The sequence below is a fragment of the Flavobacterium sp. GP15 genome (genome assembly GCF_014281985.1).
GTDB lineage: Bacteria > Bacteroidota > Bacteroidia > Flavobacteriales > Flavobacteriaceae > Flavobacterium > Flavobacterium pygoscelis.
In genome coordinates this window covers 461,371-519,041 of sequence record NZ_JACFTC010000002.1, presented here as the reverse complement: position 1 = coordinate 519,041, position 57,671 = coordinate 461,371, and the positions used below count along the sequence as shown (strand labels likewise).

The window sequence follows — 57,671 nt, the reverse complement described above, 5'->3', positions numbered from 1 at the left end:
GCCAAGTCTAAAGCTATTTTTGCGCTTTTGTTTCCTTTTTTTGCTGCAGTTTCTAATCTATTTTTTCGTGCTGAAATCAAGGCGATTTCGGACATGGAGAAAACCCCATTTAGCAGTATCAGAAAAAATATTATTACTATTTCCAAGTTATTATTTTGATTCGTTTAGTTATTCTCATTCGATTTTTCGTTTTTTAAAATCGAGTTTTTAATTATTCCTTATTTTAGCCCAGATAGCAGTGCAAAGCCCGGAATTTATAAAAAGTAATTTTCTTGACATATAAGAGCGACCAGCGGAAGCTCCTTTTATGGCTTAGAAAATACGTTTTATAAGTGAGGACTTGCAACGTAAAGCTGGACAAAGCTTCTACAAATTATCGATTACCTTACTTACTCTATCTGTAATTTCAGCAATAGAACCTATTCCATTTACAGCGTGAAACTTTCCTTGAGCTTGATAATAACTCATTAAAGGAGCTGTCTTTTCATTATATTCTTGGTAGCGATTTCTGATTTTTTCTTCATCTTGATCATCAATTCTACCACTTGTTTTTCCTCTTTCTAACAAACGCTGCACTAAAACCTCATCATCAGCTTCGAGTGCAACTGTTGCAGCAACTTTTGAACCTAATGAAGTTAAAAATACATCTAAAGCTTCTGCTTGAGCAATAGTTCTTGGGTAACCGTCAAATAAAATTCCGTTTGTATCCAAATGTTTATTGACCTCATCAATCAGCATTTTTGTAGTTAGTTCATCCGGAACTAAATCTCCGGCATCCATGTACACTCTTGCTTGTTTGCCTAATTCTGTATCGTTTTTTAAATTAAAACGGAATACATCGCCAGTTGATATGTGCGTTAATTTATATTTTTCTTTCAAAAACTCAGCTTGAGTTCCTTTACCAGCTCCTGGTTTTCCAAATAAAACAATATTAGTCATGTTGTGGTTGTATGGTTATTCTTTTAGTTTATATACTTCTGGTAAGTTTCTTCCTAAGCCATCGTAATCTAAGCCATATCCGACGATAAATTTATTAGGAATTCTAATCCCAACATAATCTATTTTTATGTCCTTGGTATACGCTTCTGGCTTAAAGAAAAGTGTTGCTATTTTAAAATGTTTTACATTTTGTTTTTTAAACAATTCTTTCAGCTCCACTAATGTGTTTCCCGTATCTACGATGTCTTCAATGACAATAACGCTGCGTCCTGTTAAATCTTGGTTCAAACCAATCAGCTGTTTTACATCGTTTGTAGTAGCGGTTCCTTCATAAGATGCCATTTTTATAAATGAGACTTCACATGGTTTTTTGTACAGTTTCATAAAATCAGAAACCACCATAAAAGAACCATTTAATACCCCTACAAAAACTGGTGTTTCATCTATAAAATCATCTTCTATTTGAGCAACCATTTTAACCAAGGCAAACTCAATTTCTTGCGCAGAAATAAACGGAACAAATTGTTTATCGTGAAGTTGTATCATTTTTTAATGTTTAAAATAATGGGCAAATATAGCAATTTCTGAATTGAGAATTCAGATTTAAAACCATAAGAATACCGTACATTTGAAAATAACTTGCTTTTTAGTCATTTATGAATAGTGAACTTTATACAAAAATAGCCAATAGCACCGCACATAGAGCCAGCAGAGACGAAAATGCAGAACATATTTTAGCAAATATCTATTTACTTCCTGACTTGCTTGAAATAGCTTTGCATGTTGGGGATAAAAATCACCACAAAGCTTGCTGGATTTTAGAGCTGGTACTAGAAAAAGACCTTTTTTTACTAGAAAAATACCTTGATGTATTTTGCAATAGCATGTCTAAATACACTAATCAAAGTGCTATGCGTTCAATCTCAAAAATAAGTATGTTTTTGTCTCAAAACGGCACACTAACTCCTTTTCAAGAACAAAAAATTACTGAAAATTGTCTAGACTGGATTATTAACGACACTACAAAAACAGCAACAAAAGCGTATGCCATAAGGAGTTTATATGCTCTTAGCACGAAAAACCATTCTATTCTTGTTGATTTAAAGCGGATCCTTATTGATGACTATCCTAAAAACTCATCGGCATACAGGGCAGTTGCTAGAGAAATTTTGAAGAAAATTAAATAGCATTTTTGGATTCAATCATTATAAAGTATCTTTGCTCAAACATACAACTACACAATGAATTATTTTTCTTCTGATTTCAAATTAGGAATTCTTGGGGGCGGACAACTGGGTAAAATGCTTTTGTTTGACACTCGAAAATTTGACATACAAACTTACATTCTTGATCCAAGCGACGAAGCGCCCTGCAAAATTGCTTGTGACACTTTTATTAAAGGTGACTTAATGGATTTTCAAACAGTTTACAATTTTGGTAAACTAGTCGATGTTTTGACTTTCGAAATTGAATTAGTTAATCTTGAAGCTTTAATAAAACTAGAAGAAGAGGGATTAAAAGTATATCCTTCTCCAAAAACATTACAATTAATTCAGAACAAAGGAGTTCAAAAGGATTTTTATACTCAACACCAAATACCGACAGCAAATTATAAGCGATTTAAAGACATAAAAAGCTTAATCTTAGCCATCTTAGAATCTCAAATAACATTACCATTTGTATGGAAATGCACTGAATTTGGCTACGACGGAAACGGTGTGAAAGTTATTCGGGATATAGCTGACTTAGACAATTTAGCCAATGTAGAATGCATTGCCGAAGAAATGATTCCTTTTAAAAATGAATTAGCGGTTATTGTTTGTCGTTCCCCGTCAGGTGAAATAAAAACCTATCCGGTAGTCGAAATGGAGTTTCATCCAGAAGCCAATCAAGTAGAATATGTAATTTGTCCGGCTCGAATTGATACAAAAGTAGCTGATAAAGCAAGAGCAATTGCGCTACATGTTTCGGAAAAATTCAATCATGTTGGATTACTAGCTGTGGAAATGTTTCAAACAGAAGAGGACGAAATTATCGTGAATGAAGTTGCTCCTCGCCCACACAATTCTGGACATTATTCTATCGAAGCCAGTTTTACGTCTCAATTTGAAAACCATTTACGGGCTATTTTAGATTTACCATTAGGAAATACAGACAGTAAAGTGGCAGGAATTATGGTGAATCTAGTTGGTGCAGAAGGACATTCTGGAAATGTAGTTTATGAAAACATCGAAAAAATAATGAGTTGGAACGGAGTTACACCTCATATATATGGCAAAAAGCAAACGCGTCCTTTTAGAAAAATGGGTCACGTTACTATTGTAAATGCTGATATTGTAGAAGCCCGACGAATTGCAGAAGATGTAAAGAATACGATTAGGGTGGTTAGTATTAAGGAATAAGTTTACAGCAATATATATCGAAAAAAATAACAATGAATTTTTAATTAGCTTTGTAAAAAACCAGTAAATGAAAATTTCAAAATTACATATTGATACTTTTAGACATTTAGAGAATCTAGATTTTGATTTTACTTATCCTTTAGACTATAAAGATAAATCGAAAGCGGGTAAACCTTTAAATAAAATTTGTTTTATTGGACAAAGTGCAACTGGGAAAACGGGGCTATTAGAATTAATTTATAATTACACTTCAAATATTCTTAATCTAGAATTAACAGATGGCAACTCATTAAGAGGATTAAAAGATTCTGTAAAAAACGTAGAGGGAGAAGTTGAATTCATCATTAATAATGAAATACTTAGCTTAAAAAAGGGAGAGCTTTCTTACAAAAAAAAGAATTATATTGATGAAAGAAAGGGAGGATCTGTAACGGATTTAATACCAGTAATTTATAAAAAAGATGTTTTTTATTTCAAAGCAAATATAATTTCCTACAAAAATATTAATCTTTTTGAAAAGAATCCTATTGATTTAATCGAAAAGTATAGTTCAGAGCTTTCCCATATTGAAGATTGGTTCAAATATAAAGACGATTATGGAATATTATTTGACGAAGAGGTGGAAGATAAAGTTTGGTTGTTTATCCTTAATGAGATTTTAAAGTATCGTAAAAGTTTCACACAAAAAATGTCTGAATTAATTCATAGAGGATTATTAGCTGATACAAAAAAACTAGCCAGCGAATTCCAAAAATGGCAAAAAGACAACCCAAACGAATTAGAAAATTTTGCAGACAAATTCAATCCAATATTAGAAAAACTCAACCTAGAAGTTGATTTAGTAAATACAGAATATTCCATTCCAATAAAAAATAAGAAGACGGAAGAAATTATCCCAATCCAAAATACTAGTACAGGAACAAAAGGATTATTACTTTCATTTTTACCATTATTCAAATTAAACACAAAAGATGCTTTAATATTAATTGATGAACCAGAACGCTCTTTATACCCCGATATGCAAATGGACTTAATGGATCATTACCAAAATCTTGCGCCAGAAGCTCAGTTTATAGTTGTTACGCACTCACCTTTTATAGCTGCCTCTTTTGAACCGGAGGAACGATTTATTCTTTATTTTAATGAAGACGGAAAAGTAGCCGTTCGTAGAGGTGAATCCCCAATTGGTGATGACCCAAATGATATGCTTACAAATGATTTTGGTGTTAACTATTACAACAAATACGGAGAAGCAGCTTACAAACAATATTTGAATTTAAAAGAACAAATTACAAAAGAGAACGACCCTAATAAAAAGAAAAAACTTTTACTAGAAACGGTTAAATTAGGTGACACTTATAATTTTTAACAATGAGACGAATAGTTAAAGATGTAAACTCTGAAATTGTCACTCAGAATTTGAAATATAAAGAAGGGGACTCAACTAACAATGGTAAAATTTCTCAGATTCTTTTTGGAGAACAAAAAGGATTTTGTGCCTACACCGAAGAGTATCTTGGTCGTGCTGATGCGCGCGACATTGAACATTTTAATCCCAAATTAAAAGATACTGATGCTGACTCTAATCAAAATTGGTTTCTCGTCAAACATAAATGGAACAGCGAAAAAAGCACAAAATGGGATAATTTCCAACCAATATTATATCCAACAGATAATGACTTTGAAACTCGAATCATTTACGATAATGGAGACTACCGAGTTAGCGATTCAGCTGACTTAGAAGCAGCAAACTTAATCAAATTACTAAAACTTGATGATATCCCTTTAGCAGACGAACGCAAAAGATACATCAAAAGAAAAGCATTGGAAATAGAAACGTTTGGCGTCTCAAACGAAGATTTCTTCAAGATATTAATTGAAGACAATGTAAATCAAATATCATATCTCCGAGCCATTCAAGAAGAATTTAACATTAATATTTGGCAAATGCTACCTTAAATTGCTGAATATGAAAAAAGATAAAAATCACATTAAAACAAAAAATATAAAAAATTCAAATTCTGAAGTTTTAGGACTAAAATTAAAGATAGAATCTTTATTAGTTAGAAAAAATTCAATGTCTGTTTTAAAAGAATTTGAACAATTATAAAATCACAACATAATAAACATTATAAAATGAAAGTAGCCGTAATAATGGGCAGTATCTCAGACATGCCCGTAATGCAAGAAGCAATAGACATATTAAAATCATTTGAAATCGAAGTAGAAGTTGATATTGTATCGGCACACAGAACACCAGAAAAATTATTTGATTTTAGTCAAAATGCGCATAAACGTGGCATTTCAGTAATTATAGCTGGAGCTGGAGGCGCTGCGCATTTGCCAGGAATGGTTGCTTCAATGTCGCCACTTCCTGTAATTGGTGTTCCTGTAAAATCTAGTAATTCTATTGGCGGTTGGGATTCTGTTTTGTCTATCCTACAAATGCCAGGTGGTGTTCCTGTAGCGACTGTAGCGCTGAATGGTGCTAAAAATGCCGGAATATTAGCAGCTCAAATTATTGGAAGCAACAACGCTAAAGTTTTAGACCGAATTATTGCATACAAATTAGAGTTAAAAGAAGCCGTTATCAAAGCTTCCAAAAGTTTGATTAAATAAAACCATAACTCTCCTCCTAATTTTATTTGTAAAATGTAGGACAATCATTTTATATACAGAAAAGGCTTCCAATAACAGGAAGCCTTTTTTATTTTATAATTTCAAGGAGCTAAACTTCTTCTATTACTTCCTCTAATACACTTTCGAATTCTGAACTAATCAGATCTTCGTTGTTTATCCAATTTTCAGATGTTACTAAAGTATAATTTAAATTGTCAATCGTGTTCAATTCCCAAATAATCCCTTCTGCTTCTGGAAAAGGTATGTTTTGCGTCATTTGATCGTCAAACAATCGCTTGATTAAATTTCGATCAGACAAACCATTATTGAGTAATTTAAGTACATTTTCTTTGGTTAAGACTTTTGTAGCCTCATTTTGTTCGGGTTGCATCGAGAAATGAACTACTGAAGCTTTAGCATTTGGAAACTTCCCGTTGTATGCCTTAAACAACAATTGATTCGTATGGAATAATCTTCCTTGCATGTGGATTTCAGGATATTCCTCACACACTTTATCAATTAGCATATTATGTGCAATTTGCTGTATTTGCCCTTCGTTTAATTCCTCATAGAATTTATATGCCAATACTATTTCAGCCGCTTCACTAGGTTCGTAATCAGAAATAGCCATTTCTAACAATTCAGGCAAGTTTTTTTTCTCTGTAGTTGCACCATCAGGATAATTAAATTTATCTAACAATTGAATCAAATCTTGATCTGACCAATATCCTTCCACTTCATTTACCGTATCAATACGCTTTATTATAACTTGATAATTCATACTTATATTTTAAAATTATTTTGATTAAGTAAACTCGTTAATTAATCTTTTCCCAATTTACACCTTTTAAAGTTGCCTAGAAAATAAATAACATAACTATAACATCAATTGAGAACTGCAATATCAATATAATCCACTCTTTTTAAGATTAGTTTTTTTTTATAAATCGCTATCTTTGTAAAACATAAAAATCAATTCCAATTAATAGAATTAATTACATATAAAAATGAACATCTTAACGAAATACTTTTCAACTAAACACAATACTGCTCCTTTTTCCCAAATAAAAAATGAAGATTATTTACCCGCTATTCAAGAAGGAATCTCTTTAGCGAAAGCTGAAATTGAGGCTATCGTAAATAATCCTGAAGCACCGAATTTCGAAAACACGATTGAAGCAATGGATTATGCAGGTGATATTCTAGACAGAGCTTCTAGTATATTCTTTAACTTAAATTCAGCAGAAACGAATGACGAAATGCAAAAAATCGCCCAAGAAGTTTCGCCATTGTTATCTGAATTTGGAAATGACATTACTTTAAATCCAGCCTTATTTGCTAAAGTAAAATCAGTTTATGATTCAAAAGATTCATTCAAACTTACTCCTGAACAAAGTACTCTTTTAGATAAAAAATACAAAAGCTTTTCTAGAAATGGCGCTAATTTGCCAGAAGATAAGAAAAATACTTTACGCGAAATTGACAAGGAATTATCGAAACTAAGTTTGCAATTTGGCGAAAATATTTTGGCTGAAACCAATGCTTTCGAAATGCATCTAACAGATGAAAAAGATTTAGCCGGATTGCCAGAAGGCACTATAGAAGCGGCTCGCTCTTTGGCGAAAGCGCAAGATAAAGAAGGTTGGATATTTACTCTTGACCATCCAAGTTATGTTCCGTTTATGACTTATGCGGATAATCGAGAATTGCGTAAAAAACTAGCAATTGCTTTTGGCGCACGAGGATTTCAGAATAATGAATTTGACAATCAAGCAATCGTTTTGAAAATCGCCAAATTACGTTTTGAAAGAGCACAATTATTAGGATATGCTACGCATGCACATTTTGTTTTAGAAGAAAGAATGGCACAAAGTCCTGAAAAAGTACTTTCCTTCTCTAATGATTTATTCTCAAAAGCAAAACCGGCAGCTTTAAAAGAATTTGAACAATTATCGGCTTTCGCCAAAGAATTAGACGGAATTGAGCAATTAGAAAAATGGGATGGTGGTTATTATGCTGAAAAATTAAAACAGCAACTTTTTAACTTAGACGATGAAAAATTAAAACCTTATTTTCAGTTAGAAAAAGTATTAAACGGAGCTTTTACCATTGCTGAAAAATTATACGGATTGACTTTTACGGAAGTATTTGACATTGACAAATACCATCCCGAAGTAATGACTTATGAAGTCACAGACGAAAAAAAGGATTTAGTAGCTGTTTTTTATGCTGATTTTTTTCCAAGAAAAGGGAAACGTAACGGTGCTTGGATGACTTCATTCAAATCACAATATGTAAAAAATGGGCAAAATGAAAGACCGCACATTTCAAATGTTTGTAATTTCACTAAACCGACGGAAACTAAACCATCACTTTTAACCTTTAATGAAGTAACGACTTTATTTCATGAATTCGGACATGGATTACATGGCATGTTAGCCAACACGATTTATCCAAGTTTATCAGGAACTTCAGTTTATTGGGACTTTGTAGAATTGCCAAGCCAAGTAATGGAAAACTGGTGTTACGAGCCTGAAGCTTTGGCTTTGTTTGCAACACATTATGAAACTGGCGAAGTGATTCCACAAGAATATGTAAACAAGATTAAAGAAAGTGCCAGTTTCCAAGAAGGATTAGCTACGATGCGTCAGTTGAGTTTTGGATTATTAGATATGGGTTGGCATGGTCAAGATCCTTCTTCTATTACTGATGTCAAATCTTTTGAAACGGAACAATTTGCAGCAACACAATTGTATCCTGAAGTAGCAGAGAATGCAATGAGTACTGCTTTTTCGCACATTTTTCAAGGCGGTTATTCTTCTGGCTATTATAGCTACAAATGGGCTGAAGTACTAGATGCTGACGCTTTTGAATATTTTCAAGAAAAAGGAATTTTCAATAAAGAAGTAGCCACTAAATTTAAAGAAAATGTACTTTCTAAAGGCGGAACAGAACCACCAATGGAATTATACAAACGATTTAGAGGACAAGAACCAAAACCGGATGCTTTATTGAAACGCGCAGGATTACTCTAGATTTCAAATCATATAAAACCGAGGTAGCACTAATTCGGTTTTATTTTTAATATAAACTTTCATTTATTTTTGAAAGTTTAAAAACTTTTATATACATTTGTACTATGGAATTTAAAGAAGCAAAAAATAAATTTGTACAAACTTGGGGAGCATTAGGTTCGCAATGGGGAATTAACAAAACCATGGCTCAGATTCATGCACTATTAATGGTGTCAAGCGAAGCGGTTTCTATGGAAGATGTAATGGAAGAATTGCAAATTTCTAGAGGAAATGCCAGTATGAATTTGAGAGCCCTAATGGATTGGGGAATCGTGTATAAAGAATACAAAGCAGGAGAAAGAAGAGAGTTTTTTACTGCCGAAAAAGATTTAGACGAATTAGCCGTTAAAATTGCAAGAGAAAGAAGCAAAAGAGAAATTAAGCCTGCGCTTAAAATCTTAAAGGAAGTTTCCTCTATAAAAGCTTCTGATTCTATAGAAGAAAAACACTTTATAGATCAAACAACAAAACTATATGACTTTGTATTAAAAGCAGATAATGTGCTAGACAAAATCACAGAATACAAAGACAATTGGCTGACCAAATTAGTTGTCAAATTTATGAAATAGAAAAAAATTTAATAAAATGTTTCAATATATTCTGAAACTTTAAAAATAAATATAATCATGAAAAACTTAAACTATCTCAATTACTTTTTTGTAGGAACACCATTAGTGCTTATTCTAGTAGGTTATATCAGTAATGATGGCGCTGGAGACTTAATGGGAATCGGATTATTACTTTCAATGCTAACGGGTATATTTCAAGTAATTGTAGGTATCAAAATGTTGATAGAAGAGCCAAAGAGCAAAGCACTTCAAATTTACATTATATCCGTGATTGTATTCTTCCTTATTCTTTTTATCAGTCCAATTTTAAACAACGATAGGCTATTTTATATTTTAATTCCTGTACCACCAATCCTTGCTATTTATTTTTCAGTACTAATTTATACAAAACAACAATCATGAGTTTCTTAAGTGCAAAATGGGAAAATTTAGCTTTAATCAATTATGAAATTGATGCTAAAATACTAGAAAAATACGTTCCATTAGGAACAGAATTAGATTTTCATAACGGAAAATGTTACGCTAGTTTGGTTGCTTTTATGTTTAAAGAAACCAAAGTATTAGGGATTAAATTTCCTTTCCACATTAATTTTGAAGAAGTAAATCTTCGATTTTATGTAAAACGTTTTGAAAATGGAAACTGGAAACGTGGCGTCGTTTTTATAAAAGAAATTGTCCCAAAAAAAGCAATCACAATTATCGCAAATACTTTGTATCATGAACATTATGAAACTCAGCAAATGAGACATTGCAATACTGAAAATGAATTTAGTAAAACCTTTAGCTATGAATGGTTAGTAGATAAAAAATGGAATACAATTCAATTACAAACTGACAAAGAATACAAAGCAATTGCAATTGACTCAGAAGCTGAATTTATAACGGAACATTATTTTGGTTACACGAAATACAACAACCAAAAAACTTTTGAATATGAAGTTAGACATCCCAGATGGGAACAATTAGAAGTTAAAAATTTAGATCTTGATGTTGACTTTACCAGGAATTACGGAACTGACTTTTCCGTTTTACAAAATGCAAAACCATCTTCGGTATTTTTAGCAAAAGGATCAGCTGTGACTGTCGAAAACAAAAAAACCATAACTCATGAAAACGCTAGAAAACCAAACCTTACTCTATGATATTGATTGCCCTTTGTGTCATGTGTACACGAGTGCTTTCATCAAAGTAGAGATGCTAGACCAAAACGGCCGCAAATCTTATAATCAAATGAGCGAGGAAGAGCAAGTTTTTGTAGATGTAAAACGGGCGTCAAATGAAATAGCGTTAATTGATAATAAAAATAAAACTGTAGTTTACGGAATCGATAGTTTGCTAAAAGTGATTGGATTTTCTTTTCCTTGGATCGAAAAAATTGGAAACATAAAACCCTTTAAATACCTTTTGAAAAAACTTTATTCTTTTATATCCTATAATCGCAAGGTCATTATTCCCAGTAAAAAAAATGAAAAACAACCATTACAATGCGTACCAGACTTCAATTATAAATACCGATTTTTATTTATTGGTTTTGCAACGCTAGTTACAACAATTGTTTTATACAATTATTCTGCTCTCTTTACGAGTTTACCAAAAGCAAATATATTTAGAGAACTGCTGATTGCTTTAGGACAACTATTTTTTCAAAGTATATTTATCTTGAAGTTAAAAAAAGAAACAATTGTAAATTATGCCGGCAATTTATTGACTGTTTCCTTAATGGGTTCCCTATTACTGTTGCCTGCATTATTAGTGCAAAGTATTTATAATATGCCACAAACAGTGCTTTTAATCTGGTTTTCGCTCACAGCTTTTATCATGTTTATGGAGCATTTTAGAAGAATTAAAATACTACAACTTCCAACTTATCTATGTGTAACATGGGTTATTTATAGAATTATCATTTTATTACTAATTTTGAATTTTTAAAAATCATGAATAAACTTATCATCGCAGCAGGAACTGGTTTTTTAGGCCAAGGCTTAATCAATCACTTTAAAAATAAATTTGAAGAGATCGTTATTTTAACTAGAGGAAAATCCAGAAATAGTGACGGAATAAAATATGTTAATTGGGATGCAAAAACATTTTCAGGTTGGGAAACCGAATTAGAAAACACAACTGTTTTAATTAATCTTGCCGGAAAATCTGTTGATTGTCGCTATACAAAAGAAAATCAGAGAGAAATTCTGTTATCCCGAATCGAAAGCACTAAAATTTTGAATCAAGCTGTTTTAAATTGTAAAAATCCACCTAAACATTGGCTGAATTCATCAACCTCAACCATTTATCGTTTTTCTTTAGATAAACAAATGGATGAAGTGGATGGCGAAATAGGAAATGATTTCTCTATGAACGTAGCGCAATCGTGGGAAAAAGCATTTTTTAAAACTGCAACGCCAAAAACTCTTAAAACTGCTTTACGAACTTCTATCGTTTTAGGAAAAAATGGAGGTGCTTTACTGCCTATAAAAATGTTAGCAAAAATTGGTTTTGGAGGAAAACAAGGAAAAGGAAATCAGTTTATCAGTTGGATTCACGAAATAGATTTTGCGAGAGCGATTGATTTTATAGTTGAGAAAGAAATGATTGGTGTTGTGAATATTGTTTCGCCAGAACCTATCGCCAATACAGATTTTATGTCAGTACTACGCAAAGTTATTGGTGCTCCTTTTGGGATTCCAATAAGTGAATCTTTATTAAAACTTGGCGCAGTATTCATCAGAACCGAATCAGAATTAGTGTTAAAGAGTAGAAATGTGATTCCAAAACGATTGCAAGAAAATGGATTCCAATTTGAATTTGACACGTTAGAAAAAGCATTAAAAGATTTAGTTTAGATGACCAAAATATTTTTAAAAACCGAAATAAACGGATTAAAGTCAATTGTTTTTGATCTGTCAAGAAACATTGATGTTCATAAAAAATCTGTAAGGCTAACAAATGAAACTGCCATTGATGGTGTACAATCAGGTTTGATAAATTATAAAGAAACCGTAACTTGGAGAGGCAAACATTTCGGATTTTATTTAACTCATAAAAGCAGAATAACTCAAATGAAACTTTACGACTATTTTGTGGATGAAATGGAAGAAGGAAAATTCAAATCCTTTAAACACGAACACCTATTTAAAGAAAAAAACGGAGTAACGTTAATGGAAGATATAATTACTTATGAAGTTCCTTATGGTTTTTTTGGTAAAATATTTGATTTTTTGTTTTTGAAGAAGCATTTAATAAACCTTATTGAGGAAAGAAATAAGGTTTTGAAAGAAATAACAGAGCATCTGTAAATAGAAATATTGTTGAGTTTTAATCAATGATTAATTTTGAATTGCTTATGCTTAACTGTCTAAATAAAAACAACCATTAACCACCAAAAAATTGGAACAGCTTCGACCCAAAAAGAAGTGTAATACTTAGACTTTTTGTGACTCGCAAATAGCAAAAAAAGAGAAAGCAAAACAACTAAAACAAAATTTACAACTAATTGCTTTTGATCAAAGTTACTTTTAAATAATTCTAAAAAATAAAACACAACCATTAAAACCCATCCTAAAATTTTAGTTTTTTTGACCCCAATTTGTTGCGGAACCGTTTGTAAATGTGGATCATCTTTGGCAAGATCAAGAATTTCAAAAACCAAAATTAAAACAAAAATCAAGATAAATCTTTGTATACATTTAAGAAAAAAATCAGCTGTAATATCTATTTCCGCATTTACTATTGGCAATGCAAGTGTTACTCCTACCCAACACAGTGACACAATATAAATTTTGACCCCAGCCCAATTTCGAGCATTTTTACGATTTGGAAAAAAAGGAAGCGTGTACAATAAAGTGACACTTAAAAAAGTAATGGCTATAATTTGAGTAATTCTTTGCAGTTGAAAAAAATAATACGCAACAAACACAAGCGAAATAATACTGAGTAAAATAATCATTTTAAGTTCTTTGCGTATATTATTTTTCTTGCTCCGAGCCAATGCATCATATTTTACAAAATTATAACCTACCACAGTCCCAAAAAAAGCAAAGTTTGCAACTGGCTCTTCGTAAGGTATGTGGAACATGTGTTGGGTCATTTTTACTAGTGCATAACACGATAAAGCCACGTGAATACTACTATTAATATAAAAATCTAATACAAGTTTAAAAATCTTCATTAGACAAAATTAATCAAAGTGTTAATAAGAACGCGTTTTAGTTGAAAAATTCACAGAAAATCAACTCAAAAAAGACAAATTATCGCATATTAATATTTAATTTTACCGCTTGTAAAAACAAGAAACACACAACCCATTTTATATATAATGAAAACAGACGCTTTTGCATTAAGACACATCGGTCCAAGAGACAATGATTTAGAACACATGCTTAAAACAATTGGAGCAGAATCGCTAGATCAATTGATCCAGGAAACTATTCCAAGTGATATCCGTTTAAAATCTGATCTAGACCTTGAACCTGCTATGACCGAATATGAGTTTGCAAATCATATCACTCAATTAGGGAATAAAAATAAAATGTTCCAATCGTATATCGGTTTAGGATACAACGCCGCAATTATCCCTGCTGTTATTCAAAGAAATGTTTTTGAAAATCCAGGATGGTACACGGCTTACACACCATATCAAGCAGAAATTGCGCAAGGTCGCTTAGAAGCAATTCTAAATTTCCAAACAATGGTTATCGAATTAACAGGAATGGAAATTGCTAATGCTTCTCTTCTTGATGAAGCAACTGCAGCAGCTGAAGCAATGGCATTATTATTTGATGTACGAACTCGCGATCAAAAGAAAGCCAACGTATGTAAGTTCTTTGTTTCTGATGCTATTCTACCACAAACATTATCGGTTTTGCAAACCCGTTCTACTCCTATTGGTGTAGAATTAGTTGTTGGAGATCACCAAAAATTTGATTTTTCTTCAGAATTTTTTGGAGCAATTCTACAATATCCAGGAAAATTTGGCCAAGTATACGACTATGCAGATTTCATTGCTAAAGCTGCCGAAAACGAAATTAAAGTAGCCGTTGCTGCTGATATTTTAAGTTTAGCTAAATTAACTCCTCCTGGTGAAATGGGAGCAGCAGTTGTTTTAGGAACTACACAACGTTTCGGAATTCCGTTAGGATATGGAGGACCACACGCCGCGTATTTTGCTACTAAAGATGAATACAAACGAAGCATGCCCGGAAGAATCATTGGTGTAACTATTGATACCAACGGAAATCGTGCGCTGCGTATGGCATTACAAACACGTGAACAACACATCAAACGTGATAAAGCGACTTCAAATATTTGTACGGCCCAGGTTTTGTTATCTGTAATGGCAGGAATGTATGCAGTTTACCACGGTCCAAAAGGATTAAAATATATCGCTAGCAAAGTACATGCTTCTGCAGTGACATTGGCAAACACATTAGAAAAAATAGGTTTTGAGCAAACAAACACAGCCTTCTTTGATACTATTGTAGTAAAAGCTGATGCTCAAAAGGTAAAAGAAATTGCAGTTCAAAACGAAGTAAACTTTTATTATATTGATGAAAATACGATTTCAATCTCATTGAATGAAACCACAAGTATTGCTGATTTGAATAAAATTGTTACTATTTTCGCTTCCGCAAAAGGGACTCAGGCAATAAAAATTGAAAGTTTATCTCAAACCAATCATTTTCCAGAAAGCATCGAAAGAACTTCAACGTTCTTAGAGCATGATGTTTTTACAAAAAACCATTCTGAAACCGCTTTAATGCGTTACATCAAAATGTTAGAGCGTAAAGATTTAGCGTTGAATCATTCTATGATTTCTTTGGGATCTTGTACTATGAAATTGAATGCTGCATCAGAAATGTTACCTTTAAGTAATGCACAATGGAACAACATTCACCCATTTGCACCTTTAGATCAAGCTCAAGGATACCAAGAAATGCTTGCTAAATTAGAGCAACAATTAAATGTAATTACAGGTTTTGCTGGAACTACATTACAACCTAATTCTGGTGCTCAAGGAGAATATGCAGGACTTATGGTTATCCGTGCGTATCACCAATCAAGAGGAGATCATCACAGAAATATTGCTTTGATTCCATCATCAGCTCACGGAACTAATCCAGCTTCTGCAGCGATGGCAGGAATGAAAGTAGTGGTTACAAAAACATTAGAAAACGGGAATATCGACGTAGAAGATTTACGTGCAAAAGCAATTTTACACAAAGACAATCTTTCTTGTTTGATGGTTACTTACCCATCTACCCATGGAGTTTTTGAAAGTGCTATTAAAGAAATCACCCAATTAATTCACGATAATGGTGGTCAAGTATACATGGATGGTGCAAATATGAATGCACAAGTTGGATTAACAAATCCAGCAACTATTGGCGCAGACGTTTGCCACTTAAACCTACACAAAACATTCGCTATTCCTCACGGTGGTGGAGGTCCAGGTGTTGGTCCAATATGTGTTGCTCCACAATTAGTGCCGTTTTTACCTACAAATCCAGTAATACCAACTGGTGGGGAAAATGCAATTACAGCTATTTCGGCTGCACCTTGGGGTTCAGCATTAGTTTGTTTGATTTCTTACGGATATATCTGTATGTTAGGCGCTGAAGGTTTGAAACAATCTACAGAATATGCAATATTAAACGCTAACTATATTAAGGAGAAATTAAACGGTCATTATGACACTTTATACTCTGGTGAAATGGGTCGTGCCGCACATGAGATGATTTTAGAATGTCGTCCGTTTAAAGAAAAAGGAATTGAAGTAACTGATATCGCAAAACGATTGATGGATTACGGTTTCCACGCTCCAACTGTTTCGTTCCCTGTTGCAGGAACTTTAATGATCGAACCTACAGAAAGTGAAAACTTAGAAGAATTAGATCGTTTTTGTGACGCAATGATCGCTATCAGAAAAGAAATTGAAGAAGCTACACTAGATAATCCCAATAATGTGTTGAAAAATTCTCCACATACTTTAGCAATGGTAACGACTGATAATTGGAATTTTCCATACAGTCGTGAAGCAGCAGCATTTCCACTAGATTATATTGCTGAAAATAAATTCTGGCCTACTGTTCGTCGAGTTGATGAAGCTTATGGCGATAGAAATTTAAACTGTTCATGCGCTCCAATTGAAGCCTACATGGAAAGCTAAAATAAATCATAAAATGTCTCGAGAAATCGGGACATTTTTTTTTACAATTAATTCAAATACTAATTTAAAAAAAACAGTTATTTGAAGAAATCCGAATCTTTAAATATTTAAAAAAATAGCAAAATTTAAACTCGAATTGTTTTTTTGGACTTAAAACAATTACCCTAATAAAATCACACTATTATTAGTAATTTATAACAAAATATTTAATATTTTAGCTTAAAACTTACAATTTAATAATTATATGCACGCATAGTAAATATTGTGATAGTAATAATTTTTTTATGTTTAAATTAGCATAAATTTTGGAAATAAAAGCAATGAAAATAAAAATAACCGGAATAGGAAGTTACATCCCTGAGAAAAAAATTAGTAATGCAGATTTTAGTAATCATGTGTTTTTAAACGAAGACGGAACTGCATTTGGCTATCCTAATGACGTTGTAATTAATAAATTCAAAGGAATTACCGGAATAGAGAAAAGACGTTACGCGGAGGACCATTACAGTTCTTCTGATTTAGCCTTTTTCGCTTCTCAAAAAGCAATTGAAAATGCAAAAATAGATCCAGAAACGATAGATTATATCATATTTGCACACAATTTTGGTGATGTAAAAAAAGGATCTATTCAATCTGATATGATCCCTAGTTTAGCAACACGAGTTAAACATAAACTACAAATAAAGAATCCGAAATGTGTGGCTTACGATATTCTTTTTGGATGTCCAGGATGGATTGAAGGTGTACTTCAAGCTAATGCATTTATAAAATCTGGTATGGCTAAACGTTGTTTAGTAATAGGTTCTGAAACATTATCAAGAGTTGTTGATGATCATGATAGAGATTCTATGATTTATTCGGATGGTGCGGGAGCATCAATAATCGAAGCTTCAGATGATGAATCAGGACTACTTTCTTACGAAAGCGGAACTTACGCAATGGATGAAGCAAATTTTTTATATTTTGGAAAATCTTACAATCCAGAATTAGATCCCGACACGAGATACATAAAAATGCACGGTCGTAAAATTTACGAGTTTGCCTTAAATACTGTTCCAGCGGCAATGAAAAATTGTTTAGAAAAAAGTGGATTAGGTATTGATGACGTCAAAAAAATTCTGATTCACCAAGCTAATGAAAAGATGGACGAAGCAATTATTCATCGTTTTTATAAGTTACATGGCAAACCAGTTCCTAAGGACATAATGCCAATGAGTATTCATGAATTAGGAAACAGCAGCGTTGCTACAGTACCTACACTTTTCGATTTATTAATTAGAAACGAAATAAAAGATCAAACTATAAGCAAGGGAGACATTCTTTTATTTGCATCGGTTGGAGCAGGAATGAATGTAAATGCTTTTATATATAGATATTAATAAAAAATGTAGTTGCATATTATATTAAATAAGCACCAAAAAATAGTTGAATAATTTGCTAGTTACCGATTTTCAAAAATAGCTATTATTACAATTCCTCAATAAAACTTGTTTTTCTAGAGTGCAAGAAAGCATCTTTTTATCGCTTTCTTGCATTCACAAACAAGCCCTCTTAAAATTTGATGATTTTATCCCGAAGTATTGGGAGTAACTGAGTTAAAAAAACAAGAGTCAAAAACACTTTTATTAGTATATTTGCACCCTGGTTCTCGAATCTTCGGGAAGGCGCAAAATAAAAAGAACATGTACGAAAAAACTTTTCCTAATAAAAGATTCAAACACACTATAGAATTTCTAAATAAGCATATCAATAATTCAGCTACCATTTTAGATCTAGGTGTTGAAAATCCTTTTTCAAAAATAATGAAAGAAGATGGTTTTACCGTAAAAAACACAAGCGGTGAAGATCTAGATAATAATCAAAATGTTTTTCATTTAGAAAAAACAGATGTAGTAACTGCCTTTGAAATTTTCGAGCATTTATTAAATCCCTACACCATCTTAAACCAGATAAAATCAGACAAACTTTTTATTTCTATTCCGCTTCGTTTATGGTTTTCTCCTGCTTACAGAAGCAAAACTGATATGTGGGACAGACATTATCATGAATTTGAGGATTGGCAGTTGGATTGGCTCCTAGAAAAAACTGGATGGAAAATAATAGACAGTGAAAAATGGACTAACCCAGTCAAAAAATTTGGAATTCGTCCACTATTAAGAAAATTTACTCCTAGATATTATATCGTTTATGCTGAGAGAATTAAGACCGCAGAATAATGATTTTTTATTTGAGTTTTTAGATCAGTTTTGAAAGAACTTAAAAACTACAATTAAAATCTAAAATTTATCAAATGAACTATTACATCGTTATACCTGCTCATAATGAAGAGGAATTTATTGCACTAACATTAGAGTCTTTAATTACTCAAACACTTTTGCCAAAAAAAATAGTAATCGTCAATGACAACTCTACTGATAAAACAGCCGAAATTGTTATGGCTTTCGCCAAAGAAAATCCATTTATTTCATTGCTAGAAAAGAAATCAAGTGCTATTCATTTACCAGGAAGCAAAGTCATTCAGGCTTTTCAAGCAGGCTTTGAAACTTTAGACGATAATTATGATGTAATTGTAAAAGTAGATGCTGACTTAATTTTTCCAAATAATTATTTTGAAACGATTGACAAACATTTCAAATCAGATCCTACCATTGGAATGGTTGGTGGTTTTTGTTATATTGAAAAAAATGGTGATTGGATTTTAGAAAATCTCACAGATAAAGATCACATTCGCGGAGCTTTAAAAGCCTATAGAAAAGAAGTTTTTAAGCAAATTGGCGGCCTAAAACCACAAATGGGCTGGGATACTGTTGATGAATTACTGTGCAAATTTTACAATTGGAAAGTAGTTACCGATTCTTCCTTACAGGTGAAGCACTTAAAACCAACTGGTGCTAATTATAATAAAACAGCTCGCTATAAACAAGGAGAAGCATTTTACACTTTAGGTTACGGTTTTATAATTACAGGAATCGCAGCTGCAAAACTGGCGATGATGAAGAAAAAACCATTGTTATTTTTAGATTATATAAAAGGATTTTGGAAAGCAAAATTAGCCAAAACACCCTTAATGGTTACCGAAGAACAAGCAAAATTCATTCGTAATTACCGCTTAAAAAAAATGAAAGAGAAGCTTTTCTAGTGAAAACTAACCGCTCTTAACCAATTACTCATAACTATTTTTGTAATTTAGCCCATATTCACAAAACTATGATGCTCATTCGATATATATCACAAATAGGAAGGTACTTCCTGATGCTTAAAGAAATTTTTAACAAACAAACCAAATGGTCAGTAATGAAGAGCTTAATCTTCAAAGAAATTGACGACTTGATAATTGGATCTCTTGGTATTGTAGCTTTCATTTCCTTCTTTGTAGGAGGAGTAGTTGCCATCCAAACAGCACTAAATTTAACTAATCCGTTAATTCCCAAATATCTTATTGGTTTTGCCACAAGGCAATCCGTAATATTAGAGTTTGCACCCACCTTTATTTCTGTAATTATGGCAGGAAAAATGGGTTCTTTTATCACTTCTAGTATAGGAACTATGCGTGTTACAGAACAAATTGATGCGTTAGAGGTTATGGGAGTTAATGCTTTAAATTACCTTGTTTTCCCTAAAATAATTGCATTATTACTCTATCCATTTCTAATTGGTATAGCTATGTTTCTGGGTATTCTTGGTGGCTGGATGGCTGGTGTATATGGAGGTTTTATCTCAAGCCAGGAATTCATTAATGGAACACAAATGGATTTCATTCCTTTTCATGTGATCTATGCCTTTATAAAAACATTAATTTTCGCGATGTTATTAGCAACAATTCCTTCTTTTCATGGTTATTACATGAAAGGTGGCGCACTTGAAGTAGGTAAAGCGAGTACGGTTTCTTTTGTTTGGACATCAGTTTCAATCATACTTTTCAATTATATATTAACACAACTGTTGCTAGGATCATGATAGAAGTAAAAAACATAGAAAAATCATTTGGTGAAAATAAAATCCTTAAAGGTATTTCTACAGTTTTTGAAACTGGGAAAACCAATTTAATTATAGGACAAAGTGGATCAGGGAAAACTGTATTGCTAAAAAGTCTTTTAGGAATTCACACTCCTGAGTCAGGAACAATTGAATTTGATGGGAGAATCTATTCTGAATTAGGTGCCGATGAAAAGAGAGATCTTAGAACTGAAATAGGAATGGTTTTTCAGGGAAGTGCCTTGTTTGACTCAATGACTGTTGCCGAAAATGTGGGCTTCCCGTTAAGAATGTTTACCAAAGATAATAAAGCTAAAATAAAAGAGCGTGTTGACTTTGTATTAGAAAGAGTCGCATTAAAAGATGCTCATCATAAATTACCCTCTGAAATATCAGGTGGAATGCAAAAAAGAGTTGCAATCGCTCGTGCTATTGTGAACCGTCCAAAATACCTGTTTTGTGATGAACCCAACTCCGGTCTTGACCCAAATACATCAACATTGATTGACAATTTAATCAAAGAAATTACCGAAGAATACGACATAACAACCGTAATTAATACTCATGATATGAATTCTGTTATGGAGATTGGAGATAATATTTTATTCCTGAAAGACGGCCTTAAAGCTTGGCAAGGAACAAAAGAAGAAATTTTCAAGACAGATAACGAAGCTGTAGTTGCCTTTGTATATTCATCTAATCTATTTAGAAAAGTAAGGGAAGCGTATTTAAAAGGATAAAAAAATAAGAATTAATTTAGTTTTCAATTTTATAATTCCAGTTTTTACTGCTGTGTTTTTTTCCTATTAAAGGCACAATAATGAATACAGAACCATAAATAAGAGGAACAGTTCCTACAGAGGCGAGATAACTACCCGAATTCAATAAAATAGTACCAACTATAGCTAAAACACTACCGTTTGCTACAGAAATAGGTGTTAATATAGTAGAGAAGTTTGAAGCTCTTCTAATTTTTATGATAGAATCAAGATTTATTTCAACTTCTTTTATAATTATAGTGTCTTGGTTTAGGATCGTAAAATGTCCAGCAATTTTTTTACCATTGTTGAGTGTTATTTTTATTCTTCTATTCTCGGGTAGATAGGTTTGTCTATTTCCTTTTTTTGACATTAAATAAATCCCACGTTGTTGCGAATAACTAAAGCAAAACGTGACTAGTAAAAAAAGAATCATTAAATATTTTTTCATCTTGAGAGGCTATAAATTCATGTAAGCCAAATATAATGAATTTAAATACTTAGAAATTTTTCTTACAAATAAAACTCTGTAATCATTTACTTTTAAAAGAGCCTAATTGGTTTTCAGCAATTCTACTTCTGCGTTAGGATTAAATAAATACATTTTCCCAGAACTAATTTCTAAACATTCAAAACGTTTAGTTCGAACTGCTATTTTCTTAAAAACTTTTCCATTCTGTATTCTAAAAACACTGCCATAAGGGAGCTCAAAAACGTAGTTCATATCATTTTGTTGGTCAAATTGTTTTAATGCTAATGCCAAAGTTGCATCAGTATCACTACTTGCAGTTGGATTTTTAAAATGTCTTGCCAATAAAGGCAATAAATGATTTGGAAAAATCTCTGGCCTAATATAAGGAATCATTAATCGTTGGAAAGAATATTTCCATTCTGCACCATGTGGTTTTATGTTTCGTCCAAATTTTTCAAAAGCCACTAGATGTGAAATTTCATGAATCAGTGTAATTAAAAATTTATATTTATTTAAATTAGAATTGACTGTTATTTCATGCTTGCCATTCAATCCTTTTCGGTAATCACCATGACGTGTCTGTCGCTCATTGACGATCTTAAGATGTACTTGATTGGCGACAATTAACTCAAAAACTGGTTTTACAGCATGCTCGGGAAGATATCTTGCTAGTGTTTCACTCAAAACAGATTACTTTTTATGGGTTGGTCGACGAAACTTGCAACACTTTTCCATTGAAATATTTATTTCCTGTAAGAGTGAAATTATAAATATAATCGGCCATTTCATTAGCAGAAATGGGTGCTTGATAACCCGGAAAAGCTTCTTCTAACATTTCTGTTTGAACAGATCCTAAAGCAAGAACATTAAAAGAAATACCACGGTCTTTGTATTCCTCGGCTAACAATTCCATAAGTGTAATTACGGCACCTTTACTAGAACTATAAGCAGCAAGTCCCGCAAATTTAAGGCTTCCTTGAATCCCTCCCATAGAACTAATAGCTACAACATGACTGTTTTTTTGTAAATAAGGTAAAGCAATACGAGTTAAATTAGCCACAGCAAAAACATTTACTTTGTAGATGTTCTCAAAATCCTCTTGAGTTGTTTCTAAAAATGGTTTTAAAATCAAACTACCTGCATTGTGAATGATGGCATCTATTTGTTTCCAGGTATTAGAAACAAAATCACTAACTTTTGCTAGTTCCAATTCATTAGATAAATCAACGGATAGACAAGTGATGTTTTTGTTCCCCAATAAAGTCTGTGGAACTTTTCTAGAAATAGCTAAAACTTGATGTCCAGCATTTGCAAATTGCAGGGCTAATTCATGACCTATTCCTCTACTCGTTCCTGTAATTATAATATTTTTCATAAAGCAAAAATAAGGAAAATTGACAAAACAGCAGTACTTAAAACTCAGGATTGTTTTTTGATTTTAGAGTGAGTAATATTATAATTTTGGTTAATTTTGATACAACGCGCTTAAAAAAATAAAAATTAAATGAAGGATAAAATAAATTTTGAAATAGCCACACTAAAAGACATCGATGGCGTACTAACACTACAAGAATTATATTTAGTTTCTAATTTAACTGAAGAAGACAAAAAAGGTGGATTTGTTACTACCCCATTTACTATCGCTCAATTAACAGAAGTTATTGAAGCCCAAAATCTATTTGTTACAAAAGACAATGGTAAAATTATCGCTTATATTTTTACGGGAAGTTGGACATTTTTTGCTCAATGGCCGATTTTTGAACACATGATAACATTACTTACTGACCTTAATTTTTTAGACTTTAGTTTTACAACAACAAATAGTTTTCAATACGGCCCAATATGCATTCATAAGGATTACAGAGGAAAAGGCTTGATCCTTCCTTTCTTTGAATTCATGAGAATAAACATGATGAACAAATATCCATTGAGTCTAACATTCATCAATAAAACGAATATTCCATCTCGTAAAGCGCATACTGAAAAACTAAAATGGAACATTATTGCTGATTTTAATTTCAATAACAATGAATATTACATTTTAGCTTATGATATGAATCAAAAGGTTTTTAGTAGGAGTTGAATTTACAATTATTTATTTCCGTTTAAAGTACATAGAAATATTTAATAGGCACGAAGCCACTAAGTGATCTAAATTAATTGTATTTTTTCACCATCTAGAGTATTAAGTTTCATAAGACTTAAACAACTTAATTCCTTTAATGGTTTTATAAAGTTTCATGGTTGACTCTTTTATAAATATAAATCGTTTTACAACTTCGATTTTCGTATTTGTTCTTTGAAAAGAAACAAAAAAATAGAACTAAAAAAAACCCTTTCTAACCAAATTAGAAAGGGTTTTCGTTATATAAAAAAGAAGGTTTTAAGAAACCAAACCTCTAGAAATTACAATTCTTTGAATCTCTGAAGTACCTTCATAAATTTGTGTAATTTTAGAATCACGCATCATTCGCTCCACATGATATTCAGCAACATATCCGTTACCACCATGAATTTGAACAGCTTCATTAGCAACTTCAAGCGCAATCTCTGACGCATATAATTTTGCCATTGCTCCAGAATGTGCAATATCTTTGCCTTCATCTTTTTCGCAAGCAGCTTTCATTACTAATAATTTTGCTGCAGTAACTTTAACGTACATATCCGCTAGTTTAAAAGCAATTGCTTGATGCTGAAAAATTTCTTTACCAAAAGCTTTTCGTTCTTGAGCATATTTTAAAGCAATTTCATAAGCTCCGGTTGCAATTCCTAAAGCTTGCGACGCAATTCCTATTCTTCCGCCATTCAATACATTCATAGCAAATGCAAAACCAAAACCATCTTCGCCAATTCTATTTTCTTTTGGAACTTTCACATCATTAAACAACAAAGAGTGAGTGTCACTTCCGCGAATTCCCATTTTTCTTTCTTTTGGTCCAATATCAAAACCAGCCCAACCTTTTTCAACTATAAATGCATTTATTCCTTTATGCTTTTTTTCTACATCAGTTTGCGCTATCACTAAATACGTAGATGCAGTTGATCCATTGGTAATCCAGTTTTTTGTACCGTTCAACAAATAATGGTCTCCCATATCAATTGCTGTAGTCTTTTGCGAAGTGGCATCACTACCAGCTTCTGGCTCAGAAAGACAAAAAGCGCCAATTACTTCCCCTTTTGCAAGTGGTACTAAATATTTCATTTTTTGTTCTTCGTTACAGTATTTTTCCATACCTGCACAAACAAGCGAATTATTTACCGACATGATCACTGCAGCTGAAGCGTCTACTTTAGCAATTTCAGTCATGGCCAACACATACGAAACACTATCTAAACCCGAACCACCATATTTTGGATCTACCATCATTCCCATAAAACCAAGTTCAGCCATCATTTTGACTTGCTCGGTAGGGAATTTAGAATGTTCATCCCTTTCTATAACTCCTGGTAATAATTCTGCAACAGCAAAATCCTTAGCAGCTTGTTGAATCATTATTTGTTCTTCGGTTAGATTAAAATCCATATTATTATTGTAAATTAAATGTTCTTAAATTTGATCCTCAAAAGTAATTATTTAATATCAAATTTCAAACGATTTCGTGAATTTAGCTATTGTTTAAACAAAACTTTGTGATCGAAGAAGCCTTGCATTGCAACTCATTAAGCAAGACAATTTGATCTAAAAGCCAAACTGATAACATAATTACAAAATAAGCCATCCACTTCTTAAACAAAACATTCAAACAAAATAGTGTTTCTCATTTCTTTTAAATGAAACAATTCGTTTGTTTCGCAATAATTTTCAATAATACTTTTCCATAATCCCATACAAAGAAGTTGTTTAAAATGGTAAAAACTAAACTAATTCACATTAGAGCTCTTCAAAAGAAATATTAAAACTACAAATCCCCGGTGATTAAAAAAGAATTATGAGTCTATAAATTTTACAGTCTAGTAATGTTTATGGGATATAAGTTAGTATTTTTTATTTTTTAAGCTAAAATTAAACATATTCATCAATTGTAACTTTTTTTAAAGAAAATAATTACTTTTATTGTAAGTTTATAGTAAATTTGCAGGTCGATTTCAAAATTGAATAAAAAACTTAAATCCCTTAATATGAAAAAAATAGTAGCATTATTAACGATTATTATCACATTACAATTTACTAACGCAACTGCTCAAAACAAATTCGTTGTTAATGGTGTTGAAATTCCAAGAACATTAGAGTTTAAAGGAAAAAAATTATCCTTAAATGGAATTGGACAACGTTCAAAATTTTTTACTGAACTTTACATTCAAGCATTGTACTTAACCGTTTTATCTCAAGATGCTAAACAAATTTTAGATAGTGAACTTGAAATGGCAATTGCATTACATGTATCATCGGGATTGATTACTTCAAAAAAACTGTCTAAGGCTTTAGAAAAAGGGATGGAAAAATCAGTTGGAGAAAAAGGGATCCTGAAATTTGCTAAAGAACTTAAAGAATTGGAAGATTTATTGAGTACTGAGGAAACTAAAAAAGGAGATGTATTTGAACTAGCCTTTAATCCGGACGACCAATCGTTATGGATTACTAAGAACAAGAACTACAAAGGAAAAATCACTGGATTAGAATTTAAAAAAGCATTTTACGGAATATGGTTATCTGAAAACCCTGTAGACAAAACATTAAAAGAAGATTTGTTAGGTAAATTCTAAAAAGATTCTTTTTTGTTTTTTTTGAATATTAAGCAATTCGAACGATTCCTTTTTTATATTTGCGTAAATTAAACATATCGCAAAAAATGAAAGATTTATTGAATAAATTCGAAAATAAAGAGCCTGAAATAGTTTTCCATTGGAAAGATGCTGAAACAGAAGCAGAAGGATGGACAGTAATTAACTCATTACGTGGTGGTGCTGCCGGTGGTGGAACACGTATGAGAAAAGGCTTGGATATGAATGAGGTTTTGTCCTTGGCAAAAACTATGGAAGTGAAATTCTCTGTTTCTGGTCCTGCAATTGGAGGAGCTAAATCTGGAATAAATTTTGACCCTAGTGACTCAAGAAAAAAAGGAGTTTTACAACGTTGGTTTAAAGCTGTTTCGCCTTTATTAAAAAGTTATTATGGAACTGGAGGAGATTTAAATGTAGATGAAATCCACGAAGTAATTCCAATGACTGAAGAATGCGGTATATGGCACCCACAAGAAGGTGTTTTTAACGGACACTTTAAACCGACAGAAGCCGATAAAATCAATAGAATTGGACAATTACGTCAAGGAGTTGTAAAAGTCATTGAAAATCCTAAATATTCTCCAGATATTCTTCGTAAATATACCGTTGCTGATATGATTACTGGTTTTGGTGTTGCCGAAGCTGTACGCAATTATTACGATATTTATGGCGGTGATGTAAAAGGAAAAAAAGCTATTATACAAGGTTTTGGAAATGTAGGTTCAGCTGCAGCTTATTATTTGGCCGGAATGGGCGCTAAAATAATTGGGATTATCGACCGAGATGGTGGAATAATAAATGAGAATGGATATACATTTGAAGAAATAAAAGATTTTTATCTTGCTAAGGATGGAAATAAATTAGTTGCCGCAAACATGATTCCTTTTGAAGAAATCAATCAAAAAATCTGGACTATAGGCGCTGAAATATTTACTCCTTGCGCTGCTTCTAGATTGGTTACTCAATCTCAAATTGACAGCTTAATCGCTAATGGTCTTGAAGTAATTTCTTGTGGTGCAAATGTACCGTTTGCAGACACAGCTATCTTTTTTGGCCCAATAATGGAAGATATAGACAGAAAAGTAAGTCTGATTCCTGATTTTATTTCTAATTGTGGAATGGCTCGTGTTTTTGCTTACTTCATGGAGAAAAGAGTAGAAATGACAGATGATGCAATTTTTCAGGATACCTCAGAAACGATCAAAAATGCTATGAAAAAGACGTATGCTTTAAATAGCTCAAAAACAAATATTAGTGCTACTGCTTTCGAAATTGCTTTAAAACAGTTAGTATAATCCTATTGATTATCTTCGATTTAATCGTTGTTAAACTATAATTAAACGAGCCAGTTTGATACATATTGTTTGAAACAATAGTATTAAACTGGCTTTTTTTTTATAAAATAAATTAAAAGCTATAAAAATATTTTGAACGTTAATTTTAATATTAATTAATAGCAATTTTTATAATATATTAGCGTTTTCATAATAAATAAAATTTCTATGAGTCTATTGTTACAAGCGGACAGCTTATCTGTTGCAAAAGAAGGTTTAGTTGATGCAGTCCCTGTTGAAAAAACTTTATCTATAATCGAATTACTAACTAGCGGAGGATTAGCAGGTCAAATAATTATGACCTCCTTATTCTTAATGTTCTTCGTTGCTTTATACCTCTATTTTGAAAGATTAATGGCTATAAATGCTGCTTCCAAAATTGATCCTGGATTTATGTCTCAAATTAAAGACAACATTAAAAACGGACGTATTGACAACGCTAAAATAGCATGCGCTCACTATAAATCGCCTGTTGCCAGATTAATCGAGAAAGGTATTTCGCGTATTGGCAAACCTTTAGACGACATTAATACGGCTATTGAAAATGCAGGAAAACTTGAAATTTACAAACTTGAAAAAAATGTAAGCATGCTTGCTACTATTTCTGGAGCAGGACCAATGACTGGTTTTTTAGGAACTGTAGTCGGAATGATTCAGGCTTTTCATAAAATGGCCAGTTCTGGAGGACAAATAGAAGTAGGTGCACTTTCTGAAGGGATTTATACCGCCATGACAACTACTGTAGTAGGATTAGTAGTGGGAATTATTGCTTATGTTGGGTACAATCACTTAGTAGTAAAAACAGACAAAATTGTTCACCAGATGGAAGCCACTGCAGTTGACTTTCTAGACTTATTAAACGACCCTGCATAATTATGAATCTAAGAGGAAGAAATAAAGTTAGCGCCGAATTCAATATGTCATCCATGACCGATATTGTGTTTTTATTACTGATATTTTTTATGCTAACATCAACAATGGTAACGACTAATGCTTTAGATTTAGTTCTCCCAAAAGCAAAAGGTAAAACAGATAGCAATAAAAATATTTCTGTAAGTATAAATAAGGATTTGGAGTTTTTTATTGATAAAGAACCCGTATCCGAAACCGAATTAGAATCAAAATTATTATCCTTACTTTCTGCAGATAAAGAAAAAGCAATTATTTTAAGAGCTGAAGAAGGTGTACCTATCGAAAAAGCGGTTAATGTTTTAGATATAGCAAACAGAAATCAAATTAAAGTTGTTTTAGCAGTGAGGCCTAAATAGATTTAGCAGTCTTAAAAAAGATTTTTCTACATGAAATACATAGAAACAGAAGAAGAAAAAAAATCATTTGCAATCACATCAACCATTTTTGTGATTCTATTTATTTTGTTCTTTTATTTAGGATTAACTTCTTTAGATCCACCTCCCGAGAATGGAATCGCAATTAACTTTGGGACAACCGAATTTGGTTCAGGAAACATTCAGCCAACAGAAGCAATACAGTCTGCACCTAAAGCAGTTGCTGCAAAAGAGGCTGCGGCTAGTAATGAGGAAATCTTGTCACAGGATGTTGAAGAAGCTGTTGTTATAAAAGAAGCAAAAAAGAACAAACCAACTAAAGAAGCCGCCAAAGAAGAAGTTAAACCAAAACCAAAAGAAATTCCGAAACCTTCAAAAAGCACTTCGGATGCATTATCAAGTTTAATAAATGGCCCTAAATCAGATGGGAAAGCGCAAGGTGGTGAAGGAAATGACGATGTTGCAGGTGATAAAGGAAGCATAAACGGTAATCCATACGCCAACAGTTATTATGGATCAGGAAGTGGTAGCGGCAACGGAAGTGGTTGGGGATTAAATGGTAGAAGCATTAGTACTAGAGGAAAAGAAATTCAAAAATGCAATGAATTCGGAACCGTTGTAGTTCAAATCACTGTAAATAGAAATGGTAATGTTATTGCTGCTAAGTACACTAAAGGAACAACAAATACTAATCCTTGTTTAGTAGAACCTGCTTTAGCAACAGCACGAAAATATAAATGGCAACCCGATCCAAAAGCACCTGAAACCCAAATTGGTTTCATAACGGTTAATTTTAAAATAGGGGAATAATCATAACTATAAATAATAAAAACTCAAGTATCTTTGAGTTTTTATTATTTATAACCCTCATGAATTACCAAGAAACCATTCATTGGATGTTTGCACAACTACCAATGTATCAAACTCAAGGCGCATCTGCTTATAAAGAAGACTTAACTAATATCTTATTATTATCTGATCACTTAGGCAATCCTGAAAAGAAATTAAAATGCATACATGTAGCTGGAACTAATGGTAAGGGCTCTACGTCCCATATGTTATCTTCTATACTACAAGAAGCTGGTTATAATGTTGGCTTATATACCTCACCGCACTTAAAAGATTTTAGAGAACGAATTAAGATAAATGGTAAAGAAATTTCTGAAGATTTTGTTTGCTCCTTTATTGAACAACACAAATTTTACCTTCAAAAAGAAGCTTTTAGTTTTTTTGAAATGTCTGTTGGATTAGCTTTCGATTATTTTTCAAAAGAAAAGGTAGACATAGCAATTATTGAAGTGGGAATGGGCGGTAGATTGGATGCTACCAATATTATTACTCCGCTTATCTCCGTTATCACTAATATAGGTTTAGATCACACTCAATTCCTCGGAAACACACTCGCCTCAATAGCTTTTGAAAAAGCCGGAATTATAAAACCATCAATTCCGGTAATTATTGGAGAATATACCGATGAAACAAAACCTGTGTTTTTGGCTAAAGCCAAAGAATGCCAATCCCAAATCTACTTTGCCTCTGATTTAATTTCTAATACCTATCCTTCTGATCTACTTGGCGATTACCAATTATATAACAAGAGAACGGTTTTGCAAACTATTAACGTTTTAAATCAAGAAAAAAAATACAATATAAGTATAGATAACATTCAATCTGGATTCTTAAATGTGGTAAGAAATACAGGACTGCAAGGAAGGTGGCAACAATTAAGAGTATTTCCAAAAGTAATTTGCGACACAGCACATAATAAAGACGGGCTGAAAATTGCATTAAATCAAATCCAAAAAGAAACTTTTGACAACTTGCATATTGTTTTAGGAGTGGTAAATGATAAAGATTTAGAGGAAATACTCCCTTTATTTCCTAAAAAAGCAATTTATTATTTCTGTAAACCTAATCTTCCTCGTGGATTAGAAGCTTCTATTTTAAAACAGAAAGCTGACACTTATGAACTAAAAGGAGAAGTATACAATTCTGTTTCAGAAGCTTACAAAAAAGCCACACAAAGCGCTTTAGAATCTGACTTCATCTACATTGGAGGAAGCACTTTTGTAGTAGCAGAAATATTGTAATTTTTTTATTTTTTTCTTGCACAATTAAAAAAGTGGCGTATATTTGCACACGCAATAACGGCAACGAAATTTGTCAAACTGCAAAAATAGGGCGATTAGCTCAGCTGGTTCAGAGCACCTCGTTTACACCGAGGGGGTCGGGGGTTCGAACCCCTCATCGCCCACAAAACTCCTTAAGAAATTAAGGAGTTTTTTTATGCCCTATTTTTTCGAATTAATCTACCTCTAGGAGCATCACCTGTATCAAGCACAATTTCAGAATGTAAAAATTCTGCAGCAAGTGCTGAACCTTTTACTTTAATAGCAGTGCGCTCTAACATCTCTTCTTCAAATGCATTCAATATACCTTTCCTAATGTCCGTTTTACGCCATTCTTTTGATGCATTACAAGCCTTTGCAATTTCTCTAGCTAACGAAAGTGAATCAATCAAGGCTTGATTGGCTCCTTGCCCCTTAAAAGGGCTCATAGGATGTGCTGCATCACCTATAAGAGTAATTGCTCCGGCTTTTTCTAAAATCTCAGACGATAGCAATTCGCGATCGTATACCGGATATCCTGAAATTTGAGATTCTAAAGTAGCAGATACAATCTGAGGAATAGGATCATGCCAATGTGTTCTCAAGCAAGCTTCTTCTTTTAACGCTTGAGAACCTTGAGCACTTAAAAGTTTAGCTGCACTCTCTGATATTGGAAAACTTAGTTGCCACATCACCGAATCTGAAGAGTATGGCATGACATAGATTCGATCAGTGCCATTTGCAGTCTGAAATACAGTAGCTGAATCTAATAACGGACTATCAAGTTCTTTAAGAGCGCTTAATGAACAAATACCTAATATTACCATACAATCCAAATAACGCAATGGGAATCGTTGCTCTCCAATTAGTAACTTACGAACCCTACTCCGAATACCATCGGCACCAACAATTAGATCAGCCTTAATCTTTTTCAATTCCCCTTCAACTTCAAAGTTTATTTCATAACTTTCATCATCACACTTTTTAAAATCAATCAATTGATATCCCCATTTGACAAAATTTTCCTCTCCAAGTTGGCCTAATAACTTTAATCTCAAAGCTTGTCTCGATACATGCATATTAGATCGTTTGGGATTTGCTTTTACATTGTAAGGCGTCCATTTCCTTACGCCCCATTCACCGATTATCTTACCATCTGTAGTATGAACTATGTGCTTTGTTGAAATTACCTTTTCATCTAATGAGAAAATACCTAATCCTTCTATTGCTTTTCCCGCTTGCTGCAAAGTAAGCCCATAACCTTGTGATCTGGTATCAAAACTCAAATCTCGTTCATAAAGAGTAAAAGGAATACCCCGATGCAAACACGCAACAGCTAAAGCTACTCCGCCAATACCACCTCCAATAATTGCTACATGAGGAAATTTTTCTTTATCGGCTATTGGGAAATCAAGAGAAGGAATCAAGCCTGATCCTCCACAATTCAGACAAGAATACAAATGACCTTTTGGTTGAGAAGGAGCTACACCCTGTCTGTCTGACTTTTCAAATTTCTCTAATGCAATTAAGTAATCGTGCTTTACTTTCTTACTAAGCCCACGACTTTTCTTACCACGCCCATGACATTCACTACAAGTGGACCAACATTGCTGTTTATTTTCTACTTTACCCACTTAATAACAATTATTTATTGAAACTTAATCCTAAATAAATTAAACTCAGTGTTTAATCTTAATACAAATTTTAAAGAAAATGCCATCAACAAAATTGTGATGGCATTTATTAAAACTAAATTTATATAATTTATGAAATAAAATCTAACGTACGTTCTAGCGCCATTCCTCTAGATCCTTTAATCAAAATAGAATTATTTGCAAATGTATGCTCAGAAATACTATTTGAAAAATCTTCAAAAGATTCAAAATAAAAAAAATGATGCTGTTCTATTTTATTTTCATAAAAAGCAGAACCAACAAAATAACATTTTACTTCGTCTTCATTTAATAACATATTTATAATAGCACGATGTTCCTTAGAGCTTTCTTGACCTAACTCAAACATATCTCCTAATATCATAACCTTATTTGAATTCTCTAACTGAATAAAGTTTTCAATGGCTACTACCATGCTACTAGGATTAGCATTATAAGCATCTAAAATGATTTTGTTTGTACCCTTAGTTAACAATTGAGATCTATTGTTTTCAGGAATATAACTCTCAATAGCTTCCTTAATTTCTTTATCTGAAATTCCAAAATACTTACCTATAGTTAATGCAGCGTTAATATTATTTGCATTATACAATCCGATCAAGTGGGATTTAATAACCAAATCAGAAAAGAAAATCTCAACAAATGGATTTGCTTTAACTGAAGTAATATTCACATCTGCATTCCTTTTTTCCACCCCAAAAGTAAATACTCTTAATCCGTCAGATTTTTCAACTTGAATTGAATCTTCCAAATTTATAAAAACAAGTTTATCCCATTCAGAAAGATACTTATACATTTCGCTTTTACCTTGAATAACTCCTGCAACACCACCGAATCCTTCTAAATGTGCTTTGCCAAAATTAGTAATATAACCAAAATCAGGTTTTGCAATTTCACACAAGAATTCAATTTCTTTTTGATGATTTGCCCCCATTTCTACAATACCGATTTCGGCTTCAGAGGTAAACGAAAGTAGAGTTAAGGGAACTCCAATATGATTATTGAGATTACCAACCGTTGCTTTGGTATTCATTTTTTTTGATAGGACTACATTTATCAATTCTTTTGTAGTCGTTTTTCCGTTACTACCTGTAAGACCAATTATAGGTATTTTTAAATAATCACGATGAAACTTAGCTAACTCTTGTAACGCTTTCAAGCTATCTTTAACCAAAATTGTTCGATGATCAATAAAATAAGATTGGTCATCAATTATTACGTAAGAAGCCCCTTTTTCTAAAGCTTGTTGAGCAAATACATTAGCATCAAAGCGATCTCCTTTTATAGCAACAAATAATGAATTGGCTTGAATGTTACGCGTATTTATAGAAACACTGCTACATTTTAAAAACAAACTATGAATGTATTTAATATCCATTTGAAAAGTTTTAAAAAAATAAAAGCCCTAATGAAAGGGCTTTTATTTTTTTATTATATAATTTAATTTCTTACTGATCTCTTTTTATCTGCTTTAGGTCCTACTCTTGACATAGCACATCTAAAACCTATATAATCTGTAGCCATATCTTGTGGAAAGTATCTTCTTTGAGCTGGATCTAACCAATACGCTCTGTCTCTCCAAGAACCACCTTTATAAACTCTTGATTCATCATTAATCAATGTAGTTCTTTTGTTAGAGTTGTCATATTTTCTAACCATTCTACCTAAACTGTCAGTTGTAACATTATGCTTAGGAGAATTATACATGATTTTATCAGCATTAGCTTTATCATCAGAAGACTCTGATTCGCCAAAATCATAATATCTAGTAGATTGTTTATCACCATCTCTGTAGTTGATATTATTACTCTTATCAAAGTTTGTTCTTAAATAAGTTTCATTTTCATCAACTGGAACTTGAGCAATTTGACCTGGAAAACTTGTAGCAACTTTTTTACCATTACTTAAAGTTTTAAACTGCATATTATCTTTAGTAACAATTTCTATTTTACCATCTGCACCGATTTTATTCTTGGTATATAGATTTCCTCTAAAATAGTTAAAGTCATTAGCTTCATTATCAATTATAGGTCTGTAAACATCCTGAACCCATTCAGCAACGTTACCGGCCATATCATACAAACCAAAATCATTTGCTGGATATTTCTTAACCTCATTTGTGATATCAGCTCCATCATCAGACCAACCTGCAATACCACCGTAATCTCCATTACCTTGTTTGAAGTTAGCCAATTGATCTCCTTTATTCGCTCTTTTACTTGAACGAGTATAAGCACCAGACCAAGGATATTTCTTTTGACCTTTATATATGTTGTATTCTCTTTGCCCAACAGCAGCTGCAGCAGCATATTCCCATTCTGCTTCAGTTGGCAATCTATATTCTGGAAGTAATATTCCCGAAGAACGTTGTGCATAAACATTTTTTGCTTCTACAACAGTTCCGTCTTTCTTAGCTTTTGGCGCTTTTTTACCACCTTTACCTCCTTTTAAAACAATTTCTTCATTTCCTCCGTAAGAAGAAGTTGGTGAAGTTAAATACGTTTCAGTGTCAAAGTTGCTATCCGCAGTTACATCTTGAGTTTTAGCATCTTTTTTAAGATACCCATTTTTTTCAAGTAATGCTTCATTTACACGCTGTGTTCTCCAGTTACTAAATTCAACTGCTTGAATCCAATTTACTCCTACTACTGGATATTCAGCATATGAAGGATGTCTTAAGTAGTTATTAGTCATCGTTTCGTTGTAACCTAAACGATTTCTCCATACTAAAGTATCTGGTGATGCACCTTCGTATATGTATTTATAATTTTCTTCTGTTGGTGGATAAACATTTTTCAACCACTCTAAGTAATCTAAATACATTGAGTTAGTTACTTCCGTCTCATCCATGTAAAAAGACTGAACGTGTTGTTGAGTTGGTGTATTGTTCCAATCATGCATTACATCATCTTGTACTTTACCCATTGTAAAAGTACCGCCTTCTACAAAAACCAAACCTGGTCCTGCTTGTTGCTTTTTATTACTTGAGCCTTTTTTACCATCCATATTCCAACCCGTTGCTCTTGACGTGTTCTTTGAACTGGATTTTTTACTGCAACTTGAAAAACCAACAATCAAAATGATTGACAGTAACAACTGCATGCCCATAATTCTCTTTGCTTTCATACTCTTTAGTAGGTAATAATTTTAGTGACGCAATATAACAATTATCAATTAATAGCATCAAAATTTTTTAATAATTCTAACTTTAACATTATAATATCTAATACGGTGCAAATTTATAATAATTATTATTTAAAATTACACTAAAAAATTTATTTTTACGAATTAATAATAACAGACTACTAATCGCGTTAAAAAAGCAATGAAAAATTTATTTTCTGGATTAATAGCACTGCTTCCATTTCTTGGTTTTACTCAAATAAAAGGGGACATTTCGATCGATTGGTTAGAAAAAAAAGAGATGTTTTATGGGGACTTTAAAGTCACAATCCCTCAGTTTACAGGTGATGGCTTCCATTATGAGGCTTCAAACAAAACATTACTTTTTACTTTTAAATTAAAAGATACATTCTCTTTTGACAAAGCAAAAATAACGATCTCAAATATAACCTACGAATCAATTACAAAGGAGCAACTCGGTGATTTAACCTCTGAAAACATACCAAATAGCACCAATGAAGTTTTAAACATCTCTAAATCAAGAGGGATCAACCAAGCTTTTCTGTCTATTTCTCCTATTATTAAAGATGATTTTGGATTAAAAAGAGTAAAATCCTTCTCCTATATAATAGAAAACAACAGTTTTACCGCTGGTCGAGTTAACACTATTTCTAATCCTATTTCAAATTCGGTTTTGTCTAGTGGAAACTGGTTTAGATTTTATATAGAAAAATCAGGGGTTTATAAAATATCTAAAAATTTCCTGCAACAATTAGGCATTGACGTTGCAAACCTAAATCCAAGAAAAATTAAAATTTATGGTAATGGAGGAAGAATGCTTCCCTTATCTAATAACACATATTACCCAAACGATATAGTTGAAAATGCAATTCAAGTTGTTGGAGAAAACGACGGCACTTTTAACAACGAAGATTATATTCTTTTTTACGCAGAAGGAGTTGATACGTGGAACCAAGAAAGCAAAACAAACATCAACTTGTATGATAATAAGTCCTATTATTATATTAATACCCAAGGAGAAAACGGAAAGAGAATAAATCCATACATTCCGCCATCAGGAAATAGCGATGTAAATGTAACTAGTTTTGATGATTATCAATTTCATGAGCTAGACCTTATTAATATAGCTCGTTTAGGGCGACAATGGTTTGGTGAATCATTTGAAGTAAAAAACGAACAAGAGTTTCAGTTCTATTTTCCAAATATCGACACTACAATTCCAGTAAAAATAATGTTAACTGCAGCATCAGCAGCCTATACACCCACATCATTTGAGATACTAGCCAATGGAACCAATTTAGGCTCAATTTCGTTTCCTCCAATTAATAACAATTCTAGTATTGAATTCATTTCCTCCTCTTTACCTAACAATACGTCATTCATGGGTGAAGAAAACATAAAAATAAAATTAAAATACAACAATAATGGTGTTCCGGGCTCTAAAGGTTTTTTAGACAATATCAGACTTACAGGTAAAAGAAAGCTTCAAGGTTATGGAAAGCAATTTCATTTTCAATACGAACAATCTGGTTCTGTGAATGGAATTGTAAATTATGTGCTATCAAATGCAACAACAATACATCAAGTTTGGGAAATAAGCGATCCTTACAACATAACAAAAATTGAAAATCCAAATCAGAGTACTTTTGATTTTAAATCAAATCTAGCTGATGGCAAAAAATATATTGCATTAGACGAAAATGATTTTTACACGCCATTGAAAGAAGCTAAATCAAAAATTGCAAATCAAAATTTAAAAGGAACGCTATTTAAAAACAGTGAAGGACAATTTCAAGACATTGATTATGTAATTATTTCACCCACTTTTTTAGTTTCAAAAGCTGAAAAATTAGCCAACTTTCATCGCAATCACTCTAATTTGAATGTCAAAGTAATTCCTTTAGAATTAATATACCAGGAATTTGCATCTGGAAAACAAGATATAGCTGCAATTCGTAATTGTATCAAATATGTATATGAAAATGCTTCGTCTAATGATAAAAGACTTAAATACATTAATCTTTTTGGAGATGCCTCTTATGATTTTAAAAATAGAATCCCCAATAACACCAATGTCGTTCCTATCTACCATGCTTTAAACAGTAATTCGACTGGAGAATCTTCGTTTGCATCGGATGATTTCTACGGGCTAATGGATGCTAATGAAGGTAATATTACTTCTTATTTTGGAGGAATCGATATTGCAGTAGGCAGAATGCTTGTAAATGATTTAAAACAAGCAGATGAAATGGTAAATAAGATTATTGAATACCACGACATAAGATCTTATGGAAGCTGGCGAAACAATATCTACTTGCTTGCCGACGATTCTGATATAGCTTCGGATGCTACTTTACAAGCTAGACAAGATAATTTAGCAACCAAAATTTCTATTGAAAAACCTTTTCTAAATGTAAATAAAATATTTTTAGACTCCTACTCTCAAGAATCCTCTGCAGGCGGAAACCGTTATCCAAAAGTAAGAACTGATTTTTATAATGCATTTGAAAAAGGCGCACTTATCTTTAATTATTTAGGTCATGGTGGTGAGGACGGTTTAGCATCCGAAAGAGTTTGGGAAAAAATAGACGGACAAAATTTGAAAAACCAATTCAAATATCCATTATTCATAACCCTCACTTGTGAATTTTCTCGTTTTGATAATCCATTTAGGCCAACTGCTGGCGAGTATACTTATTGGAATCCCAAAGGAGGAGCTATCGCCATGATTACAACCATTCGTTCTATAGGTCAAACTAGCGCAGAAAACTTTAATGATCTTTTGTCTAAAAACTTATTATCATATCAGTCTAACCAATATACTTCTATTGCAGAGGCATTGAGAATTTCAAAAAACAGCAACCCAAACTCATCTAGTAATATTGTTTTTTACATTGGCGATCCTGCATTAATGTTGGCATTGCCTAAACCAAACATTAGATTAACGAAAGTAAATGATATACCGATATCTCAATCAATAGATAATTTAAAATCATTATCTAAAACCAAATTATCCGGTGAAGTTACAGACGAAAACAACAATCTATTGACTAATTACAGCGGCGAAATAGCAACAACTATCTTTGATAAAAACATAAAAAGAACAACTTACAATAATGATGGATACAGTCCCGCAATAAATTTTGATGTTTTAGGAGAAACTATATTTAGAGGCAACGCATCTGTTAAAAATGGTCAATTTGAATTTAGTTTTGTAGTACCAAGAGATATTCGAATTCCGTTAGCAAACGGAAGAATAAGTTTTTATGCTAAAAAAAATAATGAATTAGAGAATGCAACAGGTTATGACTCCACTATAAAAATAGGAGGAATTAATGAAAATGCAGTTGCAGACAATATTAGTCCAAGAGTTAAGTTATATATGAATGACGAAACTTTTGTTTCTGGAGGCACAACCAATGAATCGCCTTTTTTGGTTGCGCATCTTGAGGATGAAAACGGAATTAATACAGCCAGCGGAATAGGTCATGATATCGTTGCTATACTTGATGGAGATAGTAGCAATCCTTTTGTATTAAACGATTACTTTCAAACAAAGTTAGATGATTTTACTAAGGGTACCTTGCGTTTCCCTTTGCGAAAATTAACCCCAGGATTACATACAATAACGTTCAAAGCGTGGGATGTATACAACAATCCCGTAACTGCAGACATACAATTTGTAGTTGCAGGAGATGATAAAATAACATTAACGCACGTTTTAAATTATCCCAACCCATTTGTAAACTATACTGAGTTTTGGTTCACTCACAACAAGCCATACGAACCTTTAGAAGTTCAAATTCAAGTCATGACAATAACCGGTAAAATAGTTTGGACTAGAAATCAAATTATAAACACAGAAGGCTTCTTATCTAAAGAGATAACTTGGAATGGCAGAGATGATTTTGGAGACAAAATAGGAAAAGGTGTTTACATTTACAAACTAACTGTAAAATCTACCTTGACCAATATGAAAAGCGAAAAATTTGAAAAACTTGTTATACTTTAACACTATATTTGCACTATTAACATTACTTTAAAAATGAAAAAAAAAATATTTATTCTCATTTATTTTATCATCATTTATTCTGCTAAAGCTCAGGACCGAACAATATCTACTGGAGTTCCTTTTTTACTAGTAGCGGCTGATGCAAGAGCAGCAGGTATGGGTGACATGGGAGTTGCAACCTCTGCAGATGCTTTTTCTCAGCAATGGAATCCAGCAAAATATGCTTTTTCAACAGATGCACAAGGTTTTTCAGTAAGCTACACGCCTTATTTAACTGACTTAGTAAATGACATATCGCTTGCGCAACTTACCTATTACAATAAGCTAAACGAAAGAAGTGCTTTTGCTGCCAGCATTAGATATTTTGGTTTAGGAGATATTGAGCTTCGTCAAAATGGAGACGTCAATGAAGATTTTGCTACAGTATCACCAAACGAATTTGCTATCGATGGTTCTTATTCTTTAAAATTAAGCGAGAAGTTCTCAATGGCTATTGGGGGACGTTTTATAAATTCTAATTTAAAATTCATTAACGAAAATAATGATACATCATCGGCGAGTTCTTTTGCTGTGGATGTAGCCGGTTTTTATCAGTCCGAAGAAATCGCCTACAGCGAATTTAACGGAAGATGGAGAGCTGGGTTTAATATTCAGAATTTAGGTCCAAAGATAAATTATGACAAAGACGAATTGAATAAGAATTTCTTACCTGCAAATTTAAAAATTGGAACTGGATTTGATTTTATTTTAGATGACTACAATAAAGTATCTTTAAATGTTGAATTTAATAAACTATTAGTTCCCACTCCACAAAATAGCGATCTTAACGGAGATGGAGTAATATCAGGTTCAGAAGAAATAGCATTATTGGCAAAAAATAATGAAGAATATCGTTCCATAGGTTGGACTTCAGGGATTTTCAAATCATTTGGAGATGCTCCTGACGGAATTAAAGAAGAAATGAAAGAGTTCACTTATGCTCTTGGTGCCGAATATTTATACCAAGATTCCTTTGCCATGCGTTTAGGATATTTTCATGAAAGTCCATTAAAAGGAGCCAGACAGTTCTTTTCATTGGGAGCTGGTTTCAAATACAATGTAGTAAAAGTAGATGTATCTTATTTATTCTCTTCTTCAAAAGTAAAAAACCCATTAGAAAATACTTTACGATTCTCACTTACTTTTAATTTTGGAGACAAATACGACCAATATTAAAATAGATTTTATTCATAAATAACAATCCAAATTTCAACACTATGAAATTTGGATTTTTTTTCCTCAATAAACATGAAACAAATATCAATTACAACGCAGTTTACATCATTTGAAAACGTTCAAGAACTTCCAAATGAAATACAAGATCTAATGGCGCAAGCAATTGAAGTCAGAAAAAATGCCTATGCTCCCTATTCAAATTTCAGAGTGGGTGTTGCTATTCTTCTAGATAACGGAAAAACAGTATTGGGTTCTAACCAAGAAAATGCAGCTTATCCTTCTGGACTTTGTGCGGAACGAGTAGCTATTTTTTATGCAGGAGCAGTATACCCAGATGCCAAAATATTAAAAATGGCAATTACAGCAGCTTCAGATACGAACCAAACTAAAGCCCCTATACCGCCCTGCGGTTCTTGCAGACAATCGATTGCAGAATACGAAATTCGTCAAGAAACCCCTATAGAAATTTATTTCATGGGAGAAATCGGATCGATATATAAATCGGAATCTTTAAAAAACTTACTCCCTTTTATGTTTGATAAAAAATTCTTGTAAAAAATCTAAAAATAACCTATTAAATTTTAGTTCTAAGTTGGAATGTGTTATTTTTGCATTTCGCAAATTTGTGGAAGGAAACTATTTTGCGTTATTAAACACAAGTTGTTAACACTTTAGCAAAAGAAAAAATCAGATGAAAGAAGTTACAAAAGAAGTATATTTAAAGTGGTATGAAGATATGTTACTTTGGAGAAAGTTTGAAGACAAACTTGCCGCGTTATACATCCAACAAAAAGTTAGAGGATTTTTACATTTATATAATGGTCAAGAGGCCGTTTTAGCAGGTGCATTGCATGCAATGGATTTGACAAAAGACAAGATGATTACTGCCTATAGAAATCACGTACAGCCAATAGGTATGGGAGTAGATCCTAGACGAGTAATGGCTGAACTTTTAGGAAAAGTTACTGGTACATCAAAAGGAATGGGTGGATCCATGCATATTTTTTCTAAAGAACACCGTTTTTATGGTGGACACGGAATTGTAGGAGGTCAAATTCCTGTAGGTGCAGGATTAGCTTTTGCTGATAAATATTTTGAAACTGGCGGTGTAACAATGACCTATTTTGGTGATGGTGCAGCACGTCAAGGATCATTACACGAAGCTTTCAACATGGCTATGTTATGGAAACTTCCAGTTGTTTTTATTGTAGAAAACAATGGATATGCAATGGGAACTTCTGTAGAAAGAACAGCAAATCATACTGACATCTGGAAATTAGGATTAGGATATGAAATGCCTTGTGGACCCGTTGACGGAATGAATCCTGTAAAAGTTGCTGAGGCAATGACCGAAGCAATCGACAGAGCACGTCGCGGAGATGGACCAACTTTCTTAGAAATGAAAACATACCGTTATAGAGGTCACTCTATGTCAGATGCGCAATTATACCGTTCTAAAGAAGAAGTAGAAGAATACAAAAAAATAGATCCAATTACACAAGTTTTAGATGTAATTAAAGATCAAAAATACGCTACCGAAGAAGAAATTGAAGCAATTGATCAAAGAGTAAAAGATTTAGTAGAAGAATGTGCAACATTCGCTGAAGAATCAGACTACCCTCCAATTCAACAACTATACGACGTAGTATACGAACAAGAAAACTATCCTTTTATACCTCATAAACTATAATCAATATGGCAATCAAAATAACAATGCCTCGTTTGAGCGATACTATGACGGAAGGAACAGTAGCAACTTGGCTAAAAAAAGTAGGTGATAAAATTTCAGAAGGAGATATTCTTGCTGAAATTGAAACCGACAAAGCAACGATGGAATTTGAGTCTTTCAATGAAGGGACATTATTATACATAGGAATTCCTGCTGGTGAAACTGCTCCAGTAGATTCACTATTAGCTATCATCGGAAAAGAAGGTGAAGATATTTCCTCCTTAATTTCTGGAGATGCTGCACCAACACCAACAGCCGTTACACCTACAGCAACTGAACCAAAAAAAGAAGAAGTTTTAGCTCCTGCAGCTCCAACAAGCGAAGCACTTCCTAAAGGAGTAATAGTAGTTACTATGCCTCGTTTAAGTGATACAATGACTGAAGGTACTGTTGCTACTTGGTTAAAAAAAGTAGGTGATAAAATTTCCGAAGGAGATATTCTTGCTGAAATCGAAACGGATAAAGCAACAATGGAATTTGAATCATTCAACCAAGGTACTTTATTATATATTGGAATTGAAGAAGGAAGTACTGCAGCAGTTGATAGCCTTTTAGCGATCATCGGACCAGCTGGAACTGATGTAAGCGCAATTGCCGCTAATCATAAAACTGGTGGAGCACCACAAACAGCTCCAGCAAAAACGGAAGAAAAAGAAGTAGTTTCTACAGAAAAAACTGCCGAACCTGTTGTACAGGAACCTTCAACTGAGGGACAAAGAATCTTAGCTTCTCCATTGGCTAAAAAAATTGCTAGCGACAAAGGAATCCAATTAAATCAAGTAAAAGGTTCAGGAGAAAACGGACGTATCGTAAAAAGCGATATCGAAAACTTTACTCCAGCAACTGCCGCTCCACAAGCTGCCACTCCTGCTAAAACAGAAACTACTACTACACCTGCTGCAAAAGTATTTGTTCCTGCTGGAGAAGTATTTACTGAGGAAATAAAAAATTCGCAAATGCGTAAAATCATTGCGAAACGTTTAGCTGAATCTTTATTTACCGCACCTCACTACAACTTAGTGATCGAAGTAACTATGGACGATGCAATGAAATCAAGAGCAATTATCAATAGCCTTCCTGATACAAAAGTATCTTTTAATGATATGGTAATCAAAGCTTGTGCTTTAGCATTAAAAAAACACCCAAAAATAAACTCACAATGGAGAGAAGATGCAATTATCATCAATCATCATGTAAACATTGGAGTTGCCGTAGCTGTTGAGGATGGATTAGTAGTTCCTGTATTAAAATTTACAGATGCAATGAGTTTATCACAAATTGGCGGAAACGTAAGAGACCTTGCAGGAAGAGCAAAAAACAAAAAATTACTACCAACAGAAATGGAAGGAAGTACATTTACTGTTTCGAACCTTGGAATGTTTGGAATCACTGAATTCAATTCTATTATCAACCAACCCAACTCTGCAATCCTTTCTGTAGGAGCGATTGTTGAGAAACCAGTTGTTAAAAATGGAGAAATTGTTGTAGGAAACACAATGATGTTATCTCTTGCTTGTGACCACCGTACTATCGATGGAGCAACTGGAGCACAGTTCTTACAAACATTAAAACAATACATCGAAAATCCAATAACTATGTTGGCATAATCAATATATTTCATATTAAAATCCCGTTTTGTCGTTTCAAAACGGGATTTTTTATTTAATTAAGAATCGCTAACTAACCTTCATCACTATGAAAAAATTATTTATTCTATCTTTATTTATGTTGACTCTTGCTTGCCAGCAAAAAAACAATATTCAAAAGAATGTAATTGTTACTGACAAACATACTTTTTCTAAACCAAATCTGGCAGTTGTAAAACATTTAGATCTTGATATTAATGTAAATTTTGAAACCCAATCAATTTCAGGAAAAGCATCTTGGCAAATTGACAATGTAAGCAAAGGAAAAGAAATTATCTTTGATGAAAATACACTTACTATTACAAAAATAACTTTGGGTGACGAAGAAAAAGAGACCCAATTTAAACTTGGAAAAGAAGTTGAATTACACGGAAGACCGCTTCATATAACCATAGAACCAAACACTACAAAAGTTAATATCTATTACCATACAAATAAAGGTGCTGTTGCATTGCAGTGGCTAACTCCACAGCAAACGGCAGATAAAAACAAACCATTTCTATTTTCTCAAGGAGAAAGCATCTGGTCACGCACTTGGATTCCTTGTCAAGATTCACCAGGAATTCGTTTTACTTATAATGCAAAAGTTACGGTTCCTAAAGATTTAATGGCGGTAATGAGCGCCATCAATCCACAGCAAAAAAACGATACCGGAATTTATACTTTCAAACAAGATAAAGCAATTCCATCTTATTTAATGGCAATTGCCGTTGGTGATATTGAATTTAAATCTATCGATAACCGAACTGGCGTGTATGCCGAACCATCCGTATTAAAAAAAGCGGCTTGGGAATTTGCCGAATTAGGAAAAATGGTCGCCGCAGCAGAGAAACTATACGGCCCGTATCGTTGGGGACGTTATGATGTTTTAGTTTTACCTCCAAGTTTCCCTTATGGCGGAATGGAAAATCCAAATTTGACATTCTTAACTCCTGGTGTTATTGCAGGCGATCGTTCGTTGACGAGTTTATTAGCGCATGAATTAGGTCACAGTTGGAGTGGTAATTTAGTAACAAATGCTACTTGGGATGACATTTGGCTGAATGAAGGTTTTACAACTTATGTAGAACATCGCATTGGCGAAGCCATTTTTGGAAAAAAAGAATCCGAAATGCAAGATGTTTTAACTCGGAAAGTGCTTGATGATAGTATGCTTGAATTTGGCATTACAAATCCTGATACTCGTCTTAAAGTAGATTTGGCTGGAAGAAATCCAGATGATGGAATCAGTGAAATTCCTTATGAAAAAGGGTATAATTTTTTAAAGGTAATCGAGCAGGCAGTTGGTCGTGAAAAGTTCGATATTTTCATCAGAAATTATTTTGATGCGCATGCTTTTAAGTCAATCACCACAGAAGATTTTATTGCCTATTTAAATGAAAATCTTATCAAAAATGACAAAGTACTTGCTGATAAAATAAAAGCAGAAGACTGGATATATAAACCCGGAATACCAACAAATATAGTTCCATCAGTTTCTAAAGATTTTAATGCAATAGATCTTATTCAAAAAAGTTGGAGAAAAACGGGTGTTAAAGGATTAAGTCAAAAAATAAAATCAACTACAGAGAAGCAACATTTTATAGATTATCTTCCTGAAGATATTACGCCTAAAGAAATGGCCGACATTGATGCCGAATTTAACTTTACTAAAGATGGGAATTTCGTAATTAAACGTCAATGGTTTGTGCCTGCAATGCGCAGTCAATATACAATTGCTTATCCTGCAATTGAACAGTTTATGATTGCTACTAGTAGAACTGGATCATTAATGACGCTTTACAAACAAATGGTAAAAACTTCAGAAGGAAAAATTTGGGCAAAAAAGATTTTGGAAAAAGCAAAATCAGGATATCACGCCACAACTATTCAAAGCGTTGAAAGCTTACTTAAATAGTTAGCAAAGTTTTACACGTAACATATTTCTCAATATGAGTTAATAAAAATTCCAATTAAGCAATTAATTGGAATTTTTGTTTTTTGTTTCTATCCACTTTGACATATACTTTGTGCTTTTCAAAGTATGATGCTGCAACAACTCTCCCATAAAATTATTTAAACGATGTTGTTGTAAATTATTTAATGTGAATTCTACTCGCTCTTCAAAATCAACTTCAAATGATGATCTTAAATATCGTTTTTCTATAATTGAAATTCCATTTATTTGGGCTGCCAGCCAAAGTTTTTTGTCTTGATATAATTCTACTGCTTTTTTGGCGAAAATTTCTAGATTGTCTTCAACAAAGCCATTCCAAGATAAATCTGCTTGCATTGACTCCGCTCCAATAGAAGTGGTGATGCTTGGTGTCCCGCATTGCATGGCTTCTAATAATTTTCCTTTTATTCCAGCACCAAAGCGCAAAGGAGCCAAAACTATTCGTGCTTTTAGAACTACTTCATTAGCATTTTCTGCACGCCCTTTTATCAAGAATCCTTCTTTCAAATTATTTAATTGTAAAACTTTTTGTGAAGGATAAGCGCCATAAATATTTAAAACCGCTTCGGGTAATTCTTTTTTAATCAATGGCCAAATCGCTTCCTTGAGGTACTGAACGGCATTCCAATTGGGTTCATGAAGAAAATTCCCGATGAAAATAAAATCTTTACGGTTTTCAAAAGAAGGGAATTTTTCTAAATCAGGTATTTGATCTGATTCTAATAAAAGCGGCAAATAATACAATAAGCTGCTATCAATTTTAAAAGTAGTCTTTAGCAATTCGATTTCAAATTCGGAAATCATCAGAGACAAATCAGAGCGTAGAATACTGGCAATTTCACGTTTGGCCACTTCTTCAACTAACAAATCCGTTGTTTGAAATTCTCGTTTTTCTTTGAAGGCTTTTTGTCTGGCTAATCGCAAACAGTGTAAATCTTCGGTATCTAATATTCGTAGCGCATTTGGACAATTCTCGGCAACGCGCCATCCAAATTGTTCTTCAATCATAAAGCGATCGAATAAAACAATTGTCGGATTCAATTCTTTTACGAAAGTATCAAAACTGGAACTGTTCAACGCAATTGATTTTTTTTCGACCTTGTATTGACTTAAATCAACCATAAAGTCGCTGTCTTGAGCTGGACTTGCAAAAGTGACCTGAAATCCCTGTTCCTGAAATAGCGAAATCAATTGCATCATTCTCCCTCCTGCCGCCGAAGAATTGGGTTCTGGCCAGACAAAACCTATTATTAAAAGCGATTGTGTTTGATTCATAATTTTAAAAAATTCTTACTGCAAAATAATGCTATTTTATTGGTAATTATAAGTGAGAAGTGATTTAACTACTAAAGAAATTAACAACACTATTGCGAATTAGAATTTATACAAAAAAATGTTACTAATTTTTTAAAAAAATTTAATTCTTAAGTAAAAATTACAATATGAATTCTACATTTAATTACAGATTATTGTAATTGTATTTGAAATTAATGCAATTCAATATCAATAGTTTGCGTGAGGGATAGCAGTGTAAAGCCCGGAATATCGATAAAGCTTTTTGCGTAATCGAGATGAGGACTTGAAACGGATAGCCCGACAGCAATAAAAACGGCTAGAAGGTTATATGAATTCAGCCGTTTTTTATTGGTGGCACGCCCTAATTATTTAAAGACAAAATCATTAAGCATTTGAGTATTAATCCGTAGAAATCAGCCGGAAAAGACTAATTTTGCAGCTAAATTAATTGCAATATCATGTTAGGATTAAAATTAGCCACAGACCCAAGATGGGTAAATATAGTAGAATCGAATATTCACGAAATTTTGACAGACCACGCTTGGTGTGAACAAAAAGCGGCTTCGAATGCGATAAGTTTGATCACACAAAATCCTGAAAAAGAAGAGTTAGTTACCGAACTATTAATTATTGCGCGAGAAGAATTAGAGCATTTACAGATGGTTCATGATATCATTAAGAAAAAAGGTCTTCAGCTAGGTCGCGAAAATAAAGACCATTATGTGAACGAACTTTTTAAATTTATGAAAAAAGATGGTAGTCGAAATGATGCTTTGATTGATCGATTGTTATTTTCAGCGATGATTGAAGCCAGAAGTTGTGAGCGATTTAAAGTACTCTCTGAAAACATAGAAGATCAGGAATTGGCTAAATTTTATCGTGATTTAATGATTTCTGAAGCGGGTCATTACACTACTTTTTTAAATTTTGCCAGAAAATATACTGAAAAAGTAGATGTAGATAAACGCTGGGCAGAATGGATTGAATTTGAAACATCCATCATCGTAAACTACGGCAAAAACGAAACTGTACACGGATAAAATTTAAATTTTTCAAAAAAAAACCTTCCAATTTCTTAAGCATATCTAATTATATCAAATGTCTTCTTTAAAATCTATTTCTTTAAAAGTATTAAAATACCTAGGGATTACCCTTGTCAGCTTATTAGCTTTTATGTTTATTGCTCCTTATGTTTTTGCAGATAAAATTAATGCAGAGATTAAGAAAATTGCCAATGAAAAACTAAATGCAAAACTTGATTATTCCGAATCAAATATTTCTTTTTTTAATCACTTTCCTTCATTAACCGTCGGTTTACAGCAATTTAAACTCAGCGGATCTGCTCCTTACGAAAACGAGAAACTGATTACAGCGAAAGAAATTGCTTTTGGTATCAATGTTTCTAGTTTACTATTTGGAAAATCGATAAATATTGACAAAATTTTTGTTTCAGAAGCTGATATAAATGTAAAAGTAAATAAGGAAGGGCTTGCAAATTATAACGTTTATAAAGCTAACACCACCCAAAAAGAGCAGAAAAGTGAGGACAGCTCCTTAAAATTAGAGAAAATAGAAATCAAAAATAGTAAAATTGTTTATGATGATTTATCGACTAAACTTCACTTTGATATATTTGGTTTCGAGTATTTAGGAAAAGGCGATTTGAGCAAGGCAGTTTTTGATTTGTATTCTAAGGCAAAAATTGAAAAACTAAATATTCTATATGAAAATGAACCGTACTTAATGAACAAAAAGGTAAATGCCGATTTGATTACTAAAGTAAATGTAAATTCACTTTCGTTTATTTTTGAACAAAATGATTTGAAAATTAACAACCTTCTTGTTGATTTTAAAGGAAAATTTGATTTCCTGAAAGAAGGCTACAACATGGATTTTATTCTGAAAACGACTAATAGCAATCTGAATGATTTCTTTACTGCTTTTCCTCCAAAATTTATTACTTGGTTGAATAAAACAGAATTAAAAGGCACTACAGATTTTCTTCTAACTTTGAAAGGAAATTATATTGCCTCCGATAACGTTGCACCAGCACTTAATCTTGACTTCAAAATAAGAGATGGTTTTGTGAATTATAACAAAAGTACAAATCCAATAACCCATTTAAATCTAGATATTGCTACCAAAGTTCCTTCACTAGATCCTAATCTTGTAATTGTAGATTTGAAAAATTTGTCTTTAAAAATGGGTAACGATTATTTAAAAACAAAAATTTATAGCACCGGGACAACTATTGCTCAAGTTGATGCAAATCTAGATGCAAAGATTGATTTAGGGAAGTTAAATGAAGCACTTGGAATTCCAGAAATTGAATTAAAAGGAATTCTTATTGCTGATGCAAAAGCAAAAGGGCTATTCGACCAAAAGAAAGGTGTTTTTCCTGTTACCAATGCAAAAATTGAATTGAAAGAAGGATATTTAAAAACTAAATTTTATCCCAATCCTATTACTAACATTCAACTTACAGCTACTGTTTCCAATACCAAAGGTACTTTTGATGATTTAAAAGTAATTACAAAACCAGCACAATTTACTTTTGAAGGAAATCCTATTTTTGTTGATGCTGATCTCAGCAATTTTAAAAATCTAACTTATGATATCAAAGCCAAAGGGATTTTAGACATAGCCAAAATATATAAAGTTTTTGCGCAAGAGGGTTTAAACGTGCAAGGAATTATAAAAGCCGATTTACATTTAAAAGGAAATCAAAGCGATGCTGAAAAAGGTAGGTATTCTAAATTACATAACAGTGGAACTTTAGAAATTCGTAATATTAATGTAATAACTCAATATCTGCCAAAGAACTTTCTGATCAAGCAAGGAATATTTAAGTTCAACCAAGATAAAATGAACTTCAAAACTTTCCTAGCTTCTTATGGACAATCTGATTTTAAGATGAATGGTTATTTTCAGAATGTTTTTAATTTTATGGCGTCAAAAAATGGAGTTTTAAGGGGTGCGTTTTCTTTCAATTCAAACTTTATTAATGCTGATGAATTCATGTCAACAACAAATAATTTAGTTCCGACGACAGTTACAGAAAAAACTTCCAGCTCGAAAGTAAATGTTGCGAGTAAAGGTGTAATTGTGATTCCACCCAACCTTGATTTATACTTACAAGGAAATGCACAAAAGATTGACTTTAACGGACTAACTCTCAAAGAAGCTAAAGGAGCTTTAAAACTAAAAAATGGTTTATTAACTATACAAAATACAGGTTTTGACTTGATTGGTTGTAAGATTACGATGGATGCAACTTATCAAAATATAACATTAAAAAAAGCCTTATTTGATTATCACATAAAAGCCAACGAATTTGATATAAAAAGAGCTTATAATGAAGTGAAACTTTTTAGAGAAATGGCAAGTGCAGCTGAAAAAGCACAAGGAATTATATCATTAGATTACAATTTGAAAGGCCGACTAAACGAAAATATGGAGCCTGTATTTCCTTCTTTAGTTGGTAATGGTATTATTTCAGTAAAAAATATAAAATTTTATGGTCTAAAAATGTTCAATGCTGTTGCAAGCAAAACAAATCATGAAGGTTTAAAAGATCCTGAGGTAAACAAAATTGACATAAAGAGTTCAATAAAAAATAACATCATTACTTTAGAAAGATTTAAGTTTAAATTTGCTGGATTCAGACCAAGAATAGAAGGAACAACAAGTTTAGATGGAAAGTTAAATATAAAAATGAGATTAGGATTACCACCTTTAGGAATTATTGGTGTACCACTAATAATAACAGGAAACAAAGACAATCCAAAGGTTAAAATAGGTAGAACTTCAGAAGACTTAGAAGAGACACAAGATACTACTGATTAGTTTTAGTAATTCAATATAAAAGCTCGGTTGTACAATACGCATTCGGGCTTTTTTATTAAAATTAATATTTCAAGAAAAGAAAGTTGATGATTTTGATTAAATACCAACAATTAAAGGAGAATAAAAGATCATCTTTTCAATTCTATAAAATTGTTTTAACTACAAGGAGTTATACTATTTTGATAACTGATGGTTTTCATAATGAAATTGATATTCAGAATTTTCCTTAATTGGATATTCCCATTTTCTTTCATATTAAATATCAACGATGGATAGAATAGTAAACTGGTTCTAGCAGAATGGAATTTAGTTTGAAATGGGAATCTTTAAAAGAGAGTATTCGTTTAAAAAAATAATCGATACTAAATATATAAATTGCAATACTATCAAAGTTTTTTTGCTATTGAAGGATGGAAACTTCATTTTCAATATAAAAAATCATTGATTGATTTTGAAACTTTTTTTTAAAAATCTTATCCTATAGATTAATTCATTTACTCTAAAACATTAAAAAAGACTTTTAACCAACTAAACAATTTTTTATAAATGAAAGATAAATACCATTATTACCTACAAGTTTAACAAAAGCAAAAAATGAAGCAACGTCTTTGTATTCTCAGCAACTAATATTAATCAAAAAATAGAAAGAGTACTTACTATCAGTATTAGATTAGCAGAAACACTAAAAGAAATCACTTTGAATATGTTCAACTCAGTGAAAAAAAAAAAATTAACACAAAATATTTTTTTGAGACAGTACAAATAACTTATATATTTAATCTGCAAAAAAGTCATGAAGCCCTATAATATACTATAATACAATCAAGATGTAAACTTTAAACTTAGAAAATTAAGCAATCAAATAAGTTAGAGAGAAAGGTTTAAAGGATAAAAATTTTGAATTTGATAAAGTTGATACTAAAAAAAAATTTTTAATTCGAATAAGGTTTTTGTTAGGTATAAGTTATAATAAATCTTCACTAGGACAACATAGCAATAATATTATTTACATAGTCAATATAATAGCTTACCATATCATTCAAATTTTTCCCATACCTTTAAAACTACTAACTATGATAGCGTTTGTTTAAACAAAACTTATACAATACTATATTTTTTTTTAATGACAAAATTTGAAAACTTTAAATAAAGTGTCTTCAATACGATACAATTGCTATATCAGTCAATCTAAATCTATTTTGACAATAAAAGTGATCAATGCTTCACTACAATCTTCCAATGCTAAAATAAAAGCTTTTTTTTATGCAACTATTGATAAGGATCCAATTCTTTTGTAATAATAATTAAAACAGGCAAAATAATTTAATTACGAGGCAATTCAATACTACCATTTATAAAACCGCTATTTTTTACACCTATATATAAGTAGGTGTTTTTTTTCTTACCTATATATAGGTGTAGTAATCCTATTGAGCAAATTCTAATCTAGAATAGTAAATTGTTTATTACACCTAACCTTTTCTAAAAGTCTGAGAACAACAAAACCGCGTTAGGGATAGCAGCGTAAAGCCCACAGTCAAGTAAAGTATAACGGAACTTGACGAGGACTTGAAGCGAATAGCCCGGCCCATTCTAAAAAAGAGGCTATAACCGGACTCGGATATAGCCTCTTTTTCAGAATGAGAAACGCCAAAAGGAAAATCAATCAAAACGAATGGCTTTTGTAAACACTATTTGATAATTAAATTATATTAAAATAAAATATGCTTTATGCTTATATTTACACGTATACAATCAAGCATTTAAATTTTATAGTTAAATAAATTTAAAATCCCATCTTAAAAAAACAACACTTTAATATGCAGTAAACAATGAATACACTTATTAAAAATGGGCTTTTCTTTTCAGGTGATCTAAATGAAAAAGCGATACAGCAAGATATATTAATCGATTCTAATGGAAAAATAAAAAAAATTGGATCTAACTATTCAATTCCCGAATCAGATATAGAAATCATAGACGCTACCGGAAAATGGATAGTGCCTGGCTTTATTGATTCTCACACGCACTATGATGCCGAGGTTCTTGCTTCTCCTGGTCTTAAAGAATCCGCTAGACATGGAGTTACGTCCATAATATTGGGAAGTTGCTCTGTGTCGGCAGTATTTAATAACCCAGAGGATACAACCGATTCATTTGCAAGAGTAGAAGCAATTCCTAGAGACATTATGCTTCCATTACTACAGAAGGAAAAAAATTGGAATTCTCCAAAAGAATGGAAAGCATATATAAACAAACTTCCCTTAGGAATAAATGTTGCTTCTTTTATTGGACATTCAGATATCCGAATGAAAGCGATGGGCATTAATCGTTCTTTGTCTGAAAAAGAATCAGCTACAGAAGCGGAAGATTTGGCAATGTTTAATATGTTAAATGATGCGCTTGATGAAGGATTTATAGGATTATCTACTATGGATAATCCTTGGGATAAAATGGATGGTGATCGTTATTGGTCGCATAAAACTCCATCTTTTTACTCGTCGTGGAAAGAAAGAAAAAATTTAATTGATGTGCTTCGAAAACGAGATGCGATTCTTCAAGGTGCTCCCAACCTTGTAACAAGATATAATGCTCTTAATTATATGTTTGCTAGTAGTGGTGTTTTTAGAAAGCCATTAAAAACAACTATGATTGCTATGATGGACTTAATTGGAGATCGTTATATATATCCAATAATTGCCTTAGCCTCTAGCGTTATAAATAAATTTGGGAATGCTAATTTTAGAATGCAATCGCCTCCCTGTCCTTTTACGGTGTATTACGATGGAGTAGATTCGGTTATGTTTGAAGAATTTCCAAGTGGAGAAGCTTTGAGGCATCTTGCAAAAGAATTAGACCAAAGAAATGAACTCATAAAAGATCAGCAGTACAGAGAACGATTTAAAAAAGAAATCAAGAAAAAATTTGCTCCAAAAGTTTGGCACAAAGATTTAAGTAAATCCATTATTATTGATTGTCCAGATACTAGTTTAATAGGTAAGAATTTCTACGACTTAGCAAAAGAGCGCAATAGCCACCCAATTGATGTTTTCTTAGACACTATAATTCTTTATGATAAAAAAATACGTTGGACAACAACAATAGCAAATGATCGAAAAGAAAAGTACAAAGATCTTTACAATTTTAAATACAATTTAATTAGTTTTTCAGATGCTGGAGCTCATCTAAACAATATGGCTTTTTATAATTTCCCTTTAAAAATGATAAAAAATGTCCAAGAATCAATAGAAGCAGGTAGTCCGATAATGTCAATGGAAAAATGCATTTGGAGACTTACAAAAGAGCAAGGTGATTGGTTTAATTTAGATTGTGGTCATTTAGCCGAAGGAAAAACAGCAGATTTGGTACTATTAAATCCTGAGAATTTTAAAAACATAAATGAAAACGTTGAAATGGAATCTATAAAAGAATTTGGGAACTTTGATAGATTAGTAAATAGAAACGATGGTGTTGTTACAAGAGTATTAGTTGGAGGAAAAACAATTTTTGAAAATGAAAAATTCACAGAAGATTACGGTAAAACAAAAAAATACGGACGTTTTTTGGCCAAAATTGACAATCAAAAAAAACATTAATAATACTTTTTAAAAAACTAAGTATTAATTACATAGAATGTTAAACATGTAAACAACTATATAAAAATTGATGCTTAAAGACTATTTTTCTTACTTATTCATTACTTTTGAATAAAAATGACTTTAAAAACCTTTAGTTAATCGTTATTAAATTTTGAGAAATTGAAATTAATAATTGGCTTAATATTACTAATTAAAATATAAAATGAATCTAGAAGAAAAAATAAAAAAAAGTGAAACAAGAATTTTTAAAGCTGTATTTCCTAACACAACCAATCACTATGATACTATGTTTGGAGGAACTGCAATGCTAATGATGGACGAAATAGCTTTTATAACTGCTACCCGATTTACACGTAAAGTTTGCGTAACAGTTTCTTCGGATAAAATAGATTTTAAAAAACCAATACCAGCTGGAACTATAATTGAACTGATTGGAAAAGTTTCTAAAATTGGAAATACAAGTTTAGATGTAAACGTTGAAATATTTATAGAACAAATGTATTCTGACGTTCGCGAAAAAGCAATATCAGGAAATTTCACTTTTGTAGCACTTGATAAAGATAAAAAACCAACAAAAATCTTATAGGTTGCTTATATTCAACCAGAATTCTTTTAAAAATTACTAATAAGTCTTGTTAATGATAAAAAAAGCCGATTGTTTACTTAATACAGTAAACAATCGGCTCTTTTTATTATTAATTACATTGAATTAAAAATAAAAGTCATTCAGTAAAAATTATAAAGTAATTGTGTCTATTATTTTTGAAACAGGTTGTATCGATTTCGTGTTTTCTATGGTTGGTCCAGCTACCCATACTGTTTTATAAGTAACTTCTGTAGCGGCTTTTGTGACTGCATTTGAACCCAATAAATACCTAATCATTTTTACCCATTTTTTTAGGGTCTTATTTTTACTTAAAGACTTTTCTAACCAAGATTGCTTTGTACCCACTTTTTGCACATAAGGTGTGTTGATAACTGTACATGGTGTTCCCGAAATTTTTTCTGTCAGAACAATATCTTTCGCGCCATAATCAACACAAGCTTGTTTGTATTCTTGCGAAACACTTGACTCAAATGAAGCAATAAAAGGACTACCAACAGATACTCCTACTGCTCCATAACCTAACATAGTATCTAAATCGGCTTTGGTACTAACACCTCCAGCCGAAATAACAGGTAATGTAGTTTTCGAGTCTAATTCTTTTATTAATTCTTCTGGTCCAAGATTACCTCTATGACCACCCGCTACATTATTTACTGCGATTAATGCATCTGCACCCAAAGACTCTACTTTTTTAGCAAAAGCAAGATCTGTAACATCACAAAAAACTTTAATTCCAACTTTATGAGCCTCACGAATCGTTTCTTCTGGAGACCCAAGTGACGTAATTATAAAGTCCACTTTCTCTGTACACAAAACAGCTAATTGATCTTTATATTTAATATTTGATTTATTTACAATTAAATTATATCCAAAACTCCCTCCCTGCACTTTTGCCGCTTTAAGTTCTAAAATTGATTCGCGCAGTTCCTCTAAGGTTCTATAATTCAAGGCTGGAATACATCCCGCAACTCCCGAATTCATAGCTTCAATAACCATTTTAGTATTTGAAACTAGAAACATCGGAGCTATTATTAGTGGTTTATTAATATTTAAAAGTGCAGTTAAAGAGGGCTTAGTCATAATTATTTATATATTAAAAACAAATATAACCAAATATACTATGCGTGCCTAGTATTTACAACTCAAAAAAATTGTGATAGCCAAAAGGACTTTATAAGATTTTTTTTAATTGAAATAAAGAATAGAATTAAAAGTAGGAAAATCAATATCTACCTTACTTATGCACTAATTCACTACTATTAATTGGTATTATGAGATAAGGTAATATGAAATATTAAACTTTAAAACAAACAATTAAGAATCAAAGTATTACACAAAAAGCAAATGAGATATTGATATTCATCAAAAAAGCTGGTTTTTAATTTTTCTATTTTATTTTGAAAAAACAATCGTTATTCTTAAATTTTAATTAATTTGCATCAAAATTCAATCTTTTTATAATGATTTCAGTAACCAGACTTTTTGATTTCCCGTATTATCAGCAAGAGAAATATTCTAATATTTCAGATGCTTTGGTAACTAAGCAAA

Annotated in this window: 51 protein-coding genes and 1 tRNA gene (2 of these 52 only partly in view); 38 read left to right on the top strand and 14 right to left on the bottom strand. The window is 32.2% G+C overall.

The genetic code is table 11. The features are described from left to right. The 3 genes from H2650_RS06475 to hpt form a co-directional block, all read right to left on the bottom strand. Nucleotides 1-146, bottom strand: the 5' portion of a protein-coding gene (locus H2650_RS06475) for a hemolysin family protein (RefSeq protein WP_188049944.1). It extends 1,129 nt beyond the left edge of the window; only the first 146 of its 1,275 coding nucleotides appear in the window; it begins with the start codon at nucleotides 144-146; the stop codon falls past the left edge of the window. Nucleotides 147-366: 220 nt separating this feature from the next. Then, nucleotides 367-939 (bottom strand): adenylate kinase, encoded by a 573-nt coding sequence (locus H2650_RS06470; RefSeq protein ID WP_188049943.1) that lies wholly within the window; start codon nucleotides 937-939, stop codon nucleotides 367-369. A gap of 15 nt (nucleotides 940-954) precedes the next feature. Then, entirely contained in the window at nucleotides 955-1,485 is a 531-nt protein-coding gene (hpt, locus tag H2650_RS06465; protein ID WP_188049942.1) for a hypoxanthine phosphoribosyltransferase, read from the bottom strand. A 110-nt stretch (nucleotides 1,486-1,595) separates the two neighbouring features. Here hpt and H2650_RS06460 point away from each other — a divergent pair, with 110 nt between their 5' ends. The 6 genes from H2650_RS06460 (at nucleotide 1,596) to purE (ending at nucleotide 5,960) form a co-directional block, all read left to right on the top strand. After that, nucleotides 1,596-2,126, top strand: a complete 531-nt coding sequence (locus H2650_RS06460) for a hypothetical protein (RefSeq protein WP_188049941.1) — start codon at nucleotides 1,596-1,598, stop codon at nucleotides 2,124-2,126. 54 nt (nucleotides 2,127-2,180) lie between these two features. Continuing rightward, nucleotides 2,181-3,341 (top strand): 5-(carboxyamino)imidazole ribonucleotide synthase, encoded by a 1,161-nt coding sequence (locus H2650_RS06455; protein WP_188049940.1) that lies wholly within the window; start codon nucleotides 2,181-2,183, stop codon nucleotides 3,339-3,341. Nucleotides 3,342-3,408: 67 nt separating this feature from the next. Next, nucleotides 3,409-4,710, top strand: coding sequence for an AAA family ATPase (locus H2650_RS06450; RefSeq protein ID WP_188049939.1), 1,302 nt, complete (start codon nucleotides 3,409-3,411; stop codon nucleotides 4,708-4,710). A gap of 2 nt (nucleotides 4,711-4,712) precedes the next feature. After that, nucleotides 4,713-5,300 (top strand): hypothetical protein, encoded by a 588-nt coding sequence (locus tag H2650_RS06445; protein WP_188049938.1) that lies wholly within the window; start codon nucleotides 4,713-4,715, stop codon nucleotides 5,298-5,300. A 10-nt stretch (nucleotides 5,301-5,310) separates the two neighbouring features. After that, entirely contained in the window at nucleotides 5,311-5,451 is a 141-nt protein-coding gene (locus tag H2650_RS06440; RefSeq protein ID WP_188049937.1) for a hypothetical protein, read from the top strand. A 26-nt stretch (nucleotides 5,452-5,477) separates the two neighbouring features. Beyond that, nucleotides 5,478-5,960 carry a 5-(carboxyamino)imidazole ribonucleotide mutase gene (gene purE / locus H2650_RS06435; RefSeq protein WP_188049936.1) on the top strand — a complete coding sequence of 161 codons (483 nt, stop codon included), beginning with the start codon at nucleotides 5,478-5,480 and terminating at the stop codon, nucleotides 5,958-5,960. Nucleotides 5,961-6,069: 109 nt separating this feature from the next. Here purE and H2650_RS06430 read toward each other — a convergent pair whose 3' ends face one another. Next, nucleotides 6,070-6,741 carry a hypothetical protein gene (locus H2650_RS06430; RefSeq protein ID WP_188049935.1) on the bottom strand — a complete coding sequence of 224 codons (672 nt, stop codon included), beginning with the start codon at nucleotides 6,739-6,741 and terminating at the stop codon, nucleotides 6,070-6,072. Nucleotides 6,742-6,967: 226 nt separating this feature from the next. Here H2650_RS06430 and H2650_RS06425 point away from each other — a divergent pair, with 226 nt between their 5' ends. From H2650_RS06425 to H2650_RS06395, 7 genes are all read left to right on the top strand, one after another. After that, on the top strand, nucleotides 6,968-8,995 hold the full coding sequence (locus tag H2650_RS06425) for a M3 family metallopeptidase (protein ID WP_188049934.1): 2,028 nt from the start codon (nucleotides 6,968-6,970) through the stop codon (nucleotides 8,993-8,995). 104 nt (nucleotides 8,996-9,099) lie between these two features. Then, complete coding sequence (locus tag H2650_RS06420; RefSeq protein ID WP_188049933.1) at nucleotides 9,100-9,603, top strand: GbsR/MarR family transcriptional regulator; 504 nt, start codon at nucleotides 9,100-9,102, stop codon at nucleotides 9,601-9,603. Between the two features lie 57 nt (nucleotides 9,604-9,660). Next, on the top strand, nucleotides 9,661-10,005 hold the full coding sequence (locus H2650_RS06415; RefSeq protein ID WP_188049932.1) for a hypothetical protein: 345 nt from the start codon (nucleotides 9,661-9,663) through the stop codon (nucleotides 10,003-10,005). Continuing rightward, a complete protein-coding gene (locus tag H2650_RS06410) occupies nucleotides 10,002-10,745 on the top strand; it encodes a YqjF family protein (protein WP_188049931.1) in 744 nt (247 codons plus the stop codon). Before H2650_RS06415 ends, H2650_RS06410 begins: the two co-directional genes overlap by 4 nt. Next, a complete protein-coding gene (locus H2650_RS06405; RefSeq protein ID WP_188049930.1) occupies nucleotides 10,711-11,532 on the top strand; it encodes a hypothetical protein in 822 nt (273 codons plus the stop codon). Before H2650_RS06410 ends, H2650_RS06405 begins: the two co-directional genes overlap by 35 nt. A 5-nt stretch (nucleotides 11,533-11,537) precedes the next feature. Continuing rightward, entirely contained in the window at nucleotides 11,538-12,443 is a 906-nt protein-coding gene (locus H2650_RS06400; protein WP_188049929.1) for a TIGR01777 family oxidoreductase, read from the top strand. Continuing rightward, nucleotides 12,444-12,896: an SRPBCC family protein gene (locus tag H2650_RS06395; RefSeq protein ID WP_188049928.1), complete on the top strand. Its 453-nt coding sequence runs from the start codon at nucleotides 12,444-12,446 to the stop codon at nucleotides 12,894-12,896. 59 nt (nucleotides 12,897-12,955) lie between these two features. Here the strand turns inward: H2650_RS06395 and H2650_RS06390 are convergent, their stop codons facing one another. Then, nucleotides 12,956-13,768 (bottom strand): hypothetical protein, encoded by an 813-nt coding sequence (locus H2650_RS06390; RefSeq protein ID WP_188049927.1) that lies wholly within the window; start codon nucleotides 13,766-13,768, stop codon nucleotides 12,956-12,958. Nucleotides 13,769-13,915: 147 nt separating this feature from the next. Between H2650_RS06390 and gcvP the strand changes: the two genes are divergently transcribed. The 6 genes from gcvP (at nucleotide 13,916) to H2650_RS06360 (ending at nucleotide 21,480) form a co-directional block, all read left to right on the top strand. After that, on the top strand, nucleotides 13,916-16,765 hold the full coding sequence (gene gcvP / locus H2650_RS06385) for an aminomethyl-transferring glycine dehydrogenase (RefSeq protein ID WP_188049926.1): 2,850 nt from the start codon (nucleotides 13,916-13,918) through the stop codon (nucleotides 16,763-16,765). Between the two features lie 320 nt (nucleotides 16,766-17,085). Continuing rightward, a complete protein-coding gene (locus H2650_RS06380; protein ID WP_188049925.1) occupies nucleotides 17,086-18,144 on the top strand; it encodes a 3-oxoacyl-ACP synthase III family protein in 1,059 nt (352 codons plus the stop codon). 303 nt (nucleotides 18,145-18,447) lie between these two features. Further along, nucleotides 18,448-18,981 carry a methyltransferase domain-containing protein gene (locus tag H2650_RS06375; RefSeq protein ID WP_188049924.1) on the top strand — a complete coding sequence of 178 codons (534 nt, stop codon included), beginning with the start codon at nucleotides 18,448-18,450 and terminating at the stop codon, nucleotides 18,979-18,981. 74 nt (nucleotides 18,982-19,055) lie between these two features. After that, a complete protein-coding gene (locus tag H2650_RS06370) occupies nucleotides 19,056-19,904 on the top strand; it encodes a glycosyltransferase family 2 protein (protein WP_188049923.1) in 849 nt (282 codons plus the stop codon). Between the two features lie 68 nt (nucleotides 19,905-19,972). Beyond that, nucleotides 19,973-20,722: an ABC transporter permease gene (locus H2650_RS06365; protein ID WP_188049922.1), complete on the top strand. Its 750-nt coding sequence runs from the start codon at nucleotides 19,973-19,975 to the stop codon at nucleotides 20,720-20,722. Next, nucleotides 20,719-21,480 (top strand): ABC transporter ATP-binding protein, encoded by a 762-nt coding sequence (locus H2650_RS06360; protein ID WP_188049921.1) that lies wholly within the window; start codon nucleotides 20,719-20,721, stop codon nucleotides 21,478-21,480. Before H2650_RS06365 ends, H2650_RS06360 begins: the two co-directional genes overlap by 4 nt. Before the next feature lie 16 nt (nucleotides 21,481-21,496). On the opposite strand, the gene H2650_RS06355 is transcribed toward H2650_RS06360, so the two are convergent. The 3 genes from H2650_RS06355 to H2650_RS06345 form a co-directional block, all read right to left on the bottom strand. Continuing rightward, nucleotides 21,497-21,949, bottom strand: coding sequence for a hypothetical protein (locus H2650_RS06355; protein WP_188049920.1), 453 nt, complete (start codon nucleotides 21,947-21,949; stop codon nucleotides 21,497-21,499). Nucleotides 21,950-22,051: 102 nt separating this feature from the next. Continuing rightward, nucleotides 22,052-22,654 carry a SprT-like domain-containing protein gene (locus H2650_RS06350; protein ID WP_188049919.1) on the bottom strand — a complete coding sequence of 201 codons (603 nt, stop codon included), beginning with the start codon at nucleotides 22,652-22,654 and terminating at the stop codon, nucleotides 22,052-22,054. A 13-nt stretch (nucleotides 22,655-22,667) separates the two neighbouring features. Continuing rightward, nucleotides 22,668-23,345 (bottom strand): SDR family oxidoreductase, encoded by a 678-nt coding sequence (locus H2650_RS06345; RefSeq protein ID WP_188049918.1) that lies wholly within the window; start codon nucleotides 23,343-23,345, stop codon nucleotides 22,668-22,670. A gap of 129 nt (nucleotides 23,346-23,474) precedes the next feature. Here H2650_RS06345 and H2650_RS06340 point away from each other — a divergent pair, with 129 nt between their 5' ends. Then, nucleotides 23,475-24,053, top strand: coding sequence for a GNAT family acetyltransferase (locus H2650_RS06340; protein WP_188049917.1), 579 nt, complete (start codon nucleotides 23,475-23,477; stop codon nucleotides 24,051-24,053). Nucleotides 24,054-24,353: 300 nt separating this feature from the next. On the opposite strand, the gene H2650_RS06335 is transcribed toward H2650_RS06340, so the two are convergent. Continuing rightward, nucleotides 24,354-25,493, bottom strand: a complete 1,140-nt coding sequence (locus H2650_RS06335) for an acyl-CoA dehydrogenase family protein (protein ID WP_188049916.1) — start codon at nucleotides 25,491-25,493, stop codon at nucleotides 24,354-24,356. A 596-nt stretch (nucleotides 25,494-26,089) separates the two neighbouring features. Between H2650_RS06335 and H2650_RS06330 the strand changes: the two genes are divergently transcribed. The 7 genes from H2650_RS06330 (at nucleotide 26,090) to H2650_RS06300 (ending at nucleotide 31,566) form a co-directional block, all read left to right on the top strand. Then, nucleotides 26,090-26,674, top strand: coding sequence for a chalcone isomerase family protein (locus H2650_RS06330; protein ID WP_188049915.1), 585 nt, complete (start codon nucleotides 26,090-26,092; stop codon nucleotides 26,672-26,674). An 86-nt stretch (nucleotides 26,675-26,760) separates the two neighbouring features. Continuing rightward, nucleotides 26,761-27,987, top strand: a complete 1,227-nt coding sequence (locus H2650_RS06325) for a Glu/Leu/Phe/Val dehydrogenase (RefSeq protein ID WP_188049914.1) — start codon at nucleotides 26,761-26,763, stop codon at nucleotides 27,985-27,987. A gap of 207 nt (nucleotides 27,988-28,194) precedes the next feature. Then, the gene (locus tag H2650_RS06320; protein WP_188049913.1) at nucleotides 28,195-28,899 is read left to right on the top strand and encodes a MotA/TolQ/ExbB proton channel family protein; all 705 of its coding nucleotides are present in this window, start codon (nucleotides 28,195-28,197) and stop codon (nucleotides 28,897-28,899) included. 2 nt (nucleotides 28,900-28,901) lie between these two features. Beyond that, nucleotides 28,902-29,294 (top strand): biopolymer transporter ExbD, encoded by a 393-nt coding sequence (locus tag H2650_RS06315; protein WP_188049912.1) that lies wholly within the window; start codon nucleotides 28,902-28,904, stop codon nucleotides 29,292-29,294. A 30-nt stretch (nucleotides 29,295-29,324) separates the two neighbouring features. After that, nucleotides 29,325-30,122, top strand: coding sequence for an energy transducer TonB (locus tag H2650_RS06310; RefSeq protein ID WP_188049911.1), 798 nt, complete (start codon nucleotides 29,325-29,327; stop codon nucleotides 30,120-30,122). Between the two features lie 59 nt (nucleotides 30,123-30,181). After that, nucleotides 30,182-31,402, top strand: a complete 1,221-nt coding sequence (locus H2650_RS06305) for a folylpolyglutamate synthase/dihydrofolate synthase family protein (RefSeq protein ID WP_188049910.1) — start codon at nucleotides 30,182-30,184, stop codon at nucleotides 31,400-31,402. A gap of 89 nt (nucleotides 31,403-31,491) precedes the next feature. Next, a tRNA-Val gene (locus H2650_RS06300) sits at nucleotides 31,492-31,566 on the top strand. Nucleotides 31,567-31,596: 30 nt separating this feature from the next. Here H2650_RS06300 and H2650_RS06295 read toward each other — a convergent pair. The 3 genes from H2650_RS06295 to gldJ all read right to left on the bottom strand — a co-directional run bounded on the left by H2650_RS06295 (nucleotide 31,597) and on the right by gldJ (nucleotide 36,219). Further along, nucleotides 31,597-33,054, bottom strand: coding sequence for an NAD(P)/FAD-dependent oxidoreductase (locus tag H2650_RS06295; RefSeq protein WP_188049909.1), 1,458 nt, complete (start codon nucleotides 33,052-33,054; stop codon nucleotides 31,597-31,599). Nucleotides 33,055-33,184: 130 nt separating this feature from the next. Beyond that, a complete protein-coding gene (murF, locus tag H2650_RS06290) occupies nucleotides 33,185-34,471 on the bottom strand; it encodes a UDP-N-acetylmuramoyl-tripeptide--D-alanyl-D-alanine ligase (protein WP_188049908.1) in 1,287 nt (428 codons plus the stop codon). A 62-nt stretch (nucleotides 34,472-34,533) separates the two neighbouring features. Further along, the gene (gene gldJ / locus H2650_RS06285; protein ID WP_188049907.1) at nucleotides 34,534-36,219 is read right to left on the bottom strand and encodes a gliding motility lipoprotein GldJ; all 1,686 of its coding nucleotides are present in this window, start codon (nucleotides 36,217-36,219) and stop codon (nucleotides 34,534-34,536) included. A gap of 199 nt (nucleotides 36,220-36,418) precedes the next feature. On the opposite strand from gldJ, the gene porU reads away from it, so the two are divergent. From porU to H2650_RS06255, 6 genes are all read left to right on the top strand, one after another. Next, nucleotides 36,419-40,249, top strand: coding sequence for a type IX secretion system sortase PorU (gene porU / locus H2650_RS06280; RefSeq protein ID WP_188049906.1), 3,831 nt, complete (start codon nucleotides 36,419-36,421; stop codon nucleotides 40,247-40,249). A gap of 33 nt (nucleotides 40,250-40,282) precedes the next feature. Then, nucleotides 40,283-41,464 carry a type IX secretion system outer membrane channel protein PorV gene (porV, locus tag H2650_RS06275; protein WP_188049905.1) on the top strand — a complete coding sequence of 394 codons (1,182 nt, stop codon included), beginning with the start codon at nucleotides 40,283-40,285 and terminating at the stop codon, nucleotides 41,462-41,464. Nucleotides 41,465-41,536: 72 nt separating this feature from the next. Beyond that, nucleotides 41,537-42,019 (top strand): cytidine deaminase, encoded by a 483-nt coding sequence (cdd, locus tag H2650_RS06270; protein ID WP_188049904.1) that lies wholly within the window; start codon nucleotides 41,537-41,539, stop codon nucleotides 42,017-42,019. Nucleotides 42,020-42,155: 136 nt separating this feature from the next. After that, nucleotides 42,156-43,154 (top strand): pyruvate dehydrogenase (acetyl-transferring) E1 component subunit alpha, encoded by a 999-nt coding sequence (gene pdhA, locus H2650_RS06265; protein ID WP_188049903.1) that lies wholly within the window; start codon nucleotides 42,156-42,158, stop codon nucleotides 43,152-43,154. 5 nt (nucleotides 43,155-43,159) lie between these two features. Next, the gene (locus tag H2650_RS06260) at nucleotides 43,160-44,800 is read left to right on the top strand and encodes a pyruvate dehydrogenase complex dihydrolipoamide acetyltransferase (protein ID WP_188049902.1); all 1,641 of its coding nucleotides are present in this window, start codon (nucleotides 43,160-43,162) and stop codon (nucleotides 44,798-44,800) included. Between the two features lie 88 nt (nucleotides 44,801-44,888). Further along, the gene (locus tag H2650_RS06255) at nucleotides 44,889-46,736 is read left to right on the top strand and encodes a hydrolase/aminopeptidase (protein ID WP_188049901.1); all 1,848 of its coding nucleotides are present in this window, start codon (nucleotides 44,889-44,891) and stop codon (nucleotides 46,734-46,736) included. Nucleotides 46,737-46,799: 63 nt separating this feature from the next. Here the strand turns inward: H2650_RS06255 and H2650_RS06250 are convergent, their stop codons facing one another. Next, complete coding sequence (locus tag H2650_RS06250) at nucleotides 46,800-48,050, bottom strand: glycosyltransferase (protein WP_188049900.1); 1,251 nt, start codon at nucleotides 48,048-48,050, stop codon at nucleotides 46,800-46,802. A gap of 479 nt (nucleotides 48,051-48,529) precedes the next feature. Here H2650_RS06250 and H2650_RS06245 point away from each other — a divergent pair, with 479 nt between their 5' ends. From H2650_RS06245 to H2650_RS06230, 4 genes are all read left to right on the top strand, one after another. Further along, a complete protein-coding gene (locus tag H2650_RS06245; protein ID WP_188049899.1) occupies nucleotides 48,530-49,111 on the top strand; it encodes a tRNA-(ms[2]io[6]A)-hydroxylase in 582 nt (193 codons plus the stop codon). 58 nt (nucleotides 49,112-49,169) lie between these two features. After that, nucleotides 49,170-51,917 (top strand): AsmA-like C-terminal region-containing protein, encoded by a 2,748-nt coding sequence (locus H2650_RS06240; RefSeq protein WP_188049898.1) that lies wholly within the window; start codon nucleotides 49,170-49,172, stop codon nucleotides 51,915-51,917. Between the two features lie 1,832 nt (nucleotides 51,918-53,749). After that, nucleotides 53,750-55,513, top strand: coding sequence for an amidohydrolase family protein (locus H2650_RS06235; RefSeq protein ID WP_188049897.1), 1,764 nt, complete (start codon nucleotides 53,750-53,752; stop codon nucleotides 55,511-55,513). Nucleotides 55,514-55,718: 205 nt separating this feature from the next. Next, on the top strand, nucleotides 55,719-56,102 hold the full coding sequence (locus tag H2650_RS06230) for an acyl-CoA thioesterase (protein ID WP_188049896.1): 384 nt from the start codon (nucleotides 55,719-55,721) through the stop codon (nucleotides 56,100-56,102). A 150-nt stretch (nucleotides 56,103-56,252) separates the two neighbouring features. Here the strand turns inward: H2650_RS06230 and H2650_RS06225 are convergent, their stop codons facing one another. After that, entirely contained in the window at nucleotides 56,253-57,203 is a 951-nt protein-coding gene (locus H2650_RS06225) for a nitronate monooxygenase family protein (protein WP_188049895.1), read from the bottom strand. A gap of 380 nt (nucleotides 57,204-57,583) precedes the next feature. Between H2650_RS06225 and H2650_RS06220 the strand changes: the two genes are divergently transcribed. Continuing rightward, nucleotides 57,584-57,671, top strand: partial view of a long-chain fatty acid--CoA ligase gene (locus tag H2650_RS06220; RefSeq protein ID WP_188049894.1) — the 5' end (the start) only. Its footprint extends 1,688 nt past the window's final position; 88 of the gene's 1,776 nt are visible here — the first part of the coding sequence; its start codon is at nucleotides 57,584-57,586; its stop codon lies beyond the right edge, outside the window.

Excerpts from the sequence above, each read along its gene's own strand:
- H2650_RS06470 (WP_188049943.1), bottom strand. The coding sequence starts at position 939 with ATGACTAATATTGTTTTATTTGGAAAACCAGGAGCTGGTAAAGGAACT.
- hpt (WP_188049942.1), bottom strand. The coding sequence starts at position 1,485 with ATGATACAACTTCACGATAAACAATTTGTTCCGTTTATTTCTGCGCAA.
- H2650_RS06460 (WP_188049941.1), top strand. The coding sequence starts at position 1,596 with ATGAATAGTGAACTTTATACAAAAATAGCCAATAGCACCGCACATAGA.
- H2650_RS06455 (WP_188049940.1), top strand. The coding sequence starts at position 2,181 with ATGAATTATTTTTCTTCTGATTTCAAATTAGGAATTCTTGGGGGCGGA.
- H2650_RS06450 (WP_188049939.1), top strand. The coding sequence starts at position 3,409 with ATGAAAATTTCAAAATTACATATTGATACTTTTAGACATTTAGAGAAT.
- H2650_RS06445 (WP_188049938.1), top strand. The coding sequence starts at position 4,713 with ATGAGACGAATAGTTAAAGATGTAAACTCTGAAATTGTCACTCAGAAT.
- H2650_RS06440 (WP_188049937.1), top strand. The coding sequence starts at position 5,311 with ATGAAAAAAGATAAAAATCACATTAAAACAAAAAATATAAAAAATTCA.
- purE (WP_188049936.1), top strand. The coding sequence starts at position 5,478 with ATGAAAGTAGCCGTAATAATGGGCAGTATCTCAGACATGCCCGTAATG.
- H2650_RS06430 (WP_188049935.1), bottom strand. The coding sequence starts at position 6,741 with ATGAATTATCAAGTTATAATAAAGCGTATTGATACGGTAAATGAAGTG.
- H2650_RS06425 (WP_188049934.1), top strand. The coding sequence starts at position 6,968 with ATGAACATCTTAACGAAATACTTTTCAACTAAACACAATACTGCTCCT.
- H2650_RS06420 (WP_188049933.1), top strand. The coding sequence starts at position 9,100 with ATGGAATTTAAAGAAGCAAAAAATAAATTTGTACAAACTTGGGGAGCA.
- H2650_RS06415 (WP_188049932.1), top strand. The coding sequence starts at position 9,661 with ATGAAAAACTTAAACTATCTCAATTACTTTTTTGTAGGAACACCATTA.
- H2650_RS06410 (WP_188049931.1), top strand. The coding sequence starts at position 10,002 with ATGAGTTTCTTAAGTGCAAAATGGGAAAATTTAGCTTTAATCAATTAT.
- H2650_RS06405 (WP_188049930.1), top strand. The coding sequence starts at position 10,711 with ATGAAAACGCTAGAAAACCAAACCTTACTCTATGATATTGATTGCCCT.
- H2650_RS06400 (WP_188049929.1), top strand. The coding sequence starts at position 11,538 with ATGAATAAACTTATCATCGCAGCAGGAACTGGTTTTTTAGGCCAAGGC.
- H2650_RS06395 (WP_188049928.1), top strand. The coding sequence starts at position 12,444 with ATGACCAAAATATTTTTAAAAACCGAAATAAACGGATTAAAGTCAATT.
- H2650_RS06390 (WP_188049927.1), bottom strand. The coding sequence starts at position 13,768 with ATGAAGATTTTTAAACTTGTATTAGATTTTTATATTAATAGTAGTATT.
- gcvP (WP_188049926.1), top strand. The coding sequence starts at position 13,916 with ATGAAAACAGACGCTTTTGCATTAAGACACATCGGTCCAAGAGACAAT.
- H2650_RS06380 (WP_188049925.1), top strand. The coding sequence starts at position 17,086 with ATGAAAATAAAAATAACCGGAATAGGAAGTTACATCCCTGAGAAAAAA.
- H2650_RS06375 (WP_188049924.1), top strand. The coding sequence starts at position 18,448 with ATGTACGAAAAAACTTTTCCTAATAAAAGATTCAAACACACTATAGAA.
- H2650_RS06370 (WP_188049923.1), top strand. The coding sequence starts at position 19,056 with ATGAACTATTACATCGTTATACCTGCTCATAATGAAGAGGAATTTATT.
- H2650_RS06365 (WP_188049922.1), top strand. The coding sequence starts at position 19,973 with ATGATGCTCATTCGATATATATCACAAATAGGAAGGTACTTCCTGATG.
- H2650_RS06360 (WP_188049921.1), top strand. The coding sequence starts at position 20,719 with ATGATAGAAGTAAAAAACATAGAAAAATCATTTGGTGAAAATAAAATC.
- H2650_RS06355 (WP_188049920.1), bottom strand. The coding sequence starts at position 21,949 with ATGAAAAAATATTTAATGATTCTTTTTTTACTAGTCACGTTTTGCTTT.
- H2650_RS06345 (WP_188049918.1), bottom strand. The coding sequence starts at position 23,345 with ATGAAAAATATTATAATTACAGGAACGAGTAGAGGAATAGGTCATGAA.
- H2650_RS06340 (WP_188049917.1), top strand. The coding sequence starts at position 23,475 with ATGAAGGATAAAATAAATTTTGAAATAGCCACACTAAAAGACATCGAT.
- H2650_RS06335 (WP_188049916.1), bottom strand. The coding sequence starts at position 25,493 with ATGGATTTTAATCTAACCGAAGAACAAATAATGATTCAACAAGCTGCT.
- H2650_RS06330 (WP_188049915.1), top strand. The coding sequence starts at position 26,090 with ATGAAAAAAATAGTAGCATTATTAACGATTATTATCACATTACAATTT.
- H2650_RS06325 (WP_188049914.1), top strand. The coding sequence starts at position 26,761 with ATGAAAGATTTATTGAATAAATTCGAAAATAAAGAGCCTGAAATAGTT.
- H2650_RS06320 (WP_188049913.1), top strand. The coding sequence starts at position 28,195 with ATGAGTCTATTGTTACAAGCGGACAGCTTATCTGTTGCAAAAGAAGGT.
- H2650_RS06315 (WP_188049912.1), top strand. The coding sequence starts at position 28,902 with ATGAATCTAAGAGGAAGAAATAAAGTTAGCGCCGAATTCAATATGTCA.
- H2650_RS06310 (WP_188049911.1), top strand. The coding sequence starts at position 29,325 with ATGAAATACATAGAAACAGAAGAAGAAAAAAAATCATTTGCAATCACA.
- H2650_RS06305 (WP_188049910.1), top strand. The coding sequence starts at position 30,182 with ATGAATTACCAAGAAACCATTCATTGGATGTTTGCACAACTACCAATG.
- murF (WP_188049908.1), bottom strand. The coding sequence starts at position 34,471 with ATGGATATTAAATACATTCATAGTTTGTTTTTAAAATGTAGCAGTGTT.
- gldJ (WP_188049907.1), bottom strand. The coding sequence starts at position 36,219 with ATGAAAGCAAAGAGAATTATGGGCATGCAGTTGTTACTGTCAATCATT.
- porU (WP_188049906.1), top strand. The coding sequence starts at position 36,419 with ATGAAAAATTTATTTTCTGGATTAATAGCACTGCTTCCATTTCTTGGT.
- porV (WP_188049905.1), top strand. The coding sequence starts at position 40,283 with ATGAAAAAAAAAATATTTATTCTCATTTATTTTATCATCATTTATTCT.
- cdd (WP_188049904.1), top strand. The coding sequence starts at position 41,537 with ATGAAACAAATATCAATTACAACGCAGTTTACATCATTTGAAAACGTT.
- pdhA (WP_188049903.1), top strand. The coding sequence starts at position 42,156 with ATGAAAGAAGTTACAAAAGAAGTATATTTAAAGTGGTATGAAGATATG.
- H2650_RS06260 (WP_188049902.1), top strand. The coding sequence starts at position 43,160 with ATGGCAATCAAAATAACAATGCCTCGTTTGAGCGATACTATGACGGAA.
- H2650_RS06255 (WP_188049901.1), top strand. The coding sequence starts at position 44,889 with ATGAAAAAATTATTTATTCTATCTTTATTTATGTTGACTCTTGCTTGC.
- H2650_RS06250 (WP_188049900.1), bottom strand. The coding sequence starts at position 48,050 with ATGAATCAAACACAATCGCTTTTAATAATAGGTTTTGTCTGGCCAGAA.
- H2650_RS06245 (WP_188049899.1), top strand. The coding sequence starts at position 48,530 with ATGTTAGGATTAAAATTAGCCACAGACCCAAGATGGGTAAATATAGTA.
- H2650_RS06240 (WP_188049898.1), top strand. The coding sequence starts at position 49,170 with ATGTCTTCTTTAAAATCTATTTCTTTAAAAGTATTAAAATACCTAGGG.
- H2650_RS06235 (WP_188049897.1), top strand. The coding sequence starts at position 53,750 with ATGAATACACTTATTAAAAATGGGCTTTTCTTTTCAGGTGATCTAAAT.
- H2650_RS06230 (WP_188049896.1), top strand. The coding sequence starts at position 55,719 with ATGAATCTAGAAGAAAAAATAAAAAAAAGTGAAACAAGAATTTTTAAA.
- H2650_RS06225 (WP_188049895.1), bottom strand. The coding sequence starts at position 57,203 with ATGACTAAGCCCTCTTTAACTGCACTTTTAAATATTAATAAACCACTA.